Origin of the sequence: Alteromonas sp. a30 (assembly GCF_026788005.1) — a bacterium.
GTDB lineage: Bacteria > Pseudomonadota > Gammaproteobacteria > Enterobacterales > Alteromonadaceae > Paraneptunicella.
The window spans coordinates 1-57,671 of sequence record NZ_JABEPE010000006.1 but is presented as its reverse complement, the minus strand read 5'-3'; the positions used below and the strand labels follow the sequence as shown (position 1 = coordinate 57,671).

The window sequence follows — 57,671 nt, the reverse complement described above, 5'->3', positions numbered from 1 at the left end:
GTCCAGATACCAGTATGCTCAAAGAATCCGTGCAAAGTGCGGCACAGCTTCCTCCTCAAGCACAACGAATTATCTCAGAACAAAATGCGTTTTTAGTGGCTGAAATGATGCGTACTGCAATTACTGGCAGCGGTAGCACTCGAAATAAAACTTACTGGCGAGGCACTGGTTGGCGAGCGAATACACTGCTCAGACGAAAAGATATTGCCGGTAAAACTGGAACAACCAATGATGCTAAGGATACTTGGTTTAGCGGGTTTTCACCTAAGCTGGTGGCTACTGCTTGGGTTGGATTCGACGATATGAGCCGCTCATTAGGGCGAACTTCTCGCAACAAATATTTATTCAATCAAGTAAGAAAACAAACTGGTCGGAGTCCAAATATTATTGGAAATGCTATGGTAGGAGGGGAAGACGGAGCTCGAGTGGCGCAACCTGCTTGGATTCGTTTCATGGAAAAAGCGCTACAGGACTACCCAGAGGTCAATAAACATATTCCAGAAGACATCGTTACCGTGCGTATTGACCGAACTACTGGTAAGCTAACGGACCGGGTCGATCATACTTCCCGATTCGAGTATTTTATGTCTGGAACGGAGCCTCAAACCTATGTAGATGAACGCGAAATTGTTGACCCTGTGGGCGATAACGAAGCGGAACCTGCACCAACGGACGAAATATTTTAGTACGCAATAAACCAATTTTTGAAGATTGTTTGATAGTGCGCAGTTGCTTCAGGCAGCTTTGCATCATCCATAATTCGTCAGGCTTTACTAAGCATCAATAACAATAAAAAAGCCTTAACCCTTAGTCATCAACGATACCGTAGTAAAATGACAGAATCACAAAAAAGCGAACCTCTTTATATACCCTATGCTGGCCCTGCATTAATTGAAACACCTTTGTTGAACAAAGGTAGTGCGTTTAGTGCCGAAGAACGAGCAGCTTTCAACCTAACCGGGCTATTACCGCCGCGTTATGAATCTATCGAAGAGCAAGTGAAGCGTTGTTATGCTCAGTACAGCAGCTTTAATGAACCCATTAACAAACATATTTATCTTCGTGCGATTCAAGACAACAACGAAACCTTGTTTTATCGGTTAATCACAGAAAACATCGATGAGATGATGCCGATCATTTATACCCCCACGGTGGGGGATGCCTGTGAACAATTCTCCGATATTTACCGCAATGCAAGAGGCTTATTCATTTCTTATGATGAGCGTCATCAAATGGACGACATTTTGCGTAACGCCACTAAGCGTAATGTGAAAGTGATAGTTGTTACCGATGGAGAGCGCATTCTTGGTCTTGGCGATCAGGGCATTGGGGGAATGGGTATTCCTATTGGCAAATTATCCTTGTATACGGCCTGTGGTGGCATTAGTCCTGCGTACACCTTGCCGATTATGTTGGATGTGGGCACAAACAACGAAAAGTTACTGAACGACCCGATGTACATGGGATGTAGGATGAATCGTATTGGTCAAGAAGAGTACGACGAATTCATCGGTATGTTCATGAACTCAGTGAAAAAGCGTTGGCCCGATGCCATGATTCAATTTGAGGACTTTGCACAGCATAACGCTACGCCAATTTTGAATCGTTACCGCCATGAAGTGCGTTGTTTTAACGATGATATTCAGGGGACTGCGGCAGTTACGGTAGGCACTTTGTTGGCGGCTTGTCGCAGCAAAGGGGCAAAGCTATCTGAACAAAAAGTTGTATTTGTTGGCGCAGGTTCAGCGGGATGTGGTATTGCTGAGCAGATCATCCAACAAATGGTGGCTGAAGGTATTTCCGAAACACAAGCGCGCCAACAGATCTTCATGATTGACCGCTATGGCTTAGTGACTGATAAAACCCCGAACTTACGCGATTTCCAACAGAAGCTGATGCAGGCGTCTAGTGCCATTGATGATTGGCATTATGAAGGGGAGTATCCCTCGCTATTAGAAACGGTGGGCACCATCAAAGCGGGCATTTTGATTGGTGTTTCTGGTCAGGCTGGTTTGTTCACTGAAGCGGTGATTAAAACGATGCATCTAGGATGTGAAAAGCCGATTATTTTCCCGCTCAGTAATCCTTCGCGCCAAATTGAAGCGCATCCAAAACAGGTGATTGAATGGACAAACGGTGAAGCTATTGTTGCTACGGGGAGTCCTTTCAAGGCAATTCAATTTAGTGGAAAAGAATATGTGATCCCGCAGTGTAACAATAGTTATATTTTCCCGGGAATTGGCTTAGGTGTGTTGGCTTCGAAAGCGCGTTTGATTAGCGATGGCATGTTAATGGTTGCTAGCCAAACATTGGCCGAATGTTCGCCGAATGCGAATACTGGAAGTGGTGACTTGTTACCGCCATTGAAAAAGGTGGCAGAAGTCAGTAAGAAAATTGCATTTAATGTTGCTAAACAAGCTCAGGCTGAGCAATTGGCGTTGGTTTTGGATGACGACATGCTGCTCGACAAAATCGAACGTCACTTCTGGACGCCAGAGTATCGTCAATATAAGCGTGTGAGTATTTAATTCCTTTCTTGCTAGCGCGTGTCTATTTTAAACCCCCTAAATCGAAGGGGGTTTTTGCTGTTTAAAGGTGGTTTCTGCCCGATGGAGTCATTATTGAATGACACCTTTTGCGCGTAACTGAGCAATTTCTTCATCAGATAAGTTGAGTGTTGCTTTCAAAATACTGTCGGTATGCTGACCACAATAAGGTGGCGGTAAATCGTAACTGACAGGGGTGTCCGAGAGCTTTAAGGGTGAGCCCACTAATGAAATCGGTTTGGATGTTAACGGGTGAGCCATCGACACTTGCATTTGTCTTTCTATGACTTGTTCAGATTCAAAAACATCGTTCATCTTATTCACTGGTGCACAGGGAATAGTGTTGTTTTTCAATTTCTCTAGCCAGTAATCGGTGCTGTGAAGTTGCAGGATGTCAGCTATTAATGGGCAAAGTGTGTCTCGGTTATTTACACGTTCTGCATTACTTGCAAAGTTTGGATCCGTCGACCACTCAGGTCGTTCAAGTGTGTGTGCTAATCGGGCGAACTGTGTGTCATTTCCCACCGCAAGAATGATATAGCCATCGGCAGTGGCAAAGGTTTGGTAGGGTACGATGGACGGGTGTGCGTTGCCTTGGCGTGGGGCGGTCTTGCCTGAGGTTAAATAATATTGTGCGATATTGGTTAAACTAGCAACGCCACAATCCAATAGGCTTAAGTCGACCATTTGGCCTTTTCCAGTTGCATGGCGCGCGTGAAGTGCCGCTAATATACCTGCGACAGCGTTCAAACCTGTCATCACGTCAACTAACGCCACGCCTACTTTCATTGGCTCCGCTTCAGGTTCGCCCGTACAAGCCATCAATCCAGACATGGCTTGTGCGAGAAAATCATAGCCGGGTTCTTTTCGCATTGGTCCGGTTTGACCAAAACCAGAAATTGCGCAGTAAACCAGCTTTGGGTAGCGGCTCTTTAGTTGCTCATACTCCAGCCCAAATTTGGCGAGTCCATCGACTTTAAAGTTATGCACGAGTACATCTGATTCAGCCAAAAGTTGATGAATCAGAGCTTGCCCTGCCTTTGTTGTCATGTCGATAGCAATGGATTGCTTGTTGCGATTGGCGCTTAGGTAGTAAGCACTTTCGGCAGTGTTTTGATGATCATCGGATTGCAGAAAGGGAGGTCCCCAGCGGCGTGTATCATCGCCTAAATTGGGACGCTCAACTTTGATAATGTCAGCCCCTAAATCTCCTAACATTTGGGTGCAGTAAGGGCCGGCAAGAACGCGAGATAGGTCCAGTACGCGAACGCCTTGTAGTGCTTTATTGGTCATTGTTATGAGTATGTCGCGAAAAGATAACAATGATTATAAAGCTTAGCGCTAGCGACTGGGCATATTTTACTGAAGTTAATTCACTTGCTTCGTCGGAATGGTTTCCGTATTAGAAAACGGGTTGCCCGTCATTTTGACGAGGTACTCCATCGACACTTCATCACACGCATTCTTTTTCGGGCAAATATCGCAATCTTTAATGACCTTTTCCGGCAGGCTGTCCATGGGCGTATTGGCAAAACCTAGCTTGGCGAAGAATTGGGGGGCGCGCGTGAGCACAATAACGCGTTGTAGTTCAATGTGACGTGCTTGCTCTAACAAGAATTGAATCATTGCTTTACCCTGACCGTGCCCTTGTGAATCTGGCATAACCCCAACGGAGCGGATTTCAGCGAGCCCTGTTTGATAGATATATAAACAGGCGCAACCTACAACTTGACCATCGACTTCGGCAACAACGAAATCTTGAATATCGTGAATGATATCGTATTTACTACGAGGCAAAGTTTCCCCTTTTTCGGACCAGTAATTAACAATATCAACGATATTATCGACATCTGTCATTCTGGCTGAACGTACCGACATGACCGCCGCTTTTTGTGCATTCAAGCGTTGCTGTACTTGCCTTAGTGCCAAGCTAATTTGCTCTTTCGCTGGGCTGCCGGTAACTGGGCTAGCTGGCATCGCTGCTTCTTGCATTGATTGAATCGCTTTTTCCACCTGTTCGCGTGATGTGCCACCCAGCACTTGGCGCTTATCAAGGCAGGATTCAATGGTCAGGTGTTGATAAACATCTTGCTCGATTTTGCTGCTATACACTTTCAGCTCGGCGAGTGTGAAATCTTCCAACGCTTTGTTTTCGGCAATGGCAGCCAGTACGACTTCGCCGACAATATGGTGGGCTTCTCTAAATGGAATATCTTTATTGACTAGATAGTCGGCAAGCTCGGTGGCATTTGCATAACCCTGTTGCGCTGCGGAAAGCGTTGCTGCGCTGTTCACCTTCACGCCTTCTGCTACCAGTACCGCCATTTTTAAGCTGGTTTCCCATGTGTCGAGCGCGTCGAATAAGCCTTCTTTGTCTTCCTGCATGTCTTTGTTGTAGGCCAAAGGCAGTGCCTTCATGGTCATTAACATACCGCTTAATGCACCACAAACCCGGCCCGATTTGCCGCGAATTAGTTCCAGTGCATCTGGGTTTTTCTTTTGTGGCATTAACGAGGAACCAGAGGTCACTAAATCACTTAGTTCAATGAAGCCAGCTTCGCCACTGTTGTAGAAAATAAGATCTTCTGCGAAACGTGACAAGTGCATCATGCTAATGCTGGCAGAAGACAAAAGTTCAATAACGTGATCTCTGTCGGATACTGCATCCAAGCTATTCATTGTTGGGCGGCGAAAACCCATATCTTGTGCTAGCTCATGGCGATCAATTGGATATGCCGTTCCCGCTAATGCGCCAGAGCCTAATGGCGAGGTGTCGGCGCGATACAGCGCATCTTGCATGCGGCTTAAATCACGATCAAACATTTCAACGTAAGCCAAACACCAATGACCAAAAGTCACTGGCTGCGCCCGTTGTAAATGAGTGTAACCCGGCAGTACGGTTGCGTGCTCGCGCTGAGCAAGGTCCATTAGCGCTTGTTGCAAGTTCACTAAGGACTGAAGCAAGTCGTTGCCTTTATCCTTGCACCAAAGTTTAAGGTCGGTCGCAACTTGATCGTTACGACTTCTTCCGGTGTGGAGCTTTTTGCCTAAGTCACCTAGCTCTGCAATTAATTGTTGCTCTACCCAACTGTGAATATCTTCTGCATCTGAACTGAGAATACATTCTGGATCATTCTGCACTTTTAACAGTAATTCGGATAATGCTGCTTCAAGATCTTGTTGCTCTTGGCTTGAAAGCACGCCTACTTTTTCAAGCGCGCGGGACCAAGAAATTGAACCAGTGATATCCTGTTCTGCTAATCGATAATCAACCGGCAAAGAGTCATTAAATGCTTTAAATAATTCGCTAGGTTGTTGCTTAAACCGTCCGCCCCACAACGCCATATCGATTTCCTCGTTTCTTAATTATTTGTTGGTCAGTGCTTTAATTCTGCTGCTTAAGCTGTACAGGCGAATGAAGCCCTCAGCATGTTTTTGGTCGTAAACATCGTCTGCACCAAAGGTGGCGAAGTCTTCTGAATATAAGCTATTTGGTGAACGACGTTGGATCACCGTAGAACGACCTTTGTAAAGTTTTACTACAATATCGCCAGTGATTTGTTTTGCAAAGCTTTGGCTAGCAGCTAACAACGAATCGGCAAGTGGTGTGAACCAGCGGCCATCATAAAGTACATGAGAAAACTCTAATGCGACTTGCTCTCTGAATTTCAATGAGGCTTTGTCTAGAATGAGGCTTTCAAGCGCTTTATAAGCCTGCATTAATACGGTGCCTCCCGGTGTTTCATAACAACCTCGTGATTTCATTCCCACTAAGCGGTTTTCGACAATATCAATTCTTCCTACACCATGCGCAGCCGCAATCGCGTTCAGTTTTACAAGGGCTTGATACGGACTGAGGCTGTCACCATTAACTTGCTTTAACACACCTTCTTCAAAACTTAGCGTGACGGTTTCTGCGGTGTTGGGGGCATCTTCTGGGTCAACCGTCATAGTCCACACTTGTTTCGTGGGTTCGCACCACGGATCTTCTAGCTCGCCGCCTTCGTGGGAAATGTGCCAAGCGTTGGCATCACGGCTATAAATTTTGGTGGCAGAAGCGGTGGTTGGTACGTTTTTCTCGGCAAGATAAGCAAGTAAATCTTCTCTGGAACTCATGTCCCATTCACGCCACGGTGCAATTACTTGTAGTTCAGGAGCGAGCGCGGCAAATGCGCCTTCAAAGCGCACTTGGTCATTGCCCTTTCCGGTGCAACCATGAGAGAGCGCGTCAGCCCCCACTTTCTTGGCAACTTCCACATGAGCTTTGGCGATAACCGGTCTTGCCATTGATGTGCCAAGTAGGTATTCCCCTTCATAAACCGCCCCGGTTTGAATGGTTGGGAAAATGTATTCAGAAACAAACTCTTCTTTTAAGTCGGCAATGTAGCACTCGCTAGCACCGGACTTAATCGCCTTTTCATGCAAGCCTTCAAGTTCTTCATCACCTTGCCCAACGTCGGCAGCAAAGGCTACGACTTCGCAGTCGTAGTTGTCTTTTAACCAAGGAATGATGGCAGAAGTGTCGAGACCACCAGAATACGCTAATACTACTTTGTTAACTGATTTAGGCTTATTAATTGCCATGAGTGACTCCAAAATATTTTTGATAAATCGTGTTTGTTAATCCGCGCTTGCTAATTGACGTGTTGAGCTGAATTAACCTAATAAAGTGGCCAAAATGGCGTTCTGCGCATGCATTCTGTTTTCCGCTTGTTGCAACAATAAAGAGTGCTTGGAATCCATCACGTTACTCGTGATTTCCAAATCTCTGTGCGCTGGTTGGCAGTGCATGACGTGGCTTGCGCCTGTTAATTCAAGTAATTGCTGATTAATTTGGTACGGCATAAAGGTTTGCTTGATGGTGCTGAGCGGCGTGTCGTCACCCATTGAAAGCCACGTATCTGTGTACAGCACGTTCGACCCTTTTGCGTCGTTTAGGTGATTAGAGTAGCTGAGCTTTGCACCTGTGCCTTTGGCGATAAGTTGTGCTTGCTCAAAAATGCTTTGATCTACTTCGAAACTTTCTGGCGTAATCACGACAACTTCGGCACCTAAGTGCGCGCCCACAATTAGTAATGAATGGGTGACATTGTTGCCGTCGCCAATATAAGCAAGCTTGGTTTGTGATACATCGCCGAAGGTTTCCGTCATGGTGAGGAAATCCGCCAATCCCTGACAAGGGTGATATAAGTCGCACAATGCATTGATAACCGGTATGTCACATGCAGCAGTAAAACCTTCAAGCGTACTGTGTTTAAACACTCTGCCAACAATAGCGTCAGCCCAGCAACCAAGGTTAGCTGCTGTGTCGGCTACGGCTTCGCGCCCTTCTAAATGATTAGCTTTTGAGTCGAGATAAACGAAGTGTCCGCCTAACTTGTTAATACCAATATCGAAACTGACACGGGTCCGTAATGAGGGTTTTTCAAATACGCCCACGATGGACTTTCCGGCTAGTACGGACTGGTATTTTTCCGGCGTGTTTTTTATTTCTAAGGCTAATTCGATTAACGCCGTCACTTGGCTGGTTTCCCACGAGGCGAAGCTGAGTAAATCTTGTTTCATGTTGGTCTCTCTATTGCTGAGTGCTATCGCCACTCAAGTTAGACGTAGAATTTGGCAGGATCATCGTGCCGCAAGGTTCGCTTCGAGCCAGCAATAACAACTGTTCTGGCGTTTTCCATGATGCGATGCAAACGGGTAATCCAATGCTATTGGCGGTATCCAGAGCGGCTTTAACTTTCACGGCCATACCGCCTTCAATAACGGAGGAGGCAACAAGGCTGTCGATTTCGGCTGCGTTGAGTGTGCCAATGGGGCGCTTTTGGGCATCAAGTACACAGGGGACATCGGATAATAAAACAAGCTGTCCTTGCACCAGTGATGCGATACATGCAGCCGCTTCATCGGCGTTGATATTGAGTAAGTTTCCTTGTGTATCCGCGCCAATTGAGCTGATGATTGGTAATTTTTTGGTATTCAGGAGTGGCGTTAAAACATCAACTGATAGAGGCGTTGCGGTGCCGACTGCGCCCAGCTTTTCGTTGATTTGTTGGCACTGGCACAGTCCACCATCTAACAAAGAAAGGCCAACGGTAGAAAGCCCTGATTTGATTGCCCATGCAGATAAGGTTTTATTCACTGTACCTGCCAATGCGCCAACAATATAAGGCAGTTGAGATTCAGGCGTCACCCTTAAGCCATCTAATTTTTCTGATGTTAGTCCTAACGCCGTTAACAGCGATTCCACACGGTTTCCACCGCCGTGTACAAGGATGACAGGTTGTGTTTCTAAGATCTTTTGAATAACGCTAAAGAGCTTTGCAGCGGCTTTTGCGTCGTCGAGCAATGCACCACCAACTTTAACAACAAGAGGATTTTTCATGCTTACGCCTCCAGCCAATAAGATTCTGGTAGTAATCCCGTAGCTTGTGGCAATCCAAAGCAGATATTAGCACATTGTATTGCCTGCGAAGCGGCGCCTTTTAGAAGGTTGTCGATAGCGCTGGACACCACAAGATATTGTGTATTTTCATCGTACTTCCAATGCATATGGCAGGTTGGACTGTTAACGACATCGTCTAACTTAGGCCAGCTTTGGCTGAGTTCAACAAGCGGTTGTTTGCAGTATGCTGCAAAGTAAGCATCATTAATGGCATCCGTATTGGCATGGGAAGCAAGTTTGACAGTAATGGTTGCCAATATACCGCGTTTGAATTGCCCCAGTTGTGGCGTAAAGACCACAGGATGACCAAGGTGCTCGGCAATTTCAGGTTGGTGTCTGTGACCTAACACGCCATATGCTTGCAAGCTGACTTCACAAAAGCTGTTTGTCATTGAGGCTTTGCGTCCAGCGCCACTCACGCCGGATGTGGCATTAATTACTGGGTGATGATCTGGATGTAAAAAACCAGCATTGGCGAGTGGTTTTAGCGCTAACAATGATGCTGTTGGATAACATCCGGGAACCGCAATGAAGTTCGACTTAGCTATTTCGGTGCTATTCCACTCCGCTAAGCCATAAACTGCTTCTGCAAGTTGAGTTTCAAATTCATGAGTGAAGTCATAGTAATCAGGATAAAGCTGGGTATCGCTTAAACGATAGGCACCAGATAAGTCGAAAACCTTAACGTTTTGCTCAAGTAGCTGAGGAGCCCAAGAGTGGCTTACAGAGTGAGGCAGGGCAAGGAATACTGCATCTATAGATTCGCCTACCTTGACTAATTGAGCTTCTGAAAGCGGTGTTAAGGCTAAATGAGCTTGGTTGAAAACCTTGGCGGGTAAACTAGGGTCTATCTGATGCAATGACTTTTCAGCATCGGCGCTGTTTTCCGAAACATAGAGCGCTGTTAATTCAAAATGAGGGTGCGCAACGAGGATTTTGGCAAGCTCTGAACCGGTATAACCGCTTGCGCCGATAATTGCGGCTTTGAGTTTTGTAGACATAATGGTTCCCAATATTGAAGCGAAAAAGTAAACAGGTGGGCATGTTGTTGTATCAGTGGCCCATAAAAATAGCACCAAAAAGGCGTTTTATCGTCGTCGTAGTGACGTTCTTAGCTGCTTATTCGCGCTATTTGGGTTTTCCTGTTTATGCATTTGCAACATGGTAATAGGTCCAGTGACTACAGTATGGGTTATCAATTTTGAGAAAGAGTAACATTTAAATATAATTATGCAATATTTATGAATAAATATATTTTCTATTCTTTCTTTGAAAGCTAATTAAAGTGTCAGTCAAAAGGTTGTTATTGAAGCTTCTATCTTTTATTTGATATTTAAATAAATATGCGGATTATGAATTAAAAGTGAATTCTTGCTTCGGTTTTGCCTCATTAACGTCAAATCGGGTAGGATACGACTCCACATTCCATCACTTTTGGAGCGAGTAATGCGCTTGTCTTTCTACCTCATATTCTTTTTCAGTTTAGTCTCTTTTCGCGCGTTTACTGCACCTAATCTCTTACCAGAACCTGTCACCAATAATGCGGTGGCGAAAGTGACGTTAGATGACCAAGCTTATGCATTGTCATTTATGGGTTTGGGGGCGGATAAAACCCACAAAGCGGTACATAACAAAGTGTGGGCGTTGAATTTGGCTACAAACAGGTGGCAACAAAAAAGCTCTGTGCCTTCCACATTGCCGTTAAAAGGGCGATTAGCCAGTATTGCCGTTGGCATTGGGAGTAAAGCCTATGTTTTTGGAGGTTATACCGTCGCAGAGGATCACAGTGAAATATCAAGCCCAGATAATTTTGTATATGACTTAAAAACCGATTCCTATCAATTTATTGCGCCTACACCAGTACCAACAGATGATGCAGTGGCCTTGGTTTACCAGAATCGTTATATCTATTTAATTAGTGGCTGGCACAATGATGGCAACGTTAACTTGGTGCAAATGTATAACGTTGAAACAAACCAGTGGCGTCAAGCATCTCCCTTCCTTGGTGAGCCCGTTTTTGGTCATGCAGGTGGTATATGGGGTAATAATTTATTAGTTTGCGATGGTGTGAAAGTGAAAGCGCAACATTTAGTGCGTCGCACATTTTCTAGCGTTGCGGCTTGTTACTCAGGCCAAATTGATCCGCAAGCTCCTTTTAAAATTGATTGGCGAAAAGTGGAACACCCAACAGGTGAAGGGCGTTATCGTATGGCGGCCTCGGGAGCAAAACTAACTCAGGGCGTTGGCGTTGTATTTGCTGGTGGGTCGCTTAACCCATATAACTATAACGGCATTGGATATAACGGCGTGCCCTCTGAAGCTAGTCGTGATATCTGGTTTTATAATTTTGAGCGCCAAGTGTGGCAATTTGCGAAGGCTCCTAAAGCAACAATGGATCATCGAGGCTTAGTGCCAACATTCAATATGAGTGAATATCTGATTTTGGGAGGCATGGGGAAAAACCAAGAGGTATTAAATAGCGTGACCCACCTAGCGTTGAATAACTTAGATTGGCAAAGCTCGGTGAAGTAACGCCGAGCTTGGCTAGCCTCAAGGGACAGTTAGCAGACTAGGTTTGCTCAGTTTCTCCAGATGGTGTTAAGTGTTGCTGTTCTCTTTCTAAGTCTTTCTGTTCTTTTTCCGATTTAAGCAGAAAATCCAACACAGTTGCGTTGAAAATCTCCGTTTGGTCTAGGTTAACCATGTGTCCGGCATTATCAATGACTTCGAGTTGTGAATTAGTGCCTAATACTTGATGAATATGTTCGCCTCGAGTAAAGGGTAAAATCTTATCTTGCCTGCCCCAAATAATAAGAACGGGAAAGGATTGATCGCCAAGGTGATGTATTTCATCACTCAATTGATCGCAAAAGCGGCGGTTCTCAATATCCAATAATACTTGGTTTGAACCCATAATTTTTTGTGACCAAGTGGCCTCTGTTATTAGCTTGTCATTGATAATTTCTTCCCCACGGTTTAAGTGGCAAGACATCAGTTTTTTGCGTAGTGCATTGTTGTTCATTTTCAGCAAAGCTGAACCCAAAATAGGAGTGCGCATTAGCCGTGTAAACAGATGGGGTGAGTTGGGTAAGCCAAGTGCATCAACTAGGATCAGTTGGGAGACTTTTTCGGGATGATGGGTCGAGAATTCTATTGCTGCGCCTGCGCCCATTGAGTGACCCATAATGGCGACCTGCTCTAACCCAAGGTAATTAATAAATGCGTGAATTTGCTGAGCGAATAACGGATAGCCGTAATCAAGTGGTTCGCGTGTACTATAACCAAACCCCCATAAGTCTAACGCAATAATATTGTAGTCTTTCGATAATTCATCAGCGTTAGGGGTCCACATTAAGGAGTCATAGCATAATCCATGAAGTAGAAGGAGATAAGGCCGCTCCTGTTTTGCACAATCCCTCTTCAGGTAATGGGTTTGCTTTCCCTCCAGTTCGATGATGGTGCCTTTAGCGTATTGCTTGCTCCAGTCTTCTAATGGCTGACTATTCCACGGAATGAATTGTGACATCGGTTATCTCTTATTTAGCCCGGCAATGGTGATAACTATTTGGGTGTCAAAAGCAAAGAATGTGGCTGATCCCTATAGGTTAAATATGATTAACCTTGCCTTCTTACCTAATACCATAATATTCAATCCATAAGATCGCGACTGTTAATTGTAAAAAAATTGGACATGGGTAAAAATAGCTTCCGAAGATTACAGCTAATGATGTTTAATTGAGCAGTTAACTATAGTGTGAACTCAAAAACGCGGGGTTTTCTGGGTAAATAAGTTAAGTGTTTTAACGTACATTTGTATGACTGCTTCGCTGCCATTGGCTGCAATGAAGTTATTGAATTTAGGAGATGAGTTAAGTTCGATAAGATAAAGAGTGTTGTCATCACTTTCGATAATATCGAAGCCGACAAAGCCTATTTCCAATTTCTGATAAATAGGGCGAACAAATTCTGTGAGACGCTGCATGAGGGTTGCGTTTTCAATATGGACCGCCTTTTCCCCCTTATGCCAATACTGGGCATTGAAACCTATTATATTGCCTCGCTGATAGAGCAAAACAGGTTCCCCGAATGCACATACTAGTCGGTATTCCCTTTGGGTTGGGACGAATGTTTGAGCAAGGGCAACATAATCATAATGTTGGGACTGTTTGTTAAAGATATGGGTAAGTGCTTGTTCGACTTCGGATGCGTGTTGGCATAAATACACGCCCATCCCAAGCGCCCCTGCATTGGGTTTAATAACAACAGGGAAGTCTAATGTACTCTCTATATTACGGGTGATGGCATCTATACTATCGAACTGACTATAGTTGCGGTATTCCTCTGGGACGCTAGGATCAAGGAAAGCCAGTGTCTGTGGCATCGTTACACAATCATGGAATAGGTCATAGCTGTGCTTTTTGTCCCGCAAAAGTCCCCAAACCACCTCTTTGTTAAAAGGCGTACGGCCAATTTGGAAGTATTCGTACCCCCACGGCATGGCAACTTGTACGACGTTTTGTTCTTTATCGATAAAACGATAGTCGAGTTTAAGTTGTTCGCACGCTTGGGTTAGGGCTGAGATTTGTTTTTCCATGAATATTTATTGGTAGATTGGTTGGTGGAGGGGGTAAAGGCTGCCGAGAAGATACAGGTTTATGTGGAGGTGGCAGCCCTAAGCAACGTTAATCTGCGATAAATTTGATGCTTTTCGCACCTTCCCACATGGTGGAACGGCCAATTTCTGCAAGCTTATCTAAGTCTGAAGTGATTGTCGCGAAATGGTTGCCAGCGAGTGCCCCAGCTTTGGATGCAAAATGCACACAACCATAAGCGATAATAATTTCTGTTTCACTTTGCCCTTTTGGATACAACAGAATTTGCCCGGGGACTGGGTAGCACGTTGCATCTTCGTAACCCACACCAAAATCTCTATCGCCTAGCGGGATCCACATGCCCTCTCCACTCCAGCGAACGTGAACCACTTGGCTTTCAAATGGCATGGCTTTTTTAAAGGCTTCGCAACTTTCTGGGGAAAGTTTATCTTCAAACACCGCATCAAACTTGTGACCGTCTATTTCGATGATCATCTTTTTCTCCTTATATATCGCTGCCAAGCCAACAAACAGAATGGATACATAAACTTAAGCCAATGGCAGCACCAAAGTTAATTAGGGTAGATTTGTATCATAATTGATAGGTTTTTAGTAATGGATTGTTTGCGGGGAAACAGAAAAAGGAGGCGTTGTTTGCTTGAGATAGTAGCGTTAAAGCAACCTTGTCATCCATAGAGTGCTTGGTTCGATTCTATGGATGACTGTTTTAGCGGGATAAGCGCAATTTAGCTAGCGATGAGTTTCTTGATGATTTCTTCGGGAACATCGAAGCGTTGCGATAAAATGAATTCGACATCCGTCATATTGGATAGCCCAGAAGCTGCGACTATTTCATCGACGACACTTTTGGCACTATCTGTACCCAATATAGGCATTAATGTTGGTTCCATGATGCACTCCACAATATCTCTATTACCCTTGTTATCGTGGATTTCTTCAGAAACTTTATAGCTCATTTTTTTGCCTAATCAGTGTGATGCCGAAACTGATTTGCTCGGTAATAAATTAAACAGGTGTTAAAGGTTTAGTTCACCATTTAAGTATTTACAAACAAATACGGCTTTACCTGTGCTTTCGAAGGTTGCTTTCACTTCTCTGTTGATAAGAGCGGTGACTTTTTCGAAGTCTCCACTAATTTGTGTGCTCATCGCATTAGTGACAACCGTTACGTCGGATTCGGCATTTAAGCGGGCTACGGTTTTCTCAATGATAGGAAGGTACTCAGTTGCTAATGGATAAAGACTCATTTCTACCGTTATTTTCATACTTCTCTCTGTCAAATTGGGTGGATAAACAAACACTGCTTCTACTTTTGATAGATATTTAAACAAAAAATTATGCTTGCTCACTACTATAAATTAGAAAGGTATATTTTAAAAATATGAAAAGTCAAATCAATTTTGATTTGCCTGGTGTGATAGGTACGACAGAGCAAGAAAATTATTGTTAGTAGAAAGTGGAAATTAATATTTGCATCTAGTGTTCTTCCATAACTTATCCATTACAAATAAAAAATTTCTTAATTAGTGAAAATATGTAACCGTTTTGCCGGTTATATAGTGTGGGTGGAATGTGATAAACCCCTATTTAGCAAGCTATTGTGGTTGTTTTTCAAACACCTTTAAGATGTGTTTAAATTGACCCAAAGTTCATTTGTGAAAGATGTATAGATAAGTGAATTTTATTGTTTTTCTATTTTCGGGTGCAGGGCTGGATAACCTCTTGGTTTGAAAATAAATCCTTATAAAACATTGTATTAATTATGTTTTTGGCATTTATTAAAAATAATTCCAAGCTTTTGGTTGCTTAATTATCCAATTTGTATCTTAATAGAAAGGCAGGTAATAAATATTACCTCATTTCCAATATTACAAATAAATGTCCAAACAAAAACGAGGACTTAAATAATGATGAATTTCAAACAAGTAGGATTGGGTGTATCTGCTCTAACTTTAGTTGCAACCAGCGTAATGGCTGCGGCTCCTCAGCAAGTAGCTGGTGGTTTTGATCAAAGCCTTAAGTTAGCGTCGGCATCTTTGAAGGATAAAGACAGCACAGGTCGTTACATCATCACTTTTAAAGATGATGCGACTTTATCTACAACTAGCCGCAACGGCGCAGGCGTTGCGATGGTTAAAGACGGCGTATTAGACGCGAAGATGGCAGAAGCAGCAATTGCTGCAGTTGGTGGTAAATACATCAAGTCTATCTCAAAACTTCGCATGACAGTTGCTAACTTAACTAAGAAGCAATACAACGATCTTCTTAACAACAGCAATGTTGAAGCTGTGTCTGACGATCCTCGTCGTTACTTGATGATGCAAAGCACACCGTTTGGTATCCCAATGGTGCAAGCTGACCAGCTTACTCAATCTAACACTACAGCACGTAAAGTGTGTGTTATCGATACAGGTTACACAATCAATCACGAAGACCTTTCTGGTGCACCTCACGTAACAGGTAACGAGAATGGTAACGTTGGTGTTTGGAACAACGACGGTAACGGTCACGGTACTCACGTAGCGGGTACAGTTTCTGCGTTAGATAACGGTACTGGTGTTGTTGGTGTTTACCCAGGTGTTGACCTTCACATCGTTAAGATCTTTAACGACCAAGGTAACTTCACTTCATCTTCTGACTTAATCGAAGCTATGTTGCAGTGTGAAGACGCTGGCGCAAACGTAGTTAGCATGTCTTTAGGTGGTTCAGGTTCTTCTAGTGCTGAAGCAAATGCCGTACAAGGCCTAGTTGACCGTGGCGTAATGTTAGTTGCTGCTGCTGGTAACGCAGGTAACAGCTCTTTCTCTTACCCAGCATCTTACGATGCAGTAATGTCAGTTGCAGCGGTTGATTCTTCAAGAAACGTTGCTTCTTTCTCGCAATTCAACAACCAAGTTGAAATCGCGGGTCCAGGTGTTGCTGTAGAGTCTACTTGGAACAACGGTGGTTACAACACTATCAGCGGTACTTCAATGGCGACTCCTCACGTTTCTGGTGCAGCGGCATTGGTATGGTCTTTCCACCAATCTTGTTCTAACGAACAAATCCGTAAAGCGTTAAGAGATACTGCTCAAGATCGCGGTGCTTCTGGTCGTGATAACTTCTACGGTCACGGTATCGTACAAGTTGCAGATGCTAACGCTTACTTGAACCAATTTGGTTGTGCGGGTGACCCTAATGCAGGTAACGGTGGTGGTACTGGCGGTGATGTTGACCCAGTATCTGGTCAGTTAACTAACTTATCTGGTACTCGTAACAACTGGGATCGCTACACGTTCGACGTACCAGCAGGTGCGGCTAACATGTCTATTTCAATCTCTGGTGGTTCAGGTGATGCTGACCTTTACATGAGATTAGGTTCGCAACCTACTTTAAGTTCTTGGGATTGCCGTCCATACGTTGCAGGTAACAATGAAACTTGTTCATTCACAAACCCAGGTGGTTTGTGGCACATCGGTATTCACGCATTTAGCACATACAGCGGCGTAACATTAGACTTCAGCTACGACTAAGTCATGATTGTTACTCAGTGTTAAATCCCTGTGTAAAAATAAAGCCCAGCATTTGCTGGGCTTTTCTGTATCTAGGACTTTTTTCGCCTAACATAAATGGTTTTATTGACGCGGGCGATTAAGTTTCTATTTTCATCAATGATATCGACTTCATACTGGGGAAGGTATTTATTGCCGTCGGCAGTATTGGATTTGATGTCTTCTATTTGTGAATCAGTAATCGTGAAAATAGCATGAACAGGTTTTTTGGTTGCTTTGATGAAATCAATATCCGCAGCTTTATCCCAAATGACATAGTCTCGACCTAATAGTTGAGATAACAATAAAACTATATGCGGATCGACCATTGAATAAAGGCTTCCACCGAAATGGGTGCCAAAAAAGTTGCGGTTGTACCATCTCACTTTCATGCTGACTTTCATTTCTCGCCAATCATCAGAGATATAATTAATTTTAATGCCTGCCCCTATATAAGGAGGGTAAAAGTTCATAAAAGTAGCGAAATATTTAGGTGATAATTGCATGGGTTTGTATCTGGTCAGATGAGTAGGCGTAACTTTATCAAGTATACAAACTGAACAATAGTAGTCGTGAGACAAATTAAGTGTAAAAATAAAACGCCTGTTTTAAGGCAACCCAATGTATTTACTATTAGTATAGACTAATTGGTAGCTGGTACTTTTTGCTGTTGTTTGATGTAATACAGGAAATTTTCAATAAAACGGTTTTAAATGCGAATAGGTTGGCGAAATCTTTTAGGATACCTTACAAGAAAAACTTCTGAATATGTTTCAGTCGGTTTGGAGGTGGATATAAATGAAATATCCCTAGCTGTTTTAAAACTTGTTGATAACGAATTAACTTGGGTTTTGTATGAAACCTTTCCAATTAATAATTGGCCAAAACTGTTAAAAAAGTACGTTGCTGATCATGAATTAGCTAATACCAAATGCACGGTAGTGTTCGCTTCGCGAAAATATCAAGTTATGCAGGTAGACCGGCCTCCTGTTGATGATTCTGAGTTAGCTCAGGCCCTTAAGTGGTCTGTGCAAGAGCTATTATCAGCACAAGAAGAAATGCAAGTAGACTATTTTGATTTGCCCGCTCAAACGTTAGGAGCAAATAAGGTCAATGTTGCTGCTATCAAAAAAGAAGAAATTAATGAAGTTTGCGGGCAATTAATTAAAATTGGGCTGTTTGTTAAAGCGGTGACAATTGAAGAGCTCGCTATTTGTGATTTGCTGCCAAAAAGTAATGATGCCGTTATTGCACTAATGCAAAAATCGGGAGCAGAAATATCGCTCAATATAATCAAAGAAGGAAAATTATATTTTAATCGCTCGTTTCGCGGCTATGAAAGTTTATCGTCATTTTCTGAACCTGAATTAAAGATGGGCGTGATTGATAACTTAAGTATTGAAATTCAGCGTTCCATGGACTTCTTTGAAAGCCAGTTAAGGCAAGGTGGTGTAAAGCGTATATTAGTGCATTTAGATACGCCTTATACCGATACCGTGGTTGAATTAATTAAAACTTCCATGTTGATGGAGGTGGGGCAAATCCAGCTTGATGTGCCAATGGCACTAGACGTAAATATCGAGTCTGCTTCATGCGCGGTATTAGGGGCGGCATTGATGGATAGTGTGGATGTTTCCGATAAAAAGGTGGCTGGCGAGAAAATCGAAGAGGGGGCTTAAACATGAAGTATCGTGTCAATCTGTTTCCCGAAGAGTTAAAGCCTAAGCTGGACCTTTTTACACTTAATTTTGTTTTTACCCTTTGGGGGCTGTTGTTAGGTGGAATGGTTGTGGCTAATGTGTACTATCAAAAGGAGTACGATGCGGCACAGCTTAGTACACTAGCGACTCAGCAAGAATACAAAGCCAAAACAAAGATGCATCAAACACTCATACAGGCAAGGGAAAATAGGAAGCAAGATCCGAAGCTTCTCGAGCGAGTCCAAGAGCTACAAAAAGAAGAACATGATAAGTATTGGTTGCTAACGGAACTTCAAGGCCGAGAAAGGCTAAAGAACCAAGGGTTTTCTTTACTAATGAAAGACTTATCCAATACACATGTACGTGATGTTTGGTTAACTCGGATTGTTGTTAATGAAGATAAGGTGAAGATGGAAGGGGCTGCATTAGACTCTGCAAACGTTCCAAAATGGGTGAATAAACTGAAAGAATCGGATTACTTTTCTGGTAGAAGCTTCGCAGGAGCGCGTTTGTATCGTAATGAAGATGATCGACTTAACTTTGTTATTAGCTCTGAGTTATCGGAGCTTTCCGTTCAATCTGAATTGCAAGTGGCTTCGGAGTTGCGATGAAGTTAAATCTGGAGTGGCTTGAAAAACTCAATATTGGATTTTCTCAACTCACAAAAAGGGAGAAGGTGTTAACTTTATTGAGTGGTCTTTCATTAGTGTTTCTAGGTGGTTTTTACTGGTTTATTGAGCCCAAGCAGTTAGCGTTAGAAGCCTTACTACGCACAGTAGAGAGACAAAAAGTCGATTTAGTACGTTTAGATTCGCAGATTAAAGGCATTGAAATGGAGCTGCTGCAAGACCCTGACGAACCCTTGCGTCAGAAAATGCGTAAGCTAGAGGAAAGTATTGCGAAAGTGGATGGCACTTTAAGGGAACAGACGGTCGATCTTATCCCCGCAAACAAAATGCCGGATGTTTTGCATAAAATTTTAGAGCGCTCATCCAAATTAAAAGTTATCAAAGTAAGTTCAATAGCGCCTGTCCGCATGATGGATATTGATGCGGCAAGTGGAAAAAGTGTTAATTTGTTCCAGCATGGTGTTTCACTCGTATTACAAGGACAGTACATGGACATTTTAAATTATCTAGAAGAAATAGAAGATTTAGAGTGGCGTTTCTATTGGAAGCGTTTCGATTATTTAGTGGATGAATATCCGGTCGCGAATGCTGAAATTGAACTTTATACCTTAAGTACAAATGAAGCCTTTATAGGTGTGTAAAAATTATAATGAAGCTTGGGTTTATCTTATTCTTTATCCTTATTTTAAAACCTGCCTTAGCGCAGGAATTATTTGATCCAACTCGGCCACCTGTTTCATCCTCTTCCTCATCTGCTTCCGGCGGCCTTGTGGAGTCAGGAGAAACGCGTGATAACGCAAGTGGCATTCCTGACGTAAAAATCTCCGCTATTTTTTACTCCGATGAGCGGCGTTTTGTCATCATTAATAACGAGATGGTATCGGAAGGAGAAAAATGGAAAAATATTTTGCTAAGCAAAATCAATAAAGACAGTATTGAACTAAAAAATGGTGACTTTCATCGAGTCGTGAAAGTATTTAATACCGATGTTGTAGAAGAAAGAGCTTATGTTTATTAAAGGATTTGGTATTGCTATTTGTTTAATGGTGCTGATTGGTTGTCAGAGCGTTGATCAACAGCCAGTTGAGCAGGCCATGCAAAATGCCTTATCGGAAGTAGATGATACACAAAACGTAAAAGGTTCAATAGCGCCCTTGGGAGAGTTACCCGAGGAAGTGGCTCAAGCCATACAACCCGTTGTACCTCAGCAAAAAGAAAAAGCATTGTTTGGTGAGCCGCGTTACGACATCAAAGCGGATGCAACACCGGCATCAACATTTTTTGCTGGCCTAGTGCAAGAAAGCCCGTTTTCGGTTGCGGTTCATCCAGAAGTGACCGGTTCCATTACGCTAGATCTAAAACAAGTTAGATTAATGGAAGTATTTGACTTAGTTAGTGAAATGTATGGTTACGACATTCAGAAGAAAGGGCAGGTTTATCGTGTTTATCCTGCTGGAATGCGGACGGAAACGTATGCTGTAAATTATCTGTTGATGCAACGAGATGGCTTAACATCAAGCAGCATTAGTTCTGGTGGCGTATCCCAATTTGGGAATAATAGAAATAATAACAATAACGGTGGATTAAACACGACTTCATCGAATAACTTTAATAATCAGACAGGTAATAATGCTAATTCAAATTCAGGAAATGGCACGAATATCTCGACAACAACACGAACCAATTTTTGGGAACAACTGTCTCAATCTTTAACGGCCTTGATTGGTGCTCAGTCAGGGCGCAGCGTGGTGGTTTCTCCCCAAGCAGGATTAGTTACTGTCCGAGCTATGCCGGATGAACATCGCCAGATCCGCAAGTTCTTAAAAGCTTCAGAAAACAATATCCAAAGACAAGTTGTGCTTGAGGCTCGCATTATTGAATTAACTCTCAATGATGAATATCAACAAGGCATACAATGGACAGAGATTCTGTCCCATTCCGGTAGCACCGATTTTAGATTCTCAACCAATGGGCAAATTACTAACAACACAATTACCGGGGCAATTGGTGGCTTGTCTAGCTTGGCATTTGTTAATCAAGATTTCAGTGGCGTCGTTAGTTTGTTATCAACGCAAGGAAATGTGCAAGTGCTGTCAAGCCCGCGAGTGACAGCGCTAAATAATCAAAAAGCCGTTATTAAGGTGGGGAATGATGAGTATTTTGTAACGGATGTTTCCAATCAAAGTACCACCAATGCGAGCACTACATCAAACACCCCCGATGTTGAACTAACCCCTTTCTTCTCAGGCATTGCGCTTGATGTGACGCCACAAATTGACGATGGTGGTAATGTGTTATTGCATGTTCATCCTTCCGTCGTGGAAACTCAAGAGCAAGAAAAGATCGTGACCATTAATCAAGAACAACTCATTTTACCGCTCGCAAGAAGTAATATTCGAGAGTCGGATACTGTTATACATGCTCGATCCGGCGAAATTGTAGTAATAGGTGGCTTGATGCAAACCTCTACCACAGAACAGCACTCTAAAACACCTTGGTTAGGTGATGTACCTGTCTTAGGTGAGCTGTTTAAAAGTCGCAAAGAGGTTGAGCAGAAACGTGAACTTATCATCATGTTAAAACCAACGGTCGTTTCATCGAAAACATGGAAGAATCAAATTCGCCAGAGTCAGGATTCGATGGTTGATTGGTTATACGTGGAGTAGCGCGTGTACCTATATCATTTTGGTATTTCAGAGTTACCTTTCACGTTAACGCCAAACACGAGTTACTTTTACGGTTTGCCAACGCATAAAGAAGCGTTGCAAGTGTTGAATACTGCGCTGCAATCAGGCGAGGGATTTATTAAAGTTACTGGGGAAGTTGGCACCGGTAAGACGCTGATATGTCGTAAACTGCTAAACGAACTGCCTGATTATTTCGTAACGGCGTACATTCCCAATCCCTTTTTGTCTCCTCAGGAACTGAGACGAGCGGTTGCAGGAGAGTTGGGAGTTGAACTGAGTGAGAACTCTGATCAACAAGAGTTTACCCAACGCATCCAAGAGAAACTGATACATATTAACCGAAGTGGAAATGCGGTTGTGTTGATTATTGATGAAGCGCAGGCGTTACCCGTTGAGAGCTTAGAAGTCTTGCGGCTCTTTACTAACCTTGAAACTGAGTCAAGAAAACTGCTACAGGTTGTATTGTTTGGACAGCCAGAATTGGATGAAAAGCTATCACGCTCTGATTTGAGACAGCTTCGCCAGCGAATTACCTTCTCATATAACTTAGATAAGATGGATTTAGATCAACTCTATCATTATGTAAAACACCGGCTTGCTGTGGCGGGGTATCGAGGAGTAGAAGTGTTCAGTCGCGGAGTGTGCAAAGAGCTATTTAAAGCCACTCAAGGAACGCCAAGAATGGTTAATGTGGTGTGTCATAAGAGCCTGATGTTAGCTTATGGTGAAGGCGTTGAAGCGGTTAGTAAAAAACACATGCGGTTGGCAATAAAGGATACAGATGCGTGTGTTCAACCTCAATCCCATGTATTCGCTTATGTGATGGGAGGGCTTGTGGTGACAGGCTTGGCACTGGGTGGTTGGGTTTATGCCACAGGAGCGGGATTAATTTGAGTGTTGTTAATAAGATGCTTCAAGACTTGGAGAACAGAGATGGCCTAGGTGATACCAACTCTGCGGATTACACTGCACCTAAATCCGTATCGTCACGACGCGCCACATGGATGATTCTATTCATTGGTATCGCAATTGGGTTGTTTATTGTTGATCGAATCATTGGTATTAACGAGGTTGCTTCTCAGTCTTTATCATATGCCTCCAATTTAATTCATGGCACCTCTGATGATGCGCATGATGCCACTAGCAAGAAAGCGCCGCGTTCATTTGAAGAAGACACCGACAATGAGCAACCAGATAGCTCTCAAGTGAGTATGAAAAATATCGAGACTGATTCGAGTGGTATGCTCAATGCGACCAGCGATGTCAGTAACTCTTTCACTCATGAAAGTGTGGCTCCAGAGATGGCATCGGTTACTCGAGAGTTCGCGCCGAAAGATGCGCTCGCGCGAATCGACCCTAACCTGCAAACGCGAGACCCGGAGGTTTTTGAAGCTACATTCGAACAGTTAGCCAATTCTCCAGCCGAAACTGCACCGAAAGTTCCCCTAAACGCTAGCACAGAAGAACTAGAGGCATTGCAAGCATCTGAGCCGCAAAAAGCTTCTCAAGGAGAAATGCAGATTTCCAGAGTAGGACGATTATCACTTGATGAAAAGCTGCAACAAATGGTTGAAGGTGCAACTTCGGCAATGAATGACAAGCAGCCAGCATCTGCAATTAACATTCTTGATCGTGCGTTGGAACTTGCTCCTGAGCGTCATGATATTCGCAAGCGTTTGGCCGTTATTTTATTTGCTCACCAGCAGGAAAGGTTAGCTGAGACCGTGTTGCGAGATGGTGTTAAATTGGCACCAGAGCGTATTGACCTAAGGTTGATGTTAGGGCGTATGTTACACCGTCAGAAAAAAATGCAATCCTTGTATGACATGCTGTTACCTATCACTCCTGATGTAAATCTTCACAGTGAGTACATTGCCTTACAGGCTGCTGCCGCTCAGCAACTGGGTCGCTTTGATGAGGCGGCGAAGTTATTCACAACCTTAGTTGACTTTGATGCATCAAGGGCAAACTGGTGGCTGGGTTTAGCGATTGCCGAGGACAAACAAGCGCGTTCAAACGCTGCTTTAGTTGCTTATAAAAAGGTGCTCGAATTAAAACAAGTGTCACCAACGGTACTTAGATTTGTTGAAAACAGAATTGGAGCATTAGAGAACTAAAATGAAACCTAAATTAAAGATGCGGCTCGGGGATTTGCTCGTTCACGAATCCGTCATTACGGATGAACAGTTACAGCAGGCTCTTGCTGCGCAACGCGATTCTGGCCGTAAATTAGGTCAAGCTTTGGTGGATTTAGGCTTCGTCACAGAAGATGGGTTGTTGAACTTTTTATCTCAACAACTCAGCATTCCTTTGCTCGATATTTCTCAAAAACAAATTGAACCTCATGTCATAAAGCTTATATCAGAAGTACAAGCGCGACGCCTAAAGGCTATTGCAATTGAAGATAGGGGTGACAGAGTGCTCATCGGTATGAGCGACCCCGCTGATCTGTCAGTGGTTGACACCCTCTCGAGCATTCTACCCAAGGCTATTGAGCTAGCGATTGTGCGTGAAGCTCAGCTCTATAATGCATTTGATACTTACTACCGTCGAACGGAGGATATCGCGTCCTTTGCACAAGCGCTTGCCACTGAGCATCAAGGGGAAGAAGAGTTCGACCTAAACGTCATGGATAACTCTGAAGAAGATACCACGGTAGCGAAATTGCTACAGTCTATCTTTGAAGATGCCGTACAGATGAGCGCGTCAGATATTCATATCGAGCCTGATGAAAGTGCACTGCGCATTCGCCAACGTGTTGATGGTATATTGCAAGAAAGCATCATCAATGAACGTAACATTGCTAGTGCGTTGGTATTGCGCTTAAAGTTGATGTCGGGGTTAGATATTTCAGAAAAACGCTTACCTCAAGATGGTCGTACAAACATCAAAATTAAAGGGCGTTCAATTGATGTGCGTGTATCAACCATGCCTGTGCAGCATGGTGAATCGGTGGTGATGCGTTTGTTAGATCAGTCCGAGGGTATTCTCACGCTAGAACAAACAGGGATGCCCAACCGCTTACTGCATCGTTTTCGGTTACTGCTACACAGGCCACACGGTTTGATTCTGGTAACAGGACCCACTGGTTCAGGTAAAACGACCACACTCTATGGTGCGTTGAGTGAGTTAAATAAGCCTGCGAAAAAAGTCATTACGGTCGAAGATCCTGTTGAATATCGGCTTCCCCGGATTAATCAGGTTCAAGTGAATAGCAAAATAGGGCTAGATTTTTCCAGCGTATTAAGAACCACGTTACGTCAAGATCCAGATATCATTATGGTGGGTGAGATGCGTGATCATGAAACCGTTGAGATCGGTTTGCGTGGTGCATTAACAGGCCATTTAGTGTTATCAACACTGCACACGAACGACTCTATTAGCAGTGCCATTCGTTTGCTTGATATGGGAGCGCCGGGATACTTAGTCGCAAGTTCTCTGCGAGCTATCATCGCCCAACGTTTAGTTCGTAAAGTGTGTCAAAACTGCAAAGTGGAATATAAGCCAACGTCAGAAGAATTATTTTGGCTCCATAATATTGAAGGGGATTTTCCAAAAGAAACGTTTCAGCGTGGTCTTGGTTGTCAGTCTTGTCATCAAACCGGGTATCACGGGCGGATAGGTGTGTTTGAGCTGTTGGAAATGTCAGAGTCGATGATGAATGCATTAAAAGATAGCGATACCGCCGCATTTTCAAGGGTAGCAAAAGAAAGTCCGGGCTTTTTTCCATTAGCAAAATCTGCATTAGAGTATGCAAAACAAGGGGTGACTACGGTAGAGGAAGTGTTGAAGCTTGTCGAAATGGTTGCTGATGATGAAGAAAAATTGAGAGAGCTTGAGCTTATATCCGATGACCAGCAGAAGTCATTGAGTGGTGGAACGGATGCCCCTGTTTGATTACTCAGCTAGAAATCAGGATGGTTCGTTAGTTAAGGGTCAGATTGAAGCTCCTGACAAAAATTCGGTTGCCCAAGCGTTGATTAAACGTAGTGTTATTCCGTTGAATATTTCCCCAAGTCGTTCTCAAGGTAGTGTCTCCTCTGGAGAGTCAAATACCATGAATGGAGGAATGTTAGCCGACCTTTTCGTACCTAAAGTGACGTTAGACGATTTGGTTATTTTTTCTCGGCAAATGTACTCCCTTATGAAATCCGGTATTCCAATTTTAAGAGCGGTTAAAGGGCTGGCTGAAACGACCAGTTCAAAACGAATGCAGAGGGCGTTATTTGATGTTGGGGCGCAATTAGAAAGAGGACGTTCGTTTTCTTCTGCACTTAACCAATATCCGAAGATTTTTGATCAGTTATATGTGAGCATCATTCATGTCGGGGAAAATACGGGTAAATTGGATGAAGCTTGTTTGCAGCTGTCGGAGTATTTAGAACGTGAACAGGAAACGCGTAAGCAAATAAAATCAGCTACCCGTTATCCAATGTTCGTGATCATTGCCATTGTGATTGCATTGGTCATTATGAATATTTTTGTTATTCCGACATTTGCTGGCATGTTTAACAAGTTTGGCGCGGAACTTCCCGGAATGACCCTTTTTCTGCTAGGTATGTCGGATTTCTTTATCCACAAATGGCATTGGCTACTTATTGCTATATCTGGCGGTATTTTCTTCATTAAGCGATATCTTAATACCAAACAAGGGCGACTAAATTGGGACCGGTATAAACTCCGTATGCCTACGGTGGGTTCTGTATTTGAACGTTCTTTATTGGCCCGTTTTAGTCGAAGTTTTTCGATGATGATTCAAGCAGGCGTGCCCTTAACTCATGCGCTTAACTTAACCGCGGATGCAGTCGATAACAGTTTTATGGCATCTCGCATTATTGGTATGCGTCAAGGGATTGAAAAAGGCGAAAGTTTGTCTCGTGTCGCAGCGGGTAGTGGGCTATTTACACCATTGGTTATGCAAATGATTGGTGTAGGAGAAGAAACCGGTCGAGTTGATGAGCTTTTGATGGACGTGGCAGTATATTACGAGCGGGAAGTGGATTATGACCTAAAAGGGTTAACCGCAAAAATTGAGCCTATTCTTATTGCTATTGTATCTGTGATGGTGCTTGTTTTGGCCCTCGGTATATTCACACCGATGTGGGATATGATGAACGCAGTAAAAGGCAGATAATCATGAGTACAAACTCGGATCAAAGCCAACGTCTTTTTATGGGGTTGGTGATATTTATCATCATTGCAATTTTTATGTCGACGCTGGTTTGGTACGTAAGTGAATCGGAGCCAGAAGTTAACAAGGTGGCAATGAATGTTGCGGCTGATTCGTTTACTACCAGTGTCGTTAATGCTCATTGGCAGTGGCGAGCGGAAGGAAATCCGAATCGAATTATTTTGATTGAATATAATCGGGCTCAGCAAGAAGTTGATAGAAGGCCCGTGACAATGAGTCACTTAGGTTGGCCGAAAGTTGAGCCGAGCCGAGAAGGATGTGAGCAGCTTTGGAAGTCGATCTTAGGGCTTCCATTGAAGATTCAAGGCTTTAAGGTCAAGGCAAACTACTACAATGGGCTTGATGTCAGTGGTAAAATTTTAGATTCTTTCTGTCGTTTTAGTATCGCCGTTGGTCCCTATTTTGATTATAAAGTTTATACTGGTGTCGTGACTAAATCAGATGCTTGATAATATTAGACTTATTGCCAATTTATTTACCAATAATAACCCTTTAATTTATACGCATAAGATCGCTATGACGTTCGTTTGCGTGTTGGAGTTAAGAAAATATGCAACGTGGTTTTTCACTCATTGAGCTAGTTATTGTTGTTGTGGTTTTAGGCTTACTTGCTGCCACGGCGCTACCTCGCTTCCTCGACGTTACTGACGATGCAGAGGATGCAACGGTAGAAGGTGTCGCTGGAGGCTTTGCAACAGGGGTGGGCTTAATCCGTGCACAGTGGGAAATTGAAGGTCGTCCAAGTGAAAACTCGGGGACAAACGTGACATTTGTTACGTTAGATGGCATTCAAATTGGTGTTGATAAAGATACGGGTTATCCAACTGGGCAAGCGTCAGATAATACAGAAGACTCAAATATTTCTAGTATTGATTGTGAGAGCATTTTCAATTTAATTATACAAAGCGCACCCACAATCACATCTGTCTGGGACTCAAGCAATGAGCCATTTCAAAATTTTCGTTATTTCACTAATGTGAATACAGGGGCTGGCACAGCAGGTAATGATCTGTGTCAATACTATTTAACTCAAACTGTGAAAAACGAAAATAATGAACCGACGAGTAACGATGTAGGGAACGGATTCGTGTATGATTCTCGTATTGGTCAAGTGACTGTCTTTAGTAATAACTAATCGTCATGCAAAAGTGCTTACTTTATTGATAATGTGTAGATTAGTATACTGAGCAGCGTATTTATTTAAATTAAACTAAGGTAATACAGATATGAAGCAACAACGTGGTTTTACATTGATCGAATTGATCATCGTAATCGTTATCTTGGGGATTTTGGCGGTAACGGCGGCTCCTCGTTTCATTAATATTCAAGACGATGCGGCTGAATCTGCTGCTCAAGGGATCGCGGGGGCGATCAATAGTGCTGCTGTTAGCGTTCGTGGTGCAGCTTTAGTACGTGGTGTTGCAGCTTCTGGTGGTAACGTAAGTGCTTCTGGTCAAAACGTAACAACTGTTGCAGGTGGTTTCCCAGCTGCTACGGCTGCGGGTATTGGCAGTGCAGTTGATATTGATACCGCTTGGCAGGGTGCTGTAAGTGGTGCAGTTTATGTTTACCAAAATGAATCAGGTGGTTGTACTGTTCAATACACCGTAACTGCGGATGCGGTTAATCCAACTTTCGATGCATCTGTGCTTGATCCTTGTACAAACTAATCGTCAGTTAACAGCGTTTAAATGCAAATCAGTGCGTCAATTCGGCGCACTTTTTTTTGGGAAAATATAATTCATATTGAGCACAATCTGCGTTTTCAAGTATGCCTAAGTGGTGTTTCAGGCGAATACTATTTTCGAAGTAAATTTGCTTTGGGTGATGTTTAATTTCTTTCTGTGCCCATCTGATATATTCCAGCATGCCCTCTCGATCGTTAGTATTAGCCGCAGCAATCGCTTTATGAGCCATGATGTTACTCCAATAACGATCATAATGGACAAGTGGGTTGATTATCTTTAAATACGGCTCAGGACTTCTTCCTCCTGATAATTCATATTCCAAAACGAGGCTAATCGTATGTAATCCCGTAACCCCGAAGGCCGTTATTATTAAGGTTATAATTAGTGATATTGGTCTGAGCAATACAGAAACACTATCGGGGATGGTGTAAGTTTTGTCAGGAGTTTGTTTAAGGATAAATAATCGAATAAATGTCAGCATCACAAGCAGGTGAGCGACTGAAGCATGCAAGGGGTATTCTGTTAAAGAGTGCGTCCCGATAGGAATGATAAGGCTCCACGCCAACCAAGCTGAGTGACGTTGTTGTCGTGTTAACCCATAAATCAACAGGGAGAGTAGCGTTAATACTGATAACCCTGCTAATACGCCTCCTTCTGCAAACCAAAATAATCCTTCATTGTGAGGGTGGTCCATGTTGTAGCGTATATCATCTGGCGTATTTGCTTTTGCTGCACTGTTAACGCTCAAAAGTGTATAAGCAGACTCGAAGTTGCCATAACCTACACCCGTGAAAAAATTATTTTTTATAAGCTCAAGGGTTTGTGGGTATAGAATCTCGCGATCATAATCTTGCTGGTAAGGGGCAAGTAACGCTGCCGAATTGTTTTGTTGTTCTTTTGCGTTATGCAGAGAAAACTGTGCCATCAAGCCAATGAAAAAGCTAATCACTGCGATAAATACCATTGGTTTTTTCTGGCGAAATGAAAAGATAAGTGCAAGCAGTGAAACCAAAAGTGCACTTAATTGCGTACCTCTAGAATGAAGTTCCAGTGTCATGAATCCCATTAAAAAAGCCACTATTAATAAGTTTGGCATGATCCACCTAAACCAGTGTTTTGTGTTTAGGCTTAGTTGGGAAATGAGGTAAATCAAGCAGGCGTAACCAGTGACTAAGTAAGAGCCCATTAAATTGGTTTGTTGAAAATGACCAAATGGTTCGAATGCGTGCTGTGGGGAAAGGAGTTGATAAATAGCAATACTGAGTTGAGCGCAACTGCTTAGGAAAATAACACCGATAATCGTGTTTTGTGAACGTCTGGTTAAGCGATATTGCAGAGATAAAAGCGTTAAGGCAAAAAGTAAGGGAATGGCTAAGAATCGGTACCAAGTGCTAGCTTGAGGCGCACTATTTCCATAGAGAAAGGGAATATAAAGTGTTAGGAAGCAAAGCCCTATTGCCAATAATTGACGATTAATTTTGAGTTTTTTTCTTTGATTTAACTGCCATAAGCCGATACTTAGCGTTAAACCTATGCATATCCAGCCAACTAAATTAATCGGAAGGTCAGTTCCAGCTCCACCCATATTAGCTTGAAAGTATTGAAGGCCAAATAGGAAATATAAACAAATGGGGAACCAAAATACCGGAAGGTGAAGTCGTCTTAAAAAACGATGAAAGAATTGATGCATATATAGGTGCTAGCTATCGACCAAAGAATAATGCCATTAGCGGTTAGCGTAACATATGCTTAGAATGACCCCTAATTTTATAAGATAGTTTAATGAAATCTATAAGAAAGTTAGCTAATTGCACGTAATCCGAGAAACTAGAGTAATGAGCGAAATGCTCATATCCGTTGTATAGGAAAGATTAGAAATTTAATGAATTTTAGTGGGCAATGTTTACGGGGTTTTACCCTTTATGAATTAATTATCACTATGTTGATTATTAGTGCGCTTGTTGTGTTTGCAGTTCCTCGATTTAGTGGTTCTGCTGGCTATGATGAATATGCGTACCAAGCACGGCTGATTTCCACGCTAAGGCACATGCAACTTCGAGCCTTAAACGACACGCGACCAACTTACTGTTTTCAAGTCAATTTTGATAACGCGAACGATGCTTTTGGCCCACCTACTTTAAAATATACTGCGGCTGCGGGTGCTTCGAGCAGAACATGTAGCGATGTCATTGATGTCGATGGACTTCTCCTTGGGGCGGAAAGCGCTAAATATCAACATTTATTTGGTCTTGCATCTGAGTTACAGCAAGACAACATCGATTTACTTGCATTGAACTCTGTGGGTGGTGTTATCACTTATATTGGCTTTGATCATCTTGGCCGACCTCTCACCAGTGATGCAGGAAACGATAACTGTAATGCCGGTTGTACAATACAATTCTCGAGTGTAGTGTCAACTGCACAGGTGTGTGTTGAGCCTCAAGGTTATATCCATTCGGGAGTGTGTGGTGGCTAATAAACAACGTCAAGCGGTGGGTTTTACCCTGATAGAAATGGTAATGGGTATTGTCGCTTTTAGTGTGGTGCTGACGATTATCATTGGCGTGTTGTCTCCGCAAGCCACCCGCAGTGTTACTCCTATTATGAACGTTAGGGCGTCAGAGCTAGCGCAATCTCTTTATAACGAAATTAGCGCAAAAGCCTTCGATGAAAATTCGGGAAGAGGTGGAGCTAATGTTCGCTGTAATGAAGATTTAGACGGAGATATGGCGTTTACCAGCCCAGGTGAAATTGCCTGTAGTTTGGTTTTAGGGCCCGATGCTGGGGAAGCCGGTGACAAGGAACTTTTCGATGACGTCGATGACTATCACGGCTTTAGCGCCGTAGTGAATTCATTTAACGATGTTGTTAGTCAGGATGGCCGTGATTTATATGCAGGTTTTGGCGTATCCATTTCTGTATTTTATGATGGTGATTTTGATGGGGATAACGATCTGTTAGAAGATCCAACATCAACCGGGCGTCACAAACTCATTACTATTAATATCACAACACCACTAGGCCAAACTTTCATTTACAGCGCTTATCGGAGTAACTATTGATGCCGGCGCCAGTTAAACCGATTTCAGGGTTTACATTAATAGAGCTTGTTTCCGTTATTATCTTAATTGCTATTGTCATGTTGGGGGTAACAGGCTTTATTGGATCGGGCGTGCAGATCTACCTTGATGCAACAGAAAGAGACCAACTTTTAGGTGATAGCCGCTTTATTGTCGAAAGAATGAGCAGAGAAGTAAGGACAGCGCTACCTAATAGCGTTAGAATATCCGGTAATAATAATGCACATTGTTTGGAGTTTGCTCCGATTAGATGGAGTACCTTTTATGAGGATATTCCCGTTGCCCCTGAACCCGCTAGCAGTGCACTCAGTGCAATTAACCTAATAGGGTTGGGTTCGGAGAGCTACATAGAAAATGTAGATAACAGCGACTTTGTTGTCGTTTATGCGACAAACAGTGGGCAGGTATACGACACAACCCAAACATCGGGAGTATCTCGACGCTTTGGCCTCAATTCAGTGACAAGCGCTGCTATTGCTACTGTCGAGTTGGATAACTCAGTGCAATTTGCAACTGATTCGCCTTTGTCCCGTTTATATGTCGTTGATGGGCAAACGGTTAGTTACTGTGTTAGAAATGTTGGCGCTAATGCTATTTCAGGAAGCAAAAATATGTATCGACATATTGCTCCTTATCAAGAAGTTCAACCTATTTATACCTCGGGAGGGGTGCTGATGGCAGAAAACATTGATAATACATTATCGAATAATCCGCAGTTGGTGCCTCAAAATGATGATCCTTTTCGTGTTTATGCGGCATCATTGCAAAGAAATGCTTATGTAAGAGTTAGGTTAAGGTTCAGACGCAATGAAGAAGTGGTAGTATTTAATAATGAAATCCACATTCCCAATTCGCCTTAAATGCGGTCACGCATCGGTAACGAGTGCGCCGAGTAATCAACGGGGCAGTATGTTGTTTATCAGTGTTTTTGTTATCGTTGTATTAGGCATGTTAGGAATGACGCTAACCAATATTTTATCAACATCTGAAGATTCCGTAGTATATGAAAGCCTAGGGTTAAGAGCGCTAAATGCAGCGCGATCAGGATTGGATATTAAAATAGCGGATGCGTTCCCTCTACTCTCAACTGACTCAGAGCAATGTGATAGTGGTCCAAGTAATGTTTCATTTAACAATATCGCCGGTTTAGAAGGGTGTTCGTATACCGCGATATGTCAAAGCGATAACAGTATTAACGGCATAAATTACTTTCGCTTTTCAAGCACTGGAGTGTGTGTGATTAGTGATGTTGTGGTGAGCCGTACAGTGGCTGTAGATGCAAGAAAGTTGTAGTCGTTGTCCGCTTGCTGGATAAACCAACTCATTAGGAAAAAGTATCGTGCTAATGAACCTATCAATGAAACGAACTTTAGTCGCCGTTGGAGCGCTTTTAAGCTTGTTGAGCTTACCCGTGCTTGCAGACCAATGTACGAATGTTTTTACTGATAGTGTCAGTACATTTTCGACCAGTGGTTCGCTCCGAATTGACCGCCTTGCACAAATCCGGGGTACGGATGGTGTCATCGATTTCCCTTTTGGTAGCATCGACGATAAAACTCAAAATAGTAGTTGTGTTACAACATCCTGTCAGGCTTCTGGCGCACCTGCTAGTGATCTTGATTTACCCACTTTTAAAACCACGACATCCAATCAAGATATTCAAATTTCACGTTTCAGCTTTGGGTCATTGCCCGCAGGTCATTACGACAGAGTAAACCTTAAGGAAGGCTCCAGCATTGAATTCACAACAGTTAACGGCGAATACCGAATGTCGCGGCTTATCGTTGAGCGAAATTCCATAGTCAATATGAGCCCTGGTGAATATTGGATTGAAGATGTTGATTTTAAAGAAGGTTCCCGACTCAATGTGGTTGGTGATGGGACGGTTCGAATCTACGCCAGAGATGATGTTAAGTTTGAGAGAAATACTTTGATCAATGCTGGTAGAGATCCAGCTGATTTAGTCATCATTAGTTACGACGATATTGAATTCAAAGAAGGTTCCGCTGGTTATGGTTTCTTTTACGCCGCAGATGATTTCAAACTAGAGCGAATTAGTAACATTGTCGGTGGGGTATCTGCGAAAGATATAGAGCTGAAAGAAAACAGCACTATCACTTACTCTGAAGCGAGCTTAACCACAATAGAGTTTGGTGAGGAGTGTGAGTCTGGTTCTGCCTCACCAGAAGCGGTGGCGCATTATGCTTTAGAAGAGGCTGCTTGGAATGGTAATGGCTCCATTTTAGATTCAACGGGCAACAATTATCATGCTTCACCAGTTGGAACGGTTTCTCCTTATTTATCCAGCGCTCAAATTTCTTGCCAAGCAGTAAACGTGCCTTTTAACTCCAGAAACTCGGAGTACGATGCTGTCGATTCCCGTATTGATGTGGCCTCTGATATAGGTACTTCCGGTACAATTGCTTTTTGGTATCGACCAAATCTCCCTTGGCAGGGCGTTAATTACTCTCGCCAACTATTTGATGCATCGAGCTCGCAGTCTAACCAATATTTTTATGCTGCACTAAATGATGCTGGCAGGATTGAATTTGGTGTGGAAGATGATAGTGATGCAGATCGACGCATCCTCACGCAATCTTATAACTTTGCTGCGAATGAGTGGGTGCATTTGGCGTTCACCTATGACTTTGGCTCTGGCGATTTAAGAGTGTTTGTTAATGCTGTAGAAGCCAGTTCTAATTACACCGCAACAGCATCATTAAACGGGAGTGTTGGCAATTTTGAATCATTGTATATAGGCGATAACCGCAGTTCCTATATCGTTTCACATGGTTCAGGGTATTCCGCTGATGGTCAAATAGACGAAATTTATGTGTACAAGGGGGCGTTGGATGCCCAAGCAATTACAACCTTAAAAGACAACACCACAACGTGTCAGGCTCCAGCGCCGGAACCTATCGCTTATTGGGCGCTCGACATTTGCTCAGTCAATGGCACGGTAGGTGAGGTTATTGATTCAATTAATGGCTACAACGGGCAAGCTTACCCCGGAACGACAATGGTGGATGATGGACGTTTTTGCCAAGCCGCAGAGTTCTTTGGTCAATTAGAGCATATCAATATTCCTCATCAAAATGCGTTTGAAGTAAGTGACGGCGCGATTTCTTTTTGGTTTAAAAGAGACTCCGCAACGTCCGGGCTATTAGGCTTAGTGTCTAAGGAATCGTTGGACTTTGATGCTGGTGGACATCTTGGAATTTGGAGCAATAGCTCTAAAACGGTCTGGGTGAGACATCAGTACATCGATAGCTTTTATGGCTATAACGCTTATTTGGAGTCTGGTCCGGTAGCTGACGATCAATGGCACCATGTCGTTTACACATGGGGCAGCGCCGGCGCTACGTTATATGTAGATGGACAAATGGTTGATCAGCGCACCGATGTTGTCGCTGGTATTCAATACAACTACGAGCCTATCATTTTAGGGGCTGATGCAACGGTTACGGGGGACCAAATGTCACCTGTTCACCAATTAAGTCGTTTTTTCGATGGGAAAATCGATGAAATTCAATTCTTTAATCAGCAACTAAACAGTGGTCATGTATCTGAGCTTTTCAATAAATCAGGCTACACTTGTATTTCTTGTGTGAGGGATCCGGTTTTAGAGTCCCATTGGCCATTAGATATATGCAGTGTTGATGGTTCGGGGGGAGAAATTATCGATGTGGGTGATAGTGGACTCAATAATCATGGGCGTACTCTAGGTAATCCCGAAATCAATCCCGACGCTAAATTCTGTCAGGCTGTTAAGTTTTTAGGCGGCGATGACCATATCAACATTCCACATAACGGAAATTACGCGACAACTGACGGGGGAATTTCTTTTTGGTTTAAGCGAGCATCAGGCACAAATGGTGATATGGGGTTATTCTCCAAAGACTCTAGTGGTCATGACCAAGGTGGTCACTTAACGATGTGGAGCAAAAGCAATAGAATTGTTGAGGTAAGACATCAATATTTTGAAAACGGCGCAGAAAGAACCCAGTATTTGCGCTCTTCATCATTGGACAATGATGTTTGGCATCATGTGATGTATACATGGGGCAGTGATGGCATGCGACTTTATGTCAATAATCAACTGGTCGCCCAACATGCAGTATCAACAGGACTGGAAAATAACCCCGAGCCTATCATTCTTGGCGCGAGTGCAATTTATACTGGCGACCAAGTTTCCTCCCCTAATCAGCTTGAACAGTTCTTTGTGGGAGAATTAGACGACATTCGCTTCTATAGCACTTATCAACCCCAAGCGAGTGTTGTTGATGAGTTGTATAACCAATCACCCTATAGCTGTTCGGAAACGTGCGATACAACGCCGGTTTTAGAGTCACTTTGGACAATGGATGTGTGCGCGCTAGATGGCACAGGTGGAGAAATTATTGATACTGGTGATTCTAATTTAAACAACCATGGACGCTCCGTAGGTCCTGTTAGTGTCAATTACGATGCGCGTTATTGCCAAGGAGCGAGCTTCTCGGGGGATGGCGGACATATTAATATTCCGCACAACGGAAATTATTTAGTGAGAAAAGGAGGGATCTCCTTCTGGTATAACCGAAATGTGGGGACCAGCGGTGAGCAAGGTCTCTTTTCAAAAGACTCCGGGGGCCACGATGCCGGTGGTCATGTAACGATTTGGAGTCGAGGTAATCGTAGTGTTTATGTACGTCATCAGATACGTGAGAATAATACCGATAGAACCGTTTATTTAACCTCTCCTGCCATGAATGATGGGGAGTGGCACCATGTGTTCTATACATGGGGAAGTGATGGGATGACGCTTTACGTGGATAACCAACTCGTTGATCAAGCCTCGGGTGAAACTGCGGGCGTAGAAAATAATCCAGAGCCGATTATTTTGGGCGCTAGTGCGATTTACTCAGGTGATAGTGTTTCGGAGCCACAAACGCTATCGGACTTTTTTAACGGCGATATGGACGATGTGCGTTTTTATAGCACATGGCAACCCAAAGCGGCATTTGTCAGTGAAGTCTATAACCAGTCTCCTTACACCTGTACTCAGTGTAATCTTCAGCCTGTGGCGTATTACCAATTTGAAGAAGCAAATTGGCCTAGCGTCAACTCCATTATCGACACAATGAGTCACTTTAACGGTTCACCTTTGGGTAGTGTTTCCCCTGTTTTCCCGAATCCCGAAAAATCTTGTCGAGCAATGAACGTCCCAGATAACAGTGTCAATTCCTCACAAACCGATGCACTCGATACAGGTATTAATATCCGAGATGATGTAGGCACTAAAGGGACGATCTCATTTTGGTATAAATCCAATACCGCGTGGGATACTCATTCGGGTTCTTCAGAAGGAGGACGAACATTATTCGATGCTACCACCACCGATTCCGCTCGTTTCTTCATGCGATTAAGAAGAAACGGCAGTATTCGTTTCTCAATGAATGATAATTTTGGCAGAAGCTATGATATTTTCTCGTCTTCAGGTTTGTCCATTCCCGCGGATCAATGGGCTTTCATTGCTGTTACATGGGATTTAAACGCAGGGAGACTCAAGCTTTATATACGTTCTAACAGTGAAAATCGGGAGTACACACAGCAAAACGGATTTGTATCGTCGAGCGTAGCAAACCTGTCTCATTTAATCATTGGTGATAGTTACGCTAACAATAATGTATCGAATAGCTCGGCTGATGGGCAGTTCGACAACGTTAGAATATATAATTATGTGCAAAGCGAAACCCAAATAGAAGCTGATAAAGACGATGTGACTGATTGTCCATTAGAAGTGCATCATTATGATCTGTCATATAGCAATCCTGGTTCTGTGTGTAGCTTAAGTACACTCACCGTTAGAGCGTGTGCTGATGAGTCGTGCTCTTTACTCGCTGATGTTGGCTCCAGTGTTGATATTCGCTATACGGATAGCGTTGGAAGCGAGTCCATCATCGTCTCATCCTTAGCATTGACGAATGGCACGGCCAGTTATGATTGGGGACTATTTGAGCCTAAAACCGTGACACTTTCGTTAGCAAACACGATGCCGATGGCGTTCAATCCGCTAACGTGTAGTACAGAAAACTGTGAACTAACCTTTGACGATCTGTCCCTAAAATTACTGGTAGACGGCAATGATTCGGCCATTCCTAACCAGCTTTCCGTCACCCCTTTTGAAGGTACATTTGGCGTTGTTGCAGACAACGTCTGCAATAACTATCCAACCGATATACCGGTTGAAATCGCCATCGAATGTAATTCTCCTGCTACCTGTAGTACCACAGCGGGTAACGAATTTTATCTGGACGGAGTGGTCGTTCCTAAAGTCAATGCAGGCGAGGCATTAAGCTACGTGAGCACAGGAGACAACTTTGATTCCACCAATGGAATTACGCTAGGTAGTCTGCAATACAACGATGCAGGCCAAATAACCATTCATATTAAAGTGGGCACTGCCACGGTTTCAAAAACCGTTGTGGTGTATCCCGAAACACTTCGGCTCGCAACCGACGCTGTTGCTATTGCGGGGACGAATACGAACTTGCAAATTACGGCCTTATCCAACGGCGTTGTATTACCTAACTATCAACCGGGGCAGCTACATATTGCCATGGAACGCACTTTGCCCAATACATTGCCGAGCGGAATTAGTTTTACAGGTAACTTAACCTCCGACTATTTCACAACAGTACGAGATGGCGTTGGTGTTTCTGATGGAAGTGGTGCAGCAAAACGCCGCTTAACAAGCTTTGATCCGCTAACAAGTCCGCTTGATTTTGAGGACGGGATTGGTGCTTTGCCTGTTGCTTATTCTGAGGCTGGAAATACTTTGTTCGATGTTGCGGACATCAATTACTTTGGGCAACTTCTGACAAGTTCCGTTATTTCGCCTTCCGATAGAGAAGTGAAGTTCATTCCAGCCTATTTCCGAGTTGAAAATGTGGATCATAGTTACGGGGCCTTCTGCGGCAATATTCACTACCTAGGACAGAATTTCTCAAGCCCACCCGGAACAGAAATTGATTTACAAGCCTATAATAATGGCGGTGTGCCAACGCAATATTACGATAGTGGTATTGGTGGAGGAGTGTTTGCCTTTGCATCCGTGGGTTTGTTGAGCAATCGTACTTACATTGAGAGCATTAATTCAAGGACTTTATCCATCAATGCGGCTGGAAGCGTTACACTAAGTGGCGCGGCTGATTTTGATGCTGCCTTTAGGATGACTATTAGTGGCGCTGACACATTTAATGTGCCGAAACAGGGAGCTGTTTCAGCCCCCCTTATAGCGGGCGCCGATTATGATATTGCGCTTCGTATTCCCAGTGGAGATTTAACGGATGCGAATGGTGTTGGGCTAGAAGGAGCCCCAGCACAGTTTGAGTTTGGCCCATTAACTTCGGGTGTTGAATTACGAGAAGGAAGGTTTGTATTGGCTAATGCCTTTGGTCCAGAAAACCAAGACTTAAGCGTACCTTTTGGTGTGCAATATTTTGATGGCAATGATTGGGTGGTGAACACTCAAGATTCTTGCACTACCTTTGATGCTATCAACTTAGTTAGTAAAGACTCTTCGAGTGCTATTACGACTTTTGGAGACGGAATATTAGATGCTGGAGTTACGTCAAATACCGCGGGGATGATGCAAATTGACGCATTTGGATCGATACGGGAGATCCCTATCGAATACCAAATTCCCGCAGATTTGCTTTTCTTACAGTTTAATTGGAATGGTTCAGGACCTGAAAATCCAAGCGCTGTCGCCTCATTTGGTCAGTTCAGAGGAAATGATCGGATAATTCATTGGCGAGAAGTGTTTAGATAATTAAAAATTAGGATAAAATTACACTTGGTCCAGCTAAAACTTGCGCTTTACTCGACAAGTCAATAGCATAGGGCATTGTTGTGGGAACGGCGGGAAAATGCCTGTCAATTGCCATGTTCTGCACCATAATAAAAATAAATCCGTATTTGCCGCAAGGGGGCAAAACATTATGTTTGGAACGGAATAATGAATCGAATAGCACATTTAGCCTTGGCAGTTACTGTCGCTTTCTCTTCATCTTTTGTGTTTGCAGCGGATCTATCTGTAGAAGAGATCAGGCTACAAATCCAAGAGCGACAAGCTGAATTTGACAACTACAATAAAGACTTAGAAGTTCAAATTGCTACCGCCAAGCAATTGGAGCAAGAACTGGAATCCTTACGTGAAAAAGCAGTGACGGCTGAATCCAAAAGGCAGTCCGCTTTGAACGAAATGAATGTTCAATATGAGCGTATGGTAGAAGATCCAACATTGGATATTACCGACGTTCGTCAAACTTATCTCTCCGCCGTGAAAACGCATAAAGAAGTGAAAGATGCCATCACTGCAAAATACAATGATTGGCAAAAACAATTGCAGGACGTGGAACTACGCCGCCTCTCAAAGCATAGCTTACTGAATAAGTTGGAAGGCTTAAGAGAACAACTGAATAGCGCTCGCCTTGATCGATTATTTGAAGAATTTAATCGTCAAGATGTTGTATCGGTTGATCACAATATTGCATGTGACCGTGAAGAAACACTTGCTAAGTGTATGGAGCGCGGCAAGTCCCTAGCGAAACAGAAAGCATCAAAACGCTACCTTGATAAGCTTTATGATGGATTGTCTGAATCTACAGAGGCGTTAAAACGTCGCCCATATTCGGATGCTCATGTTCAAATTATTCGTAGTGAAATTACCAATAATAACTTCAGCGGCTTAGGTAACTATTCTGTATCTATGGCAGTGGAAGTGAAAGGTAATTTGCAACGTAACGAAGGTTGCGAATTACTTGGCTTAGATGGTCGTTATTGTGCACTAGATAAAGAAACAACCACGGTGAAGCAGTTTGAAGCTCCCACAACTGAAAGTGGTGTGCAAACCGACGAATCAGTGATGTACGAGCTTACCGTTCGTTCCAATGTATATGATGATGAAGTATTCATTGATGGCGTTAGTTATGGCTCAACGCGTTTGCAAATTATGTTGCCCTCTGGTGAGCATGATATTGAAGTGGTTAAGCGTGGCTACGAAACGTATAAACAAACGGTTAACCTTGAAGATAGCCGTACACTCAAAGTTGAATTGAATCGTTCACAATACTCTTTCAACAAAGGTGAGCGAATTCAAGACATTCTCGCAGGCGATATTAATGGACCCGATTTAGTTGTTGTTCCCGCTGGTTCTTTCCGTATGGGGGACATCGCAGGTCATGGTCTAGAAAACGAACGCCCGGTTGAAAGTAAAGAAATCTCGCATTCCTTTGGGGTGAGTGAAACCGAAATTACCGTAGAGCAGTTCCAACATTTTGTATCAGCAACAAGCTATGTAACTGATGCGGAAAAAGGAAAGGGCTGTGCTTACTACGAGGGTGGGCGTCCTGTGTGGCAGGAAAATCTGAACTGGCGCTCTCCGGGGTATACGCAATCGAAAGAACATCCGGTCGTATGCGTTAGCCTTAAAGATGCACAAGCCTATGTAGACTGGTTAAGTTCTTCAAGCGAGCAAACTTATCGCTTACCAATGGAGTCTGAGTGGGAATACTCCGCTCGCGCTGGCACTGAAACCGACTATTGGTGGGGCGAAGGTGTTGGTACCGATAATGCAAATTGTGGCTGGTGTGGTAGTCAATGGTCAAATGTGAGCGCGGCACCTGTTAGCAACTTCGAGCGAAATGAGTTTGGTTTGTTTGATACAGTGGGTAACGTTTGGGAATGGACTGTCAGTCATCGTTCTCAAAGCGGCGCTGTAGTAAGAGGTGGAGCTTGGAACTTTGCTCCTCGTTTAGCCAGAGCCTCGACTCGAATGGAACTTGATCCTACATTTAGATCAAACTACGTAGGATTCCGAGTTTTAAGAGAGCAGTAATATCTGAATCCCGGTCATTGCCACCGGGATTTTTTATTCTTTACTCTACACTCTACTGCTTGCTGAATCTCAGCGGCGTGGTAAAGTTAGCGAATTTTCATATAACCTAAAGTATAGGAAGCGGCCATTCCATGTTAAAGAAGCTTCGAGGAATGTTTTCCAATGACCTTTCCATTGACCTCGGCACCGCAAACACTCTGATCTATGTAAAAGATCAGGGTATTGTTTTGAATGAACCTTCAGTTGTAGCCATTCGTCAAGAACGTGCTGGGGGTCCCAAAAGTGTTGCTGCTGTAGGTGCAGAAGCAAAAAGAATGTTAGGACGTACGCCGGGCAACATAAAAGCCATTCGTCCTATGAAAGACGGTGTAATTGCCGACTTTTACGTAACAGAAAAAATGTTACAACACTTCATTAAGCAAGTGCATGATAACAACGTATTGCGTCCCAGCCCTCGTGTTCTGGTATGCGTTCCTTGTGGTTCAACACAAGTAGAGCGACGAGCCATTCGTGAGTCCGCGCTAGGCGCAGGTGCTCGAGAAGTATTCTTAATTGATGAGCCAATGGCAGCGGCAATCGGCGCTGGATTACCTGTATCAGAAGCAACAGGTTCTATGGTTGTCGATATTGGTGGTGGTACAACTGAAGTTGCGATCATTTCACTGAACGGGGTTGTATATTCATCGTCAGTGCGTATTGGTGGTGATAAATTTGATGAAGCTATTATCAACTACATTCGTCGTAATTTTGGTAGCTTAATTGGTGAAGCAACGGCTGAACGTATCAAGCATGAAATTGGTGCTGCCTACCCCGGCGAAGAAGTTAAGGAAATCGAAGTCCGTGGTCGTAACTTAGCTGAAGGTGTGCCTCGAGGCTTCACTTTGAATAGCAATGAGATCCTAGAAGCGTTACAAGAACCGTTAACTGGCATTGTTTCAGCAGTAATGGTTGCTTTGGAGCAGTCACCACCTGAGTTGGCGTCTGATATTTCTGAGCGCGGCATGGTGCTAACCGGTGGTGGTGCGCTACTAAAAGACTTGGACCGCTTATTAATGGAAGAAACAGGAATTCCTGTTGTCATTGCAGATGACCCTTTAACCTGCGTTGCTCGTGGAGGCGGTAAAGCGTTCGACATGATAGATATGCATGGCGGGGATTTGTTTAGCTACGAATAATGCTAACTGATCTTTGTGCTCACAAAAGTGATAACGCTTAATTTATGGACAACATATTCAGTCGGGGTCCCTCGTTAAATAGTCGGCTCGTCATGGGCATCATATTGTCTTTGGCGCTAATGGTTATGGATCATCGACTGGATAGCTTCCGTTTTGCGCGTGTATACCTGAATTCCTTGGTTGCTCCCCTGCAGTATGTTGCCAATATACCGAGTGATGCGCTTAACTGGCTTGCTAGAGAACTCACCTCAAAGCGACAACTTCTTGAAGAAAATGCTCGACTAACTCATCAGGCAACATTGATGAGTGAAGAAAACCTACGTTACCAGTTCCTAAAGCGAGAAAACGATCGTTTACGTACCTTGCTTGGTTCACCTGTTCGTGAAAATGCTCGCAAAATGGTCGCTGAACTGATGGCGGTTGATAACAACCCATACAGTAAACAAATAGTCATTGATAAAGGTGCTATACATGGGGTTTATCAGGGGCAGGCTGTGTTGGATGAGCACGGTATCGTTGGGCAGGTGTTGCAAGTGGCAACAACTAATAGTCGTATTCTTTTGATTTCCGATATTACCCATGCCACACCAACTCGCTTGGCAAGAAATGATGTTCGTTTAATCGCTTCAGGCTCAGGGGATTTGGATGAGCTGGTTATCGACCACGTAGCTCACAGTACCGATATAAAAGCCGGTGATATTCTCATTTCGTCTGGATTAGGTAATGTTTTCCCTGAGGGGTATCCCGTTGCCAAGGTAACGTCCGTTATACGCGACGAATCACGGCCTTTTGCCTCCATCAAGGCAGAACCTGCTGCACGCTTAGATCGATTGAAATACCTGTTACTTCTGTGGCCAAGCGATGCGCCTACCGACCCTGCGTCGCCGACCTTTGGCGATGATGCTGATGGCGAAAGCCCTAGCAAAACGCAGGAGCCTGTTTCCTAATGTTTCAGATAAGACACTATATTATTGGTATTAGTTTGGTGTTGGCTTTAATGTTTCAGATTATGCCAATGCCTCCTGTCGTTGACCCATTTAGGCCAGACTGGGTGTATCTGGTGATTGCCTATTGGACCTTGGCATTGCCTAATCGAGTCAATGTAGGCGTTGCTTTTATTAATGGTTTGCTACTTGATGTATTGCTTGGCACGACTCTTGGTGTGCACAGCTTAGCGCTTTGTGCCGTAACGTATATCCTTGCCGCTAACTATTTGCGTTTAAGAAATTATTCCGTATGGCAGCAGGCCATCATTATTGGATTATTGTCCGCGCTATATCATTTGATTGTTTTCTGGTTACTTAGATTACTTACCGATTTGAACTTTAACTTTGAATTCTTGTGGCCTGTTATTACAGGTATGGTTTTCTGGCCTTGGATTTTCCTTTTACTGCGTAAAATGAGAAGGCAATTCCGGGTTTCCTAAAATCCTTTAGGGTAGATAATGTCTCCTCAATTAATACTTGCATCTCAATCTCCACGGCGCGCTGAATTGCTTAATCAGGTTGGCGTTAATTTCATAACATGTCCCGCTGATGTTGACGAAACGCCTCTTGAAGATGAGCCGCCATTGCAATACGTACTGCGTATGGCGAAGTTAAAATCAGAAACAGTTTGGAACCAACAGCAAGCTTCTCAGTCGAACTCAGAGTGCGTCGTTTTAGGCTCAGATACCATTGGGGAGATTAATGGTCAGGTACTGGTAAAACCCCAAGATTTAAACGATTTTTTGCAAATGCAGCAGTTGATGTCGAATACAACACATTATGTTCATACCTCAATAGCTGTTAGCACTCCAACAGGTACTTTTGCTGAGGTTGTGACTACCGAGGTTGAGTTTGGTGTTATCAGCGAAGCCGATTCACACTGGTATTGGCAAACGGGTGAACCGCAAGATAAAGCGGGCGGTTATGCCATTCAGGGCTTAGGCGGACAATTTGTGAAACAGATTAAAGGTAGTTATAGCGCCGTAGTCGGATTACCTTTGTATGAGACAGTTAGATTGCTAAAACACACAGGAATAACCCCTCATGAGCGGTGAACTACTGATTAACGTCACACCATCTGAATCCCGAGTGGCGTTGATCGAAAATGGTTTATTACAAGAAATCCATGTTGAACGCCATACTAAACGCGGTCTAGTTGGCAATATTTATCGTGGCAAAGTTAGCCGAGTATTGCCCGGAATGCAGGCAGCGTTTGTTGATATTGGTTTGGAAAGAGCGGCATTCCTTCATGCATCTGATATAGCGATGCATCAAGAAATTGCAGAAGAAGTCCCTGATGCGCCCCCCATCGAGAAAAAAGACATCAGAGAATTGGTGCGAGACGGGCAAAACATTGTTGTGCAAGTAGTAAAAGATCCTATCGGCACAAAAGGGGCCCGTTTAACGACAGATATTACTATTCCTTCTCGCTATTTGGTTTTCATGCCAAGCGTAACTCATATCGGTGTTTCTCAGCGTATTGAGGATGAGCAAGAACGTGAACGTTTGCGGGAGTTGATGTCTGAACTAGAAGGCGACGGTGGCTTTATCCTTCGCACCGCAGCTGAAGGCGTAGGTGAAAGTGAGTTGGTGCAAGATGCCAAATTCTTGCGGCGTTTGTGGTCAAAAATTCAGGAGCGTACCAAGCGCAGAAAAAGCTATGTGCTTTACGAGGACTTGCCGCTTGCACGACGCGTATTGCGTGATTTTGTCGGCACAGATCTTGGTTTAATTCGAATCGATTCGAAATTAGCTTTCCAAGAATTGGAGCAATTTACGGACGAATATGCACCAGAATTTAAGCAGTTGCTTGAATATTATCCCGGTGAGCGCCCTATCTTTGACTTATATGATGTGGAAAATGAAGTACAACGAGCACTGGAAAGACGCGTTGATCTTAAGTCTGGTGGTTATTTAATTATTGACCAGACGGAAGCGATGACCACTGTTGACATCAACACAGGCGCGTTTGTTGGACACCGAAATTTGGAAGAAACCATATTTAATACCAATATTGAGGCGACTCAAGCTATTGCCCGTCAACTGCGTTTACGGAATTTGGGTGGGATTATTATCATCGACTTCATCGATATGATTGAACCGAATCATCAGCGACGAGTCTTGCAGAACCTAGAAGTTGCACTTAACAAAGACAGAGCAAAAACCAAAATTCACGGTTTCACCGAGTTAGGATTGGTGGAAATGACGCGTAAGCGCACTCGTGAAAGTCTGGAGCATATTTTGTGTGGTGAATGCCCCGTTTGTAAAGGCCGCGGTTCAGTGAAAACGGTTGAAACCGTTTGCTTTGAAATTATGCGAGAAATTGTACGGGTTAATCGCGCGTACGATGCGGACAAGTTCGTAGTTTATGCGGCACCGTCGGTTGCGGATGCGTTGATGGATGAAGAATCCCATGTTTTAGCGGAATTGGAACTCTTTGTTTCAAAACAAATCAAAGTACAGACTGAGACCCTGTATAATCAGGATAATTATGACGTTGTAATGATGTAGCTGTGTGGAATGCAACGTATCACCAAAAATGATTGAGCGCTAAGCAGAACTATTTTGAAAACTGGTCGTTACTATTTATCGTATTTTCTTCGCAAACTATGGCTATTGCTTGCCGTTTTCACGGTTGGTTTGGCGTTGCTAATCAGTTTATTGCGCTATTCCCTTCCCTACATGCACAGTCAGCGAGATTTTATTGAATCATGGCTAAGTGATAACTACGGCGCAAATATCAAAATTGGCTATATCAGTGCAATGTGGAAAGGTCGTGGCCCAGCGATTGTGCTTAAAGACCTTACGCTCGTTGAAGGTAAGAACTCTCCAATTTCTTTTAGTGTTGACGAAACACAAGTGGAACTCGATCTTTTTACCTCTCTAAGAACAGGTCAGGTTCACTCAAGGCGCTTCAATCTAATTGGCATGGAAATGAAAGCCGATATTGACAAAATTCAAGGAGGAGAGAGCAATTTTCCTGTTGTTGATGCGTTGCAAACGCTGTTTTTAGAGCAGCTACAGCGTTTCTCCGTGAGTGATAGTCACGTCACCATCAAAACACGTTTAGATGAACAGCAAATCCAAATTCAACAGCTATCTTGGCTTAACAATGGAAAACGACACCAAGGCGTTGGGGAAATGCGTGTTGCCGAGCTGGCAAGCAATTCGGCGCGTTTTGTCCTCGATTTAAAGGGTGAAAAACGGGATTTAACGGGAACATTTTATGCTGAAGCAAGGGATCTTGATATTGCCCCTTGGCTGAAAGAATTTGTGCCAACCCAATATGAGCTAATTGAAAGTCGAGCTAATTTCCAGTTTTGGGCGGGATTGAGAAACTCAGTGATTACCTCCACACAAGTATTGCTGCAAGACAGCAGCTTTGAGTGGGAAAACGAAGCAGGTGACGTAGTCAATGCTAAAATTTTTAAGGGTAACTTCCTAGCTCAACCAAGACCGTCGGGTTGGGCGTTTAACATGAATGAATTCACCGTTGTTGTGAATGAAAAGGCGATTGAAACAAATTGGAATGGCACATTTAGTCGCGCGGGTGTATTGCGTTTCCATAATCGTGAACCTGTTAAGTTCTCGCCTGTCATGCCGTTACTCAGTGTAATTTTGGGGACAAATGAAGCAAGCCCTATTGCAGCTCTTGCCCCCGATCTGCAAATTGATAAATTGCATATTGAATTGTCCCCAGAGCAAGCTGCCGCTCAGTTACTCTTTTCCAATTTAAGTTTTTCCGAATTGTCGTCAGAAAACGGCAGTAGCATACCCGGAGTGACCAACCTAAAAGGTAATATTCACTGGTTAGATAAGCTGGCAAGAGTCCAAGTCTATGATGATTTGGGGGAGCTCAGAACAGGGCAGATGTTGGGTTACAACTTGCCTTATGACCATATTTCCTTGGATGCGTATCTTGATCTTTCTTCCGACAAGCTGGCCGTTTCTGCTCCTTCTATTCGTTTCCAAGGACCAAGCTTAACAGCAGAAACAAGCGTCACATATCGCTCTGATACCAAGCTGATGCAGCTTTATACGCGTTTAGGCAATATGGATATTGACCAAGCAAAAGCGCTCTTTCCAAAGGAATTAATGGGACCCGTGACGAATGATTTTCTTAAAGAATCGTTACATGCAGGAACGCTAAGCGACATACACAGTATTTGGAGCGGTGATCCTTCTGAGTTTCCATTCAAAAATAACCAAGGTATTTTTCAGGCTAAACTTTCGTTGTCGGATGCCCAGTTTGAGTTCGATGATACATGGCCAATGGTAACAGAGCTGAATGTGGATCTGTTATTTGAAAATGAAGGCTTGTTTATGGCGAGCCAACATGCCCGTATTCTGGATGTAACCGTAGATGATATTCATGCCTCTATACCAAACTTAACGGAAGGGTCCACGTTGTTTATTGATGTAAAGGGTCAAACAACCGGTACATTAGCAACGGGCTTAGTTCAAGCCAGTAGTTTACAAGAAAGTGTGGGCGAGGCATTAGATCATGTGCACTTGAGTGGGCCACTAGATTTGGATGTTGATTTAGAGATCCCTCTTTCGGGTGAGAATATTCAAGTGAAAGGGAATGTAAATATGGCAAATAACCCCATTTACATCCCTCGGTTAGATTTGCGATTAGAGCAAAGCCGCGGTGCAATCGCTTTCAATAATGACAAGGTGTCCACTTCAGCGCTTTCTGCTGAGTTATGGGGACAACCAATTTCTATTGATTTTGTTGGGCATCAAGGGGAAGACGCCTACGAGGCAGACATTGATATATCAGGGAAGTGGGATGCAGATGAACTAACGCAAACTTTCCACCCAAACTTGAATAAATATTTTGATGGTGCCACAGATTGGCAGGCAGACTTGCGCCTTTCTATTCCTCAAACCGGTTTTTATTACAGTATGCAGCTTACTTCCCAGATGGAAGGCGTTGGGATTGCGTTGCCTGATCCTATCGCAAAAGAGGCAGAAGATAGCCGATTGCTTTTTTTGGATAGCGAAGGCGATGAAAAAACGTCAACCGTGCGAATGTTGTTAGGCGACAATATCAAGTTTAACGGTATCTTGCCGCATGATAAGAAACAGTTTTCCCGCGCGCATTTAACCATAGGCGAAGATAGCTTTATTGGAATGGGAATAGGTTTTAGCGTTTCTGCTCAATTAAATACAATGACCTTCAACCCTTGGTTTGATTTTGTTGACGATATGCTATCTGGGTTGCCTGAATCTGCAAAAGGAGGATTGTTATCTCCTCCACAGCGAGTGTTAATTAAAGCGAATGAATTGCATTTTGGTGGGCAGCAGTTCAATAAAGTTGATGTGGTTGCCAAGAACCGTGACACAGACTGGGATGTATTAATTAACGCTGAGCAATTAAGAGCACAAGCGTTGGTCGCTAAGGCGCTTTATTCTCAAGGAATGAAGGTTAACGCTGACTTCGTAAATATAAAAAGCTGGAATAAGCTTGATGAAGATTTAACGCAAGAAATCGACTTTTCTCAGTTGCCTCCTTTGCAGGTCAAGTGCTTACAATGCAAAATTGACGATTTTGATTTAGGAGAATTGGATTTTGCCTTAATGCCAACCCAATCAGGCATGAAAATCGACCGTTTTAAATTAAAGAAAAAAGATGGCAGCATCAGTGCAACGGGCGATTGGCAAATTGATGCGGCAGGGCATAAAACTAATCTTAAAGGTAGCTTCGAGAGTAAAGACTTCGGCGATTTCCTTAGCAGCCTTGATTATGAGTCTGGTGTACGCGACTCCGATGCCAAAATTGATTTTGATCTAAAGTGGGACCAAGCTCCTTATCAACCACAGTTTGCGACGTTAAATGGGAACGTGCAATGGCGTTTAGGCGATGGTTATCTTACTGAAGTGAGTGACAATGGTGCTCGAATTTTCAGCTTTTTGAGTCTTGAGTCATTAATCCGAAAATTGACTTTAGATTTTAGGGATGTATTTGCAAAGGGATTCTTTTACGAGAAGATGAAAGGGTCATTCCAAATTAGCGATGGTCGAATGCAAACACAAGACTCTGAAATTGATGGCGCAGCCGCTCGGGTAAAAATACAGGGGTACACCGACCTGTCAGATAAACAGCTCAATTACACGGTGTCGGTACAGCCTAATTTAACCTCAAGCTTGCCAGTCTTGCTCGCGTGGATGGTAAACCCCGCAACAGCGGTAGCGGCTTTTGCATTTGATGAAGTGATTACTTCTGCTAATGTGGTGTCTAACTTGAAGTATTCATTAACCGGAACATTATCAGACCCGAAAGTCGAGTTGTTGGACAAGTCCAGCAAATCGGTTGAACTGCCTGCTAAAAAGTCTCCGGTAGAACCTAGTGTTATAGAACCTGAAACAGAAAATTCGGTTAATCCGGGATTAGAACCAAACAGTTTCAGCCCTTTTCAAGGAGTAAATGGTTAATGCTGCCCAATCTCATCGCGTTGCAGATGGTATCTGTACCTGATGCTAAACAAAACCTCGACCAAGTTGAATCCCTGATAAAGGCACTTAAGCCAAAAACGCCAGCGCTAGTTGTTTTGCCTGAATGCTTCGCGTTTTTTGGGGCAAAAGATAAAGACCAGCTAAACATTGCAGAAGCAATGGGAACTGGCATGATTCAGGACAGGCTATCTTCCATCGCCAAACAATATGGTGTTTGGTTGGTCTCCGGCACAATGCCAACCAAGATAGAAACAGAAAGCGAACGTTTTCAGGCGAGTTGTTTGGTTTTCGATGATGAAGGCGTATGTCGAGCTGATTACCAAAAAATCCATTTGTTTGATGTTCAGGTGGCAGACAATACAGGCAGTTACCTTGAGTCTCGCACGACTAAACCCGGAGAAAAGATTACCGTTATTGATGATACGCCTTTTGGTCGCTTGGGTGTGGCGGTTTGTTACGACATCAGATTTCCGGGATTATTTCAGGCAATGGGGCAAATCGATGTTCTGGCCTTACCCGCAGCGTTTACCGAAAAAACCGGTGCCGCTCACTGGCATCCATTATTGCAGGCGCGTAGTATTGAAAAGCAATGCTATGTTGTTGCCGCCAATCAGGGCGGAGAACATCAAAATGGGCGGATGACATACGGTCATTCCTGTATTTATTCTGGATGGGGTGAACTGTTAACTGAAATAAGAAAAGGCCCGGGTTGTGTCTCTGCCGTAATGGACTTTAAACAGTTAACAGAAATTCGTAACAATATGCCTATCACTCAGCACAACCGATTTAGGAGCGAACTTGTCTAATATCGTCGAACAACATCTTATTCATGATTCGGGGCTTCAAGCTCAGGATTTGCAAGACATTTTAGGTCTGATTTATCAGCATGATACCGATTTTGCTGACCTCTATTTTCAGGCTAGTCAACATGAAGCTTGGATACTCGAAGACGGCATTATCAGAGAAGGAAGCTACAACCTAGAGCGGGGTGTCGGGGTTAGAGCCGTGAGTGGCGAAAAAACCGGTTTTGCGTATTCCGATGTGATAAATCTAGAAGCGCTTAATGCATCGGCAAATGCGGCTAGAACCATTGCTCGTTCAGGTGGAAGCGGTAAGGTAAAGGCATTTTCAGGCTCAACTCCAAATGTACGTGGGCAGCTTATTTATCAATCTCATAACCCTATTATAGGTATGTCTGAGAATGACAAAGTGGCGTTATTAAAAGCGGCTGATGCTTATATTCGAGCCAAAGAACCGGATGCGATCCAAGTGACGGTGAGTTTAACGGGGGTTTATGAAGAAGTCTTGGTTGCTGCGAGCGATGGCACCTTTGCAACCGATATTCGCCCATTAGTGCGTTTTAATTGCAGTGTTGTCATTGAACGTGATGGTCGACGCGAGCGCGGAAGTGCGGGAGCGGGGGCTCGTGTCGATTACACCTATTTCCATGAGTTGTTAGATGGTGTCCCACGTTATCAAAGCGTTGCCAATGAAGCTCTACATGTGGCCAATGTTAATATGCAAGCGATTGATGCGCCAGCAGGTAATATGCCTGTGGTACTAGGAAATGGTTGGCCGGGTGTGTTGCTCCATGAAGCTGTAGGTCATGGTCTAGAAGGAGACTTTAATCGCAAAGGAGCATCCACTTTTAGCGGACGCGTAGGTCAGCAAGTTGCTGCAAAAGGGATTACCGTTGTTGACGATGGCACCGTTGCTAATGCCCGTGGCTCGGTAAATATTGATGATGAAGGTACGCAAGGTCAATATAATGTCTTGATTGAAGATGGCGTATTAACTGGTTATATGCAGGATAAGCTTAATGCAGGGTTGATGGGGCAAAAGGCTACGGGGAATGGGCGAAGAGAATCCTATGCACACCTGCCAATGCCTCGCATGACAAATACCTATATGTTGGCCGGCCAACATGATCCTCAAGAAATTATCTCAAGTGTGAAAAAAGGGCTTTATGCTCCGAATTTTGGCGGTGGTCAGGTGGATATTACATCTGGGAAGTTTGTGTTTTCAACATCCGAAGCCTACTTAATTGAAGATGGCAAGATAACCAGTCCAGTTAAAGGCGCTACGTTAATTGGTAATGGGCCTGAGGTGATGCAAAAGATCTCAATGATTGGTTCCGATATGGCCTTGGATAAAGGGGTTGGGGTTTGTGGTAAGGATGGGCAAAGCGTGCCTGTTGGGATCGGCCAACCTACCTTAAAAATTGATGAGTTAACCGTTGGCGGTACTGCCTAAGTCTCCCTAATAAAAGTGCCCGTAACCACTACAGGGCACTTTTATCTCCCCCCCCTTCCCTTAATTTGATAATTTTTACGCTTTTTGGTTGAAATGTTCACCTGTTTGAGATAAGTTTCTGGCCGAATTTTATCAGCCACAATTACATCCTTTAGGGAATGCAGGTCAGGGAATGAAACACACTACGCTTCTGTCGTTTTTTACTTTTCTTTTTTTCATCTTTAGTGCGCAAACCAGCGCTGCCGATGCCGTGCATTGGGACTCGTCAACGCATGTCGATCATTATGTTGACGCCAATGGCGATGGCGTCAAAGACTTATTACTCCAAGCCGTGGACGATGCCTCAAGTAACGCCCTGTATTTTGGTTCTCAGCTCAACTTCGGTACGCAGTATGACACCGAGCAACGGTTGGCGTTGGAAGCTGACTTAGATGGCTTATCTTGGTCAGCGGATAAAGCGCAGATTACTATCGGTTTTTTCAACGACGATATTTTTGAAGATGCGCTAGTGGCGCTACCCGGAGCCCAAAAAGCGTATCTATTGATGGGCGGCAAGCATGGATTTGTGAGTTTTAGGCGCTTTGATGCTACGCAGCTTCTCTGGTTGGGGGATAGCGAAGAAGCGGAGCTCTACTCGGGGGATTTTAACGGCGATGGGCAAAGTGATTTACTGGTATTAATGAGTCAAACTGGGGCGCATCAGGTATATCACAGTCAGCCTGATGGTAAGCTTGAGTTAGCCCAAAAGCGCGACAAGAAGTCGCGTTGGGGGATGAAGAAAACAGAGAAGCTTTACATTGCTGACTTTGATGGAGATGGACGCGATGATGTCTTTGCCTTGTCTAAGAAAAAGCACAAGAAACATTATATTGCTTACGCCAATAAAAAAGGGATATTTAAGCGTAAGAATACTCAAAAGATAAAGGCCGACTTTGCGGGTTATGAGTGGACGGACGATGGTTTTAGTACCGCGCTTGAAGAAGAGGGCGGTCAACATTATTTGGTGCGTTTGTACAACCAAAATGGTGGTGAGGATGAAGAAGGGCGTTTCATCCCAGATGCAACAGATAAGTTGCGTCATGAACGCTGTAAGTATGTGTACTTTATGCCCAAAAGCAAGCAGGCGGGCACAAAATGTGAGCTTAAGCGTAAAAAGCGCAAAAAGTATAAGAAACGCAAAAAAAACAGAGGGAATAATGCAAAAGCTGATGCTGTCGGAATAGCATCAGCTTCACACGATGTTACCGCCATGTCTGCAACAGCCGGTGTTATGACGTCTTCAGATGTGGCGACGCTTAGTGAGCCTGATGAACTGACGACTCCACCTGTTTCTTCGGTTGGAGCTTACCCCGCTGTTGGTCAACCATTTGAATTGAGTTGGGCTGCGGTGCCAAATGCGACTCGATATGAGATTTGGGTTAGCTATCCTGGCTCCCAAATGGAGTATACCAACCGTTATACTAGTGCGCTCAAACATCGTATTGTTGAACACTCCGAAGGTGGTCGCTTTTATTATATTAAGGCGTGTAATGCACAAGGGTGTAGTAGTGCAAGCCCTTATAAAAGCGTGTATGTCTTCAATATTCCTCAGTTCGTGACGCAGTTTGTGGCATCAAGCGACACAGTGGTTGCATCAGGAAATGGTGATGATTCAGTGACATTAAGCTGGTCGCGCCCTGATGGGCTGATTGGCTCAGGCGGGTATTATAAAATACTTCAAATAGAGCCCAACGGTATCCAGTCGTGGGCAAAAATCGGTATACCGTCAACCACGACCTCTCAAACGGTTAAACTTAGTGGAGTGAACGGGGGAGCAGGGCAATATACCTATAAAATTTATTCGTGTAATAAAACCAATGCGTATTGCTCGGGTCCTAGCCCGTATGAAGTGAGGGTGACTCTGCTGCCATTAAACGATGGTAAAAAGGCGGTGATTAGTAACCTGAGCTACACGCCAGTTGTGGCGTCAGTTGGTATCACTCAGACATTTAGTTTTAAGTATTTAGATTCCTCTTGGTGTCGCAGTCATAACTATTCGGATAACTCAGGAGCCTCGGTAACGTATATCGGCGGTCCGAATGAAACTAGGAAGATGTCGGGGACGTTTAGTTGGTCCGCCTACCGCAGTGAGCCGGCGACATGGGCGTTTGATGTTACCTGCTCAAACAACGTTGGTAGCTCGACTCAGCATGTTAGTACCATTATTACCGCCAACAAAAAGCCGATAGCTTACGATGACCAAAAAACGGTTGCCTATGGTGAAGGGGCCGTGGTGATACGCGTGCTAGATAATGATGTTGATGCAGATGGACATGCGTTAACCATTAGTAGTTTCACACAGCCTAGTGTAGGAACTGTGACCTGCTCAAACAAATGCACTTATGCTCCGCCTGCCTCAGGGGTGAATAATGCGCAAACCAGCTTTAACTATACGGTGAATGATGGTTGGGGCGGAAATTACACGGCACAAGTGGAAATACGCTTAGTCTCGCCTATTCAAGACCCGGTGGTGACGTTGGCAGAGTTACAATACGCGCCGCAAGTGGTCACCGTGGGTCAGTCTCAAACCTTCTCTTTTACCTATACCGATGTGCGGGAATGTAAAAATAACCTTGGTGTAGTTTATGTGCCTAATAATGGGCAATTGCAGTCGGGGACCTATGTTTGGGGGCCGATTTTACGGGACTCTCCTGCGGTATGGGATTTTTCAGTTACCTGTAGTAACAATAATTCCAGTGTAACCCGAGATGTGTATGGTCGAATTGACCCAAATGAAGGTCCACAAGCAACCCCTGATACCTTTTCGGTATTGCAATATACGCAAAATAACCTCTTGTCGGTATTAAATAATGACATTGATGCCAACAATTTGGGGTTGACGGTTGTTCAGGTCACTCAGCCGCTGAATGCTACGGTGACTATTACGCCAGATGGCGACCAAGTTTCCTACACGCCAAATGCTGATTTTGTTGGGACAGAAAGCTTTGTGTATACCATCGAAGATGGTTGGGGCAATACCTCTCAATCGACAGTGACTGTGACCGTGGGTGAAGTACCCAGTGGTGACCCAAGTTTGATAGCAGAATACCTCTTTGAAGATGCCAGTAACCTTGCTTATGACAGTTCAGGTAGAGGCAATCATGCCACGATTGATCGCCTGCCCGTGCAAGGGGAAGGCAAAATTGGCAAAGCTATGTATACCCGCAATGGGGCGATAAAAGAGTTGCCGGGTTTTGACAAGCGCCAATTGGTGACCATTAACTTCTGGTTTAAAACCGATTCTAATCGAGAATTCCTGTATTTGATGCACCAAGGATACTGGGATGGCGGGTATCCTGCTTGGGAGTTTAGGCCGGAGATACTTGCCTCAGGGCCAATCCATTTTGTGACCTTGGGTGATAATAATGTCGTGCGCGATTTAGTGTACTTCTACGATAGACGTAAAAACTACCGTGATGGTCGCTGGCACATGATGACCATTATCACCGATGGCACTTTCATGGAAGGCTTCATGGATGGTGTACAAAGCGGTCTTGATACCAGTATCAGCGGCCCGGATGATTGGTCTGCTGACCAGCCCAAGTCGGCTAAAAAGGTGGGGTCGATATGTTATTACGGCAACGATAATTGTCGACACGGCTATCAGTATTTTGACGGTGCGATAGATAACTACCGCATGTACAACCGCGCTTTATCACGCGAAGAAATCACGGCGCTTTATAATGAAAAGCCTAAACCCGTCAATCATCCACCAAGTGGCGAGGTGGACATTGTGGGTCAGGCGGGGATCGGTTTGACGGTAAGTTCAGATGCGACCACCTTAAATGACGTTGATGGACTAGGGATATTCTCCTACCAGTGGCATCGTCATCAGGGTGAAGACGTAATGGACATCGGCGGAGCAACAGGGCCTGATTACACGGTGTCGGAAGCTGATGTCGGCCATGCGTTAAGTGTGACGGTGTCCTATATCGATGGGCTTGGAAAGCGTGAGTCAATGACCAGTGGGCTAACCCCTGCCGTATCTTCAAACTTACCGCCGAGCATTTCGTTAATCAACGACATTGTGGCGCAAGAAGATACAGAGATTGCCCCTATTCCCTTTATTGTAGAAGATATCGGCGCATCACAGAGTGAGTTGTTGGTCAGTGTTGAGTCTGATGCGCAGTCAATATTGCCACAGACCGGTATCACTACTACAGGTGATGGCGCTGAGCGGACGTTAACGCTTGTGCCAGCAGAAAATGCCCATGGTGAGGTGAATATCACAGTCACTGTTTCTGATGGCTCGCTATCAAATGAGGTGGACTTTACCTTGACCATCGAGCCGGTCAATGATGCGCCTACAGGTCGTGTTGTGATTACCGGTGATGCCGAAATTGGCAGTGTCTTAACCGCTGACACTCAGGAATTGGTTGATGAAGATGGGCTAGGTGAGTTGAGTTATCAATGGAAGCGTGGTGGCAACGATATAGCTGAGGCTACCCTTGCCACGTATACCGTTACTCAAGACGATGACGGTAAGTTATTAACGGTAGAGGTCTCTTATACCGATGAGGGCGGCGAGCAAGAGCAGATGGAAAGTGCGTCTGTGTACATTGGAGAGATGGTGGCTGGTGACTGGGGACAGCTTGGCGGAGAAGCAGATGATGCCACACAGGTGAGCAAAACCGCATCCGCCAGTGACTTTAATGGTGCCACGCCGGCACAGGCCGGTGTCAGCGGCGGGGCAGCGTCATACCATATTCCAATAGTGATACCGCCGGGTCGAAACGGCGTGCAGCCGAATGTGGCACTGAATTACAGCAG

General features: G+C 43.9%; 44 protein-coding genes (1 of these 44 running past the window's edge). 31 read left to right on the top strand and 13 right to left on the bottom strand.

What is annotated here, in order from left to right; all coding sequences use genetic code 11:
- A protein-coding gene (locus HJG39_RS07715) for a penicillin-binding protein 1A (RefSeq protein ID WP_268408322.1) crosses the window boundary here: on the top strand, positions 1-686 show its 3' portion. Its footprint begins 1,888 nt before the window's first position; only the last 686 of its 2,574 coding nucleotides appear in the window; its start codon lies off the left edge, out of view; its stop codon occupies positions 684-686.
- A gap of 147 nt (positions 687-833) precedes the next feature.
- Positions 834-2,528 (top strand): NAD-dependent malic enzyme, encoded by a 1,695-nt coding sequence (locus HJG39_RS07710; RefSeq protein WP_268408321.1) that lies wholly within the window; start codon positions 834-836, stop codon positions 2,526-2,528.
- A 90-nt stretch (positions 2,529-2,618) separates the two neighbouring features.
- On the opposite strand, the gene HJG39_RS07705 is transcribed toward HJG39_RS07710, so the two are convergent.
- The 6 genes from HJG39_RS07705 to argC form a co-directional block, all read right to left on the bottom strand.
- A complete protein-coding gene (locus HJG39_RS07705; RefSeq protein ID WP_268408320.1) occupies positions 2,619-3,839 on the bottom strand; it encodes a CaiB/BaiF CoA transferase family protein in 1,221 nt (406 codons plus the stop codon).
- A gap of 75 nt (positions 3,840-3,914) precedes the next feature.
- Positions 3,915-5,891 (bottom strand): argininosuccinate lyase, encoded by a 1,977-nt coding sequence (argH, locus tag HJG39_RS07700; protein WP_268408319.1) that lies wholly within the window; start codon positions 5,889-5,891, stop codon positions 3,915-3,917.
- A 21-nt stretch (positions 5,892-5,912) separates the two neighbouring features.
- A complete protein-coding gene (locus tag HJG39_RS07695; RefSeq protein WP_268408318.1) occupies positions 5,913-7,130 on the bottom strand; it encodes an argininosuccinate synthase in 1,218 nt (405 codons plus the stop codon).
- A gap of 72 nt (positions 7,131-7,202) precedes the next feature.
- Complete coding sequence (locus HJG39_RS07690) at positions 7,203-8,111, bottom strand: ornithine carbamoyltransferase (protein ID WP_268408317.1); 909 nt, start codon at positions 8,109-8,111, stop codon at positions 7,203-7,205.
- 10 nt (positions 8,112-8,121) lie between these two features.
- Positions 8,122-8,931 (bottom strand): acetylglutamate kinase, encoded by an 810-nt coding sequence (gene argB / locus HJG39_RS07685; RefSeq protein WP_268408316.1) that lies wholly within the window; start codon positions 8,929-8,931, stop codon positions 8,122-8,124.
- 2 nt (positions 8,932-8,933) lie between these two features.
- Positions 8,934-9,992 (bottom strand): N-acetyl-gamma-glutamyl-phosphate reductase, encoded by a 1,059-nt coding sequence (gene argC, locus HJG39_RS07680; RefSeq protein ID WP_268408315.1) that lies wholly within the window; start codon positions 9,990-9,992, stop codon positions 8,934-8,936.
- Between the two features lie 445 nt (positions 9,993-10,437).
- On the opposite strand from argC, the gene HJG39_RS07675 reads away from it, so the two are divergent.
- Entirely contained in the window at positions 10,438-11,523 is a 1,086-nt protein-coding gene (locus HJG39_RS07675) for a Kelch repeat-containing protein (protein WP_268408314.1), read from the top strand.
- 37 nt (positions 11,524-11,560) lie between these two features.
- On the opposite strand, the gene HJG39_RS07670 is transcribed toward HJG39_RS07675, so the two are convergent.
- From HJG39_RS07670 to HJG39_RS07650, 5 genes are all read right to left on the bottom strand, one after another.
- Complete coding sequence (locus HJG39_RS07670) at positions 11,561-12,517, bottom strand: alpha/beta fold hydrolase (RefSeq protein ID WP_268408313.1); 957 nt, start codon at positions 12,515-12,517, stop codon at positions 11,561-11,563.
- 234 nt (positions 12,518-12,751) lie between these two features.
- Positions 12,752-13,585, bottom strand: a complete 834-nt coding sequence (locus HJG39_RS07665; RefSeq protein WP_268408312.1) for an ATP-grasp domain-containing protein — start codon at positions 13,583-13,585, stop codon at positions 12,752-12,754.
- A gap of 88 nt (positions 13,586-13,673) precedes the next feature.
- A complete protein-coding gene (locus tag HJG39_RS07660) occupies positions 13,674-14,078 on the bottom strand; it encodes a DUF3830 family protein (RefSeq protein WP_268408311.1) in 405 nt (134 codons plus the stop codon).
- 251 nt (positions 14,079-14,329) lie between these two features.
- A complete protein-coding gene (locus HJG39_RS07655) occupies positions 14,330-14,560 on the bottom strand; it encodes a hypothetical protein (RefSeq protein ID WP_268408310.1) in 231 nt (76 codons plus the stop codon).
- A 60-nt stretch (positions 14,561-14,620) separates the two neighbouring features.
- Complete coding sequence (locus HJG39_RS07650) at positions 14,621-14,869, bottom strand: YkoF family thiamine/hydroxymethylpyrimidine-binding protein (protein ID WP_268408309.1); 249 nt, start codon at positions 14,867-14,869, stop codon at positions 14,621-14,623.
- Between the two features lie 642 nt (positions 14,870-15,511).
- On the opposite strand from HJG39_RS07650, the gene HJG39_RS07645 reads away from it, so the two are divergent.
- Complete coding sequence (locus HJG39_RS07645; protein WP_268408308.1) at positions 15,512-17,116, top strand: S8 family serine peptidase; 1,605 nt, start codon at positions 15,512-15,514, stop codon at positions 17,114-17,116.
- 71 nt (positions 17,117-17,187) lie between these two features.
- Here HJG39_RS07645 and HJG39_RS07640 read toward each other — a convergent pair whose 3' ends face one another.
- The gene (locus HJG39_RS07640) at positions 17,188-17,640 is read right to left on the bottom strand and encodes a DUF4442 domain-containing protein (protein ID WP_268408307.1); all 453 of its coding nucleotides are present in this window, start codon (positions 17,638-17,640) and stop codon (positions 17,188-17,190) included.
- Positions 17,641-18,102: 462 nt separating this feature from the next.
- Here HJG39_RS07640 and HJG39_RS07635 point away from each other — a divergent pair, with 462 nt between their 5' ends.
- From HJG39_RS07635 to HJG39_RS19380, 12 genes are all read left to right on the top strand, one after another.
- Positions 18,103-18,813 carry an MSHA biogenesis protein MshI gene (locus HJG39_RS07635; RefSeq protein ID WP_268408306.1) on the top strand — a complete coding sequence of 237 codons (711 nt, stop codon included), beginning with the start codon at positions 18,103-18,105 and terminating at the stop codon, positions 18,811-18,813.
- A 2-nt stretch (positions 18,814-18,815) separates the two neighbouring features.
- Positions 18,816-19,445: a PilN domain-containing protein gene (locus HJG39_RS07630; protein WP_268408305.1), complete on the top strand. Its 630-nt coding sequence runs from the start codon at positions 18,816-18,818 to the stop codon at positions 19,443-19,445.
- Positions 19,442-20,104, top strand: a complete 663-nt coding sequence (locus HJG39_RS07625) for a hypothetical protein (protein WP_268408304.1) — start codon at positions 19,442-19,444, stop codon at positions 20,102-20,104. The genes HJG39_RS07630 and HJG39_RS07625 overlap by 4 nt, the downstream gene beginning before the upstream one ends.
- Positions 20,105-20,112: 8 nt before the next feature.
- Entirely contained in the window at positions 20,113-20,481 is a 369-nt protein-coding gene (locus HJG39_RS07620) for a hypothetical protein (RefSeq protein ID WP_268408303.1), read from the top strand.
- Entirely contained in the window at positions 20,471-22,129 is a 1,659-nt protein-coding gene (mshL, locus tag HJG39_RS07615; RefSeq protein ID WP_268408302.1) for a pilus (MSHA type) biogenesis protein MshL, read from the top strand. The genes HJG39_RS07620 and mshL overlap by 11 nt, the downstream gene beginning before the upstream one ends.
- A gap of 3 nt (positions 22,130-22,132) precedes the next feature.
- Complete coding sequence (locus tag HJG39_RS07610; protein WP_268408301.1) at positions 22,133-23,044, top strand: ExeA family protein; 912 nt, start codon at positions 22,133-22,135, stop codon at positions 23,042-23,044.
- Positions 23,041-24,267, top strand: coding sequence for a tetratricopeptide repeat protein (locus HJG39_RS07605; protein WP_268408300.1), 1,227 nt, complete (start codon positions 23,041-23,043; stop codon positions 24,265-24,267). Before HJG39_RS07610 ends, HJG39_RS07605 begins: the two co-directional genes overlap by 4 nt.
- Before the next feature lies 1 nt (position 24,268).
- The gene (locus HJG39_RS07600; protein WP_268408299.1) at positions 24,269-26,047 is read left to right on the top strand and encodes a GspE/PulE family protein; all 1,779 of its coding nucleotides are present in this window, start codon (positions 24,269-24,271) and stop codon (positions 26,045-26,047) included.
- Positions 26,034-27,284, top strand: a complete 1,251-nt coding sequence (locus tag HJG39_RS07595) for a type II secretion system F family protein (RefSeq protein WP_268408298.1) — start codon at positions 26,034-26,036, stop codon at positions 27,282-27,284. Before HJG39_RS07600 ends, HJG39_RS07595 begins: the two co-directional genes overlap by 14 nt.
- A 2-nt stretch (positions 27,285-27,286) precedes the next feature.
- Positions 27,287-27,790, top strand: coding sequence for a hypothetical protein (locus tag HJG39_RS07590; RefSeq protein WP_268408297.1), 504 nt, complete (start codon positions 27,287-27,289; stop codon positions 27,788-27,790).
- A gap of 101 nt (positions 27,791-27,891) precedes the next feature.
- The gene (locus HJG39_RS07585) at positions 27,892-28,476 is read left to right on the top strand and encodes a prepilin-type N-terminal cleavage/methylation domain-containing protein (protein ID WP_268408296.1); all 585 of its coding nucleotides are present in this window, start codon (positions 27,892-27,894) and stop codon (positions 28,474-28,476) included.
- Positions 28,477-28,567: 91 nt separating this feature from the next.
- The gene (locus HJG39_RS19380) at positions 28,568-29,011 is read left to right on the top strand and encodes a prepilin-type N-terminal cleavage/methylation domain-containing protein (protein ID WP_326849248.1); all 444 of its coding nucleotides are present in this window, start codon (positions 28,568-28,570) and stop codon (positions 29,009-29,011) included.
- A gap of 28 nt (positions 29,012-29,039) precedes the next feature.
- On the opposite strand, the gene HJG39_RS07575 is transcribed toward HJG39_RS19380, so the two are convergent.
- Positions 29,040-30,719 (bottom strand): PglL family O-oligosaccharyltransferase, encoded by a 1,680-nt coding sequence (locus HJG39_RS07575; RefSeq protein ID WP_268408295.1) that lies wholly within the window; start codon positions 30,717-30,719, stop codon positions 29,040-29,042.
- A gap of 192 nt (positions 30,720-30,911) precedes the next feature.
- Here HJG39_RS07575 and HJG39_RS07570 point away from each other — a divergent pair, with 192 nt between their 5' ends.
- The 15 genes from HJG39_RS07570 to HJG39_RS07500 all read left to right on the top strand — a co-directional run.
- Positions 30,912-31,505, top strand: coding sequence for a pilus assembly FimT family protein (locus HJG39_RS07570; RefSeq protein WP_268408294.1), 594 nt, complete (start codon positions 30,912-30,914; stop codon positions 31,503-31,505).
- A complete protein-coding gene (locus HJG39_RS07565) occupies positions 31,498-32,091 on the top strand; it encodes a type IV pilus modification PilV family protein (protein WP_268408293.1) in 594 nt (197 codons plus the stop codon). The genes HJG39_RS07570 and HJG39_RS07565 overlap by 8 nt, the downstream gene beginning before the upstream one ends.
- The gene (locus tag HJG39_RS07560) at positions 32,091-32,969 is read left to right on the top strand and encodes a PilW family protein (RefSeq protein ID WP_268408292.1); all 879 of its coding nucleotides are present in this window, start codon (positions 32,091-32,093) and stop codon (positions 32,967-32,969) included. Before HJG39_RS07565 ends, HJG39_RS07560 begins: the two co-directional genes overlap by 1 nt.
- Positions 32,941-33,402 (top strand): hypothetical protein, encoded by a 462-nt coding sequence (locus HJG39_RS07555; RefSeq protein WP_268408291.1) that lies wholly within the window; start codon positions 32,941-32,943, stop codon positions 33,400-33,402. Before HJG39_RS07560 ends, HJG39_RS07555 begins: the two co-directional genes overlap by 29 nt.
- A gap of 64 nt (positions 33,403-33,466) precedes the next feature.
- Positions 33,467-39,922 (top strand): LamG domain-containing protein, encoded by a 6,456-nt coding sequence (locus HJG39_RS07550; RefSeq protein WP_268408290.1) that lies wholly within the window; start codon positions 33,467-33,469, stop codon positions 39,920-39,922.
- A gap of 186 nt (positions 39,923-40,108) precedes the next feature.
- Positions 40,109-41,989 (top strand): SUMF1/EgtB/PvdO family nonheme iron enzyme, encoded by a 1,881-nt coding sequence (locus HJG39_RS07545; protein ID WP_268408289.1) that lies wholly within the window; start codon positions 40,109-40,111, stop codon positions 41,987-41,989.
- Positions 41,990-42,120: 131 nt separating this feature from the next.
- Complete coding sequence (locus tag HJG39_RS07540; RefSeq protein ID WP_268408288.1) at positions 42,121-43,164, top strand: rod shape-determining protein; 1,044 nt, start codon at positions 42,121-42,123, stop codon at positions 43,162-43,164.
- Between the two features lie 44 nt (positions 43,165-43,208).
- A complete protein-coding gene (gene mreC, locus HJG39_RS07535) occupies positions 43,209-44,111 on the top strand; it encodes a rod shape-determining protein MreC (RefSeq protein ID WP_268408287.1) in 903 nt (300 codons plus the stop codon).
- Positions 44,111-44,590, top strand: a complete 480-nt coding sequence (gene mreD, locus HJG39_RS07530; protein ID WP_268408286.1) for a rod shape-determining protein MreD — start codon at positions 44,111-44,113, stop codon at positions 44,588-44,590. The genes mreC and mreD overlap by 1 nt, the downstream gene beginning before the upstream one ends.
- 18 nt (positions 44,591-44,608) lie before the next feature.
- On the top strand, positions 44,609-45,205 hold the full coding sequence (locus HJG39_RS07525) for a Maf family protein (RefSeq protein WP_268408285.1): 597 nt from the start codon (positions 44,609-44,611) through the stop codon (positions 45,203-45,205).
- Positions 45,195-46,661, top strand: coding sequence for a ribonuclease G (gene rng / locus HJG39_RS07520; protein ID WP_268408284.1), 1,467 nt, complete (start codon positions 45,195-45,197; stop codon positions 46,659-46,661). The genes HJG39_RS07525 and rng overlap by 11 nt, the downstream gene beginning before the upstream one ends.
- A 54-nt stretch (positions 46,662-46,715) precedes the next feature.
- Entirely contained in the window at positions 46,716-50,588 is a 3,873-nt protein-coding gene (locus tag HJG39_RS07515; RefSeq protein WP_268408283.1) for a YhdP family protein, read from the top strand.
- A 2-nt stretch (positions 50,589-50,590) separates the two neighbouring features.
- Positions 50,591-51,415, top strand: a complete 825-nt coding sequence (locus tag HJG39_RS07510) for a carbon-nitrogen hydrolase family protein (RefSeq protein WP_268408485.1) — start codon at positions 50,591-50,593, stop codon at positions 51,413-51,415.
- Entirely contained in the window at positions 51,408-52,862 is a 1,455-nt protein-coding gene (gene tldD / locus HJG39_RS07505) for a metalloprotease TldD (RefSeq protein WP_268408282.1), read from the top strand. Before HJG39_RS07510 ends, tldD begins: the two co-directional genes overlap by 8 nt.
- Before the next feature lie 172 nt (positions 52,863-53,034).
- Positions 53,035-57,671 (top strand): Ig-like domain-containing protein (locus HJG39_RS07500; protein ID WP_268408281.1); only part of this gene is annotated, 4,637 nt, incomplete at its 3' end.

Excerpts from the sequence above, each read along its gene's own strand:
- HJG39_RS07635 (WP_268408306.1), top strand. The coding sequence starts at position 18,103 with ATGCAGGTAGACCGGCCTCCTGTTGATGATTCTGAGTTAGCTCAGGCC.
- rng (WP_268408284.1), top strand. The coding sequence starts at position 45,195 with ATGAGCGGTGAACTACTGATTAACGTCACACCATCTGAATCCCGAGTG.
- HJG39_RS07620 (WP_268408303.1), top strand. The coding sequence starts at position 20,113 with ATGAAGCTTGGGTTTATCTTATTCTTTATCCTTATTTTAAAACCTGCC.
- HJG39_RS07695 (WP_268408318.1), bottom strand. The coding sequence starts at position 7,130 with ATGGCAATTAATAAGCCTAAATCAGTTAACAAAGTAGTATTAGCGTAT.
- argH (WP_268408319.1), bottom strand. The coding sequence starts at position 5,891 with ATGGCGTTGTGGGGCGGACGGTTTAAGCAACAACCTAGCGAATTATTT.
- HJG39_RS07690 (WP_268408317.1), bottom strand. The coding sequence starts at position 8,111 with ATGAAACAAGATTTACTCAGCTTCGCCTCGTGGGAAACCAGCCAAGTG.
- HJG39_RS19380 (WP_326849248.1), top strand. The coding sequence starts at position 28,568 with ATGAAGCAACAACGTGGTTTTACATTGATCGAATTGATCATCGTAATC.
- argC (WP_268408315.1), bottom strand. The coding sequence starts at position 9,992 with ATGTCTACAAAACTCAAAGCCGCAATTATCGGCGCAAGCGGTTATACC.
- HJG39_RS07590 (WP_268408297.1), top strand. The coding sequence starts at position 27,287 with ATGAGTACAAACTCGGATCAAAGCCAACGTCTTTTTATGGGGTTGGTG.
- HJG39_RS07705 (WP_268408320.1), bottom strand. The coding sequence starts at position 3,839 with ATGACCAATAAAGCACTACAAGGCGTTCGCGTACTGGACCTATCTCGC.
- HJG39_RS07645 (WP_268408308.1), top strand. The coding sequence starts at position 15,512 with ATGATGAATTTCAAACAAGTAGGATTGGGTGTATCTGCTCTAACTTTA.
- HJG39_RS07560 (WP_268408292.1), top strand. The coding sequence starts at position 32,091 with ATGCCGGCGCCAGTTAAACCGATTTCAGGGTTTACATTAATAGAGCTT.
- HJG39_RS07675 (WP_268408314.1), top strand. The coding sequence starts at position 10,438 with ATGCGCTTGTCTTTCTACCTCATATTCTTTTTCAGTTTAGTCTCTTTT.
- HJG39_RS07710 (WP_268408321.1), top strand. The coding sequence starts at position 834 with ATGACAGAATCACAAAAAAGCGAACCTCTTTATATACCCTATGCTGGC.
- HJG39_RS07550 (WP_268408290.1), top strand. The coding sequence starts at position 33,467 with ATGAAACGAACTTTAGTCGCCGTTGGAGCGCTTTTAAGCTTGTTGAGC.
- argB (WP_268408316.1), bottom strand. The coding sequence starts at position 8,931 with ATGAAAAATCCTCTTGTTGTTAAAGTTGGTGGTGCATTGCTCGACGAC.
- HJG39_RS07670 (WP_268408313.1), bottom strand. The coding sequence starts at position 12,517 with ATGTCACAATTCATTCCGTGGAATAGTCAGCCATTAGAAGACTGGAGC.
- mreD (WP_268408286.1), top strand. The coding sequence starts at position 44,111 with ATGTTTCAGATAAGACACTATATTATTGGTATTAGTTTGGTGTTGGCT.
- HJG39_RS07660 (WP_268408311.1), bottom strand. The coding sequence starts at position 14,078 with ATGATCATCGAAATAGACGGTCACAAGTTTGATGCGGTGTTTGAAGAT.
- HJG39_RS07600 (WP_268408299.1), top strand. The coding sequence starts at position 24,269 with ATGAAACCTAAATTAAAGATGCGGCTCGGGGATTTGCTCGTTCACGAA.
- HJG39_RS07630 (WP_268408305.1), top strand. The coding sequence starts at position 18,816 with ATGAAGTATCGTGTCAATCTGTTTCCCGAAGAGTTAAAGCCTAAGCTG.
- HJG39_RS07525 (WP_268408285.1), top strand. The coding sequence starts at position 44,609 with ATGTCTCCTCAATTAATACTTGCATCTCAATCTCCACGGCGCGCTGAA.
- HJG39_RS07625 (WP_268408304.1), top strand. The coding sequence starts at position 19,442 with ATGAAGTTAAATCTGGAGTGGCTTGAAAAACTCAATATTGGATTTTCT.
- HJG39_RS07595 (WP_268408298.1), top strand. The coding sequence starts at position 26,034 with ATGCCCCTGTTTGATTACTCAGCTAGAAATCAGGATGGTTCGTTAGTT.
- mreC (WP_268408287.1), top strand. The coding sequence starts at position 43,209 with ATGGACAACATATTCAGTCGGGGTCCCTCGTTAAATAGTCGGCTCGTC.
- HJG39_RS07575 (WP_268408295.1), bottom strand. The coding sequence starts at position 30,719 with ATGCATCAATTCTTTCATCGTTTTTTAAGACGACTTCACCTTCCGGTA.
- HJG39_RS07655 (WP_268408310.1), bottom strand. The coding sequence starts at position 14,560 with ATGAGCTATAAAGTTTCTGAAGAAATCCACGATAACAAGGGTAATAGA.
- mshL (WP_268408302.1), top strand. The coding sequence starts at position 20,471 with ATGTTTATTAAAGGATTTGGTATTGCTATTTGTTTAATGGTGCTGATT.
- HJG39_RS07545 (WP_268408289.1), top strand. The coding sequence starts at position 40,109 with ATGAATCGAATAGCACATTTAGCCTTGGCAGTTACTGTCGCTTTCTCT.
- HJG39_RS07570 (WP_268408294.1), top strand. The coding sequence starts at position 30,912 with ATGAATTTTAGTGGGCAATGTTTACGGGGTTTTACCCTTTATGAATTA.
- HJG39_RS07640 (WP_268408307.1), bottom strand. The coding sequence starts at position 17,640 with ATGCAATTATCACCTAAATATTTCGCTACTTTTATGAACTTTTACCCT.
- HJG39_RS07585 (WP_268408296.1), top strand. The coding sequence starts at position 27,892 with ATGCAACGTGGTTTTTCACTCATTGAGCTAGTTATTGTTGTTGTGGTT.
- HJG39_RS07540 (WP_268408288.1), top strand. The coding sequence starts at position 42,121 with ATGTTAAAGAAGCTTCGAGGAATGTTTTCCAATGACCTTTCCATTGAC.
- HJG39_RS07555 (WP_268408291.1), top strand. The coding sequence starts at position 32,941 with ATGAAATCCACATTCCCAATTCGCCTTAAATGCGGTCACGCATCGGTA.
- HJG39_RS07665 (WP_268408312.1), bottom strand. The coding sequence starts at position 13,585 with ATGGAAAAACAAATCTCAGCCCTAACCCAAGCGTGCGAACAACTTAAA.
- HJG39_RS07650 (WP_268408309.1), bottom strand. The coding sequence starts at position 14,869 with ATGAAAATAACGGTAGAAATGAGTCTTTATCCATTAGCAACTGAGTAC.